This window comes from Halofilum ochraceum (assembly GCF_001614315.2).
Lineage (GTDB): Bacteria > Pseudomonadota > Gammaproteobacteria > XJ16 > Halofilaceae > Halofilum > Halofilum ochraceum.
In genome coordinates, this window is the sequence record NZ_LVEG02000003.1 from 1 (window position 1) to 50,352 (window position 50,352).

The 50,352-nt window shown below is 67.2% G+C and carries 48 protein-coding genes, 1 tRNA gene and 1 pseudogene; 29 read left to right on the forward strand and 21 right to left on the reverse strand.

The features are described 5' to 3' along the window. Positions 1-209: 209 nt before the first annotated feature. From A0W70_RS03905 to A0W70_RS03915, 3 genes are all read right to left on the reverse strand, one after another. The gene (locus tag A0W70_RS03905; protein WP_139150706.1) at positions 210-1,208 is read right to left on the reverse strand and encodes a PA2778 family cysteine peptidase; all 999 of its coding nucleotides are present in this window, start codon (positions 1,206-1,208) and stop codon (positions 210-212) included. A 19-nt stretch (positions 1,209-1,227) separates the two neighbouring features. Further along, a complete protein-coding gene (locus tag A0W70_RS03910; RefSeq protein WP_070988314.1) occupies positions 1,228-1,626 on the reverse strand; it encodes a DUF6627 family protein in 399 nt (132 codons plus the stop codon). Positions 1,627-1,779: 153 nt separating this feature from the next. Beyond that, positions 1,780-3,219 carry an OmpP1/FadL family transporter gene (locus A0W70_RS03915; protein ID WP_139150708.1) on the reverse strand — a complete coding sequence of 480 codons (1,440 nt, stop codon included), beginning with the start codon at positions 3,217-3,219 and terminating at the stop codon, positions 1,780-1,782. Here A0W70_RS03915 and A0W70_RS03920 point away from each other — a divergent pair. The 15 genes and pseudogenes from A0W70_RS03920 to A0W70_RS03990 all read left to right on the forward strand — a co-directional run bounded on the left by A0W70_RS03920 (position 3,192) and on the right by A0W70_RS03990 (position 16,184). Beyond that, positions 3,192-3,268, forward strand: a tRNA-Pro gene (locus A0W70_RS03920). The genes A0W70_RS03915 and A0W70_RS03920 overlap by 28 nt on opposite strands. A 248-nt stretch (positions 3,269-3,516) precedes the next feature. After that, complete coding sequence (gene gmk, locus A0W70_RS03925) at positions 3,517-4,149, forward strand: guanylate kinase (RefSeq protein ID WP_070988316.1); 633 nt, start codon at positions 3,517-3,519, stop codon at positions 4,147-4,149. A gap of 75 nt (positions 4,150-4,224) precedes the next feature. Further along, a pseudogene (rpoZ, locus tag A0W70_RS17305) lies at positions 4,225-4,419 on the forward strand (DNA-directed RNA polymerase subunit omega); the annotation flags it as partial. Between the two features lie 257 nt (positions 4,420-4,676). After that, positions 4,677-6,845: a RelA/SpoT family protein gene (locus tag A0W70_RS03935; protein ID WP_070988360.1), complete on the forward strand. Its 2,169-nt coding sequence runs from the start codon at positions 4,677-4,679 to the stop codon at positions 6,843-6,845. Between the two features lie 457 nt (positions 6,846-7,302). Next, positions 7,303-7,689, forward strand: a complete 387-nt coding sequence (locus A0W70_RS03940) for a Rid family detoxifying hydrolase (RefSeq protein ID WP_070988318.1) — start codon at positions 7,303-7,305, stop codon at positions 7,687-7,689. Positions 7,690-7,693: 4 nt separating this feature from the next. Beyond that, on the forward strand, positions 7,694-9,784 hold the full coding sequence (gene recG, locus A0W70_RS03945; protein WP_070988319.1) for an ATP-dependent DNA helicase RecG: 2,091 nt from the start codon (positions 7,694-7,696) through the stop codon (positions 9,782-9,784). Positions 9,785-9,808: 24 nt separating this feature from the next. Further along, positions 9,809-10,357, forward strand: a complete 549-nt coding sequence (locus tag A0W70_RS03950) for a chorismate--pyruvate lyase family protein (RefSeq protein WP_070988320.1) — start codon at positions 9,809-9,811, stop codon at positions 10,355-10,357. Between the two features lie 103 nt (positions 10,358-10,460). Then, complete coding sequence (gene gspG, locus A0W70_RS03955; protein ID WP_070988321.1) at positions 10,461-10,916, forward strand: type II secretion system major pseudopilin GspG; 456 nt, start codon at positions 10,461-10,463, stop codon at positions 10,914-10,916. Between the two features lie 45 nt (positions 10,917-10,961). Next, a complete protein-coding gene (gene gspH / locus A0W70_RS03960; RefSeq protein ID WP_281182034.1) occupies positions 10,962-11,522 on the forward strand; it encodes a type II secretion system minor pseudopilin GspH in 561 nt (186 codons plus the stop codon). Next, on the forward strand, positions 11,522-11,929 hold the full coding sequence (gene gspI / locus A0W70_RS03965; protein ID WP_070988323.1) for a type II secretion system minor pseudopilin GspI: 408 nt from the start codon (positions 11,522-11,524) through the stop codon (positions 11,927-11,929). The genes gspH and gspI overlap by 1 nt, the downstream gene beginning before the upstream one ends. After that, a complete protein-coding gene (gspJ, locus tag A0W70_RS03970) occupies positions 11,926-12,579 on the forward strand; it encodes a type II secretion system minor pseudopilin GspJ (protein ID WP_070988324.1) in 654 nt (217 codons plus the stop codon). Before gspI ends, gspJ begins: the two co-directional genes overlap by 4 nt. Then, the gene (gene gspK / locus A0W70_RS03975; protein WP_070988325.1) at positions 12,576-13,619 is read left to right on the forward strand and encodes a type II secretion system minor pseudopilin GspK; all 1,044 of its coding nucleotides are present in this window, start codon (positions 12,576-12,578) and stop codon (positions 13,617-13,619) included. Before gspJ ends, gspK begins: the two co-directional genes overlap by 4 nt. Before the next feature lie 143 nt (positions 13,620-13,762). Continuing rightward, positions 13,763-14,935, forward strand: a complete 1,173-nt coding sequence (gene gspL, locus A0W70_RS03980; protein ID WP_175443064.1) for a type II secretion system protein GspL — start codon at positions 13,763-13,765, stop codon at positions 14,933-14,935. Next, positions 14,932-15,420: a type II secretion system protein GspM gene (gene gspM / locus A0W70_RS03985; protein ID WP_070988327.1), complete on the forward strand. Its 489-nt coding sequence runs from the start codon at positions 14,932-14,934 to the stop codon at positions 15,418-15,420. The genes gspL and gspM overlap by 4 nt, the downstream gene beginning before the upstream one ends. Then, a complete protein-coding gene (locus tag A0W70_RS03990) occupies positions 15,417-16,184 on the forward strand; it encodes a type II secretion system protein N (protein ID WP_070988328.1) in 768 nt (255 codons plus the stop codon). Before gspM ends, A0W70_RS03990 begins: the two co-directional genes overlap by 4 nt. Positions 16,185-16,195: 11 nt before the next feature. On the opposite strand, the gene yrfG is transcribed toward A0W70_RS03990, so the two are convergent. Further along, entirely contained in the window at positions 16,196-16,897 is a 702-nt protein-coding gene (yrfG, locus tag A0W70_RS03995; protein WP_070988329.1) for a GMP/IMP nucleotidase, read from the reverse strand. A gap of 417 nt (positions 16,898-17,314) precedes the next feature. Between yrfG and nudE the strand changes: the two genes are divergently transcribed. The 6 genes from nudE to A0W70_RS04025 all read left to right on the forward strand — a co-directional run bounded on the left by nudE (position 17,315) and on the right by A0W70_RS04025 (position 23,818). Then, positions 17,315-17,869 carry an ADP compounds hydrolase NudE gene (gene nudE, locus A0W70_RS04000; protein WP_070988330.1) on the forward strand — a complete coding sequence of 185 codons (555 nt, stop codon included), beginning with the start codon at positions 17,315-17,317 and terminating at the stop codon, positions 17,867-17,869. After that, positions 17,866-18,672, forward strand: a complete 807-nt coding sequence (gene cysQ, locus A0W70_RS04005) for a 3'(2'),5'-bisphosphate nucleotidase CysQ (protein WP_070988331.1) — start codon at positions 17,866-17,868, stop codon at positions 18,670-18,672. The genes nudE and cysQ overlap by 4 nt, the downstream gene beginning before the upstream one ends. Positions 18,673-18,721: 49 nt before the next feature. Beyond that, positions 18,722-20,272, forward strand: coding sequence for a gamma-glutamyltransferase (locus A0W70_RS04010; protein WP_070988332.1), 1,551 nt, complete (start codon positions 18,722-18,724; stop codon positions 20,270-20,272). A 461-nt stretch (positions 20,273-20,733) separates the two neighbouring features. Beyond that, the gene (locus A0W70_RS04015) at positions 20,734-21,219 is read left to right on the forward strand and encodes an FKBP-type peptidyl-prolyl cis-trans isomerase (RefSeq protein WP_070988333.1); all 486 of its coding nucleotides are present in this window, start codon (positions 20,734-20,736) and stop codon (positions 21,217-21,219) included. Positions 21,220-21,700: 481 nt separating this feature from the next. After that, entirely contained in the window at positions 21,701-22,402 is a 702-nt protein-coding gene (locus tag A0W70_RS04020; protein WP_139150709.1) for an aspartate/glutamate racemase family protein, read from the forward strand. A 36-nt stretch (positions 22,403-22,438) separates the two neighbouring features. Next, a complete protein-coding gene (locus tag A0W70_RS04025; protein ID WP_070988335.1) occupies positions 22,439-23,818 on the forward strand; it encodes an AmpG family muropeptide MFS transporter in 1,380 nt (459 codons plus the stop codon). A gap of 558 nt (positions 23,819-24,376) precedes the next feature. Here the strand turns inward: A0W70_RS04025 and A0W70_RS04030 are convergent. Continuing rightward, on the reverse strand, positions 24,377-25,162 hold the full coding sequence (locus A0W70_RS04030; protein ID WP_070988336.1) for an exodeoxyribonuclease III: 786 nt from the start codon (positions 25,160-25,162) through the stop codon (positions 24,377-24,379). 65 nt (positions 25,163-25,227) lie between these two features. On the opposite strand from A0W70_RS04030, the gene pyrE reads away from it, so the two are divergent. After that, on the forward strand, positions 25,228-25,875 hold the full coding sequence (pyrE, locus tag A0W70_RS04035) for an orotate phosphoribosyltransferase (protein ID WP_070988337.1): 648 nt from the start codon (positions 25,228-25,230) through the stop codon (positions 25,873-25,875). A gap of 69 nt (positions 25,876-25,944) precedes the next feature. Then, complete coding sequence (locus A0W70_RS04040; protein WP_083330767.1) at positions 25,945-26,538, forward strand: DUF4124 domain-containing protein; 594 nt, start codon at positions 25,945-25,947, stop codon at positions 26,536-26,538. A 134-nt stretch (positions 26,539-26,672) separates the two neighbouring features. Here the strand turns inward: A0W70_RS04040 and argB are convergent, their stop codons facing one another. The 4 genes from argB to coaBC form a co-directional block, all read right to left on the reverse strand. Continuing rightward, positions 26,673-27,554 carry an acetylglutamate kinase gene (gene argB, locus A0W70_RS04045; protein WP_070988339.1) on the reverse strand — a complete coding sequence of 294 codons (882 nt, stop codon included), beginning with the start codon at positions 27,552-27,554 and terminating at the stop codon, positions 26,673-26,675. A gap of 506 nt (positions 27,555-28,060) precedes the next feature. Next, complete coding sequence (locus A0W70_RS04050; protein WP_070988340.1) at positions 28,061-29,458, reverse strand: phosphomannomutase/phosphoglucomutase; 1,398 nt, start codon at positions 29,456-29,458, stop codon at positions 28,061-28,063. A 4-nt stretch (positions 29,459-29,462) separates the two neighbouring features. Next, a complete protein-coding gene (gene dut, locus A0W70_RS04055; protein ID WP_070988341.1) occupies positions 29,463-29,924 on the reverse strand; it encodes a dUTP diphosphatase in 462 nt (153 codons plus the stop codon). Then, a complete protein-coding gene (coaBC, locus tag A0W70_RS04060) occupies positions 29,921-31,147 on the reverse strand; it encodes a bifunctional phosphopantothenoylcysteine decarboxylase/phosphopantothenate--cysteine ligase CoaBC (protein ID WP_070988342.1) in 1,227 nt (408 codons plus the stop codon). Before coaBC ends, dut begins: the two co-directional genes overlap by 4 nt. Before the next feature lie 408 nt (positions 31,148-31,555). Between coaBC and A0W70_RS04065 the strand changes: the two genes are divergently transcribed. From A0W70_RS04065 to A0W70_RS04075, 3 genes are all read left to right on the forward strand, one after another. Continuing rightward, positions 31,556-32,356 (forward strand): undecaprenyl-diphosphate phosphatase, encoded by an 801-nt coding sequence (locus A0W70_RS04065; protein ID WP_070988343.1) that lies wholly within the window; start codon positions 31,556-31,558, stop codon positions 32,354-32,356. A gap of 515 nt (positions 32,357-32,871) precedes the next feature. Continuing rightward, positions 32,872-34,062, forward strand: coding sequence for a pyridoxal-phosphate-dependent aminotransferase family protein (locus A0W70_RS04070; protein ID WP_070988344.1), 1,191 nt, complete (start codon positions 32,872-32,874; stop codon positions 34,060-34,062). Positions 34,063-34,081: 19 nt separating this feature from the next. Continuing rightward, entirely contained in the window at positions 34,082-34,486 is a 405-nt protein-coding gene (locus A0W70_RS04075; RefSeq protein WP_139150710.1) for a hypothetical protein, read from the forward strand. A 69-nt stretch (positions 34,487-34,555) separates the two neighbouring features. Here A0W70_RS04075 and A0W70_RS04080 read toward each other — a convergent pair whose 3' ends face one another. The 4 genes from A0W70_RS04080 to A0W70_RS04095 form a co-directional block, all read right to left on the reverse strand. Continuing rightward, positions 34,556-35,002 carry a hypothetical protein gene (locus A0W70_RS04080; RefSeq protein WP_139150711.1) on the reverse strand — a complete coding sequence of 149 codons (447 nt, stop codon included), beginning with the start codon at positions 35,000-35,002 and terminating at the stop codon, positions 34,556-34,558. Between the two features lie 28 nt (positions 35,003-35,030). Further along, positions 35,031-36,197, reverse strand: a complete 1,167-nt coding sequence (locus A0W70_RS04085; protein ID WP_070988347.1) for a tRNA nucleotidyltransferase/poly(A) polymerase-related protein — start codon at positions 36,195-36,197, stop codon at positions 35,031-35,033. Positions 36,198-36,296: 99 nt separating this feature from the next. After that, positions 36,297-37,262, reverse strand: coding sequence for a complex I NDUFA9 subunit family protein (locus A0W70_RS04090; RefSeq protein WP_070988348.1), 966 nt, complete (start codon positions 37,260-37,262; stop codon positions 36,297-36,299). A gap of 186 nt (positions 37,263-37,448) precedes the next feature. Continuing rightward, entirely contained in the window at positions 37,449-38,810 is a 1,362-nt protein-coding gene (locus A0W70_RS04095) for a DEAD/DEAH box helicase (protein WP_070988349.1), read from the reverse strand. Positions 38,811-38,999: 189 nt separating this feature from the next. Between A0W70_RS04095 and trxA the strand changes: the two genes are divergently transcribed. The 3 genes from trxA (at position 39,000) to A0W70_RS04110 (ending at position 42,298) form a co-directional block, all read left to right on the forward strand. Continuing rightward, complete coding sequence (gene trxA, locus A0W70_RS04100) at positions 39,000-39,326, forward strand: thioredoxin TrxA (RefSeq protein WP_070988350.1); 327 nt, start codon at positions 39,000-39,002, stop codon at positions 39,324-39,326. Between the two features lie 245 nt (positions 39,327-39,571). Beyond that, the gene (gene rho, locus A0W70_RS04105) at positions 39,572-40,828 is read left to right on the forward strand and encodes a transcription termination factor Rho (RefSeq protein WP_070988351.1); all 1,257 of its coding nucleotides are present in this window, start codon (positions 39,572-39,574) and stop codon (positions 40,826-40,828) included. An 87-nt stretch (positions 40,829-40,915) separates the two neighbouring features. Then, positions 40,916-42,298, forward strand: a complete 1,383-nt coding sequence (locus A0W70_RS04110; protein ID WP_070988352.1) for a YihY/virulence factor BrkB family protein — start codon at positions 40,916-40,918, stop codon at positions 42,296-42,298. A 95-nt stretch (positions 42,299-42,393) separates the two neighbouring features. Here A0W70_RS04110 and purD read toward each other — a convergent pair whose 3' ends face one another. The 8 genes from purD to accB all read right to left on the reverse strand — a co-directional run. After that, on the reverse strand, positions 42,394-43,668 hold the full coding sequence (purD, locus tag A0W70_RS04115) for a phosphoribosylamine--glycine ligase (protein WP_070988353.1): 1,275 nt from the start codon (positions 43,666-43,668) through the stop codon (positions 42,394-42,396). Beyond that, complete coding sequence (locus A0W70_RS04120) at positions 43,665-44,237, reverse strand: peptidylprolyl isomerase (RefSeq protein WP_070988361.1); 573 nt, start codon at positions 44,235-44,237, stop codon at positions 43,665-43,667. Before A0W70_RS04120 ends, purD begins: the two co-directional genes overlap by 4 nt. A gap of 247 nt (positions 44,238-44,484) precedes the next feature. Beyond that, positions 44,485-46,059: a bifunctional phosphoribosylaminoimidazolecarboxamide formyltransferase/IMP cyclohydrolase gene (purH, locus tag A0W70_RS04125; RefSeq protein ID WP_070988354.1), complete on the reverse strand. Its 1,575-nt coding sequence runs from the start codon at positions 46,057-46,059 to the stop codon at positions 44,485-44,487. Between the two features lie 75 nt (positions 46,060-46,134). Then, positions 46,135-46,539: a helix-turn-helix domain-containing protein gene (locus tag A0W70_RS04130; RefSeq protein WP_070988355.1), complete on the reverse strand. Its 405-nt coding sequence runs from the start codon at positions 46,537-46,539 to the stop codon at positions 46,135-46,137. 362 nt (positions 46,540-46,901) lie between these two features. Next, positions 46,902-47,696 carry a zinc-ribbon and DUF3426 domain-containing protein gene (locus tag A0W70_RS04135; protein ID WP_070988356.1) on the reverse strand — a complete coding sequence of 265 codons (795 nt, stop codon included), beginning with the start codon at positions 47,694-47,696 and terminating at the stop codon, positions 46,902-46,904. 46 nt (positions 47,697-47,742) lie between these two features. Continuing rightward, a complete protein-coding gene (gene prmA, locus A0W70_RS04140; protein ID WP_070988357.1) occupies positions 47,743-48,627 on the reverse strand; it encodes a 50S ribosomal protein L11 methyltransferase in 885 nt (294 codons plus the stop codon). Between the two features lie 53 nt (positions 48,628-48,680). Further along, the gene (gene accC / locus A0W70_RS04145) at positions 48,681-50,021 is read right to left on the reverse strand and encodes an acetyl-CoA carboxylase biotin carboxylase subunit (protein WP_070988358.1); all 1,341 of its coding nucleotides are present in this window, start codon (positions 50,019-50,021) and stop codon (positions 48,681-48,683) included. 9 nt (positions 50,022-50,030) lie between these two features. Further along, on the reverse strand, positions 50,031-50,352 hold a 322-nt coding region (accB, locus tag A0W70_RS04150), incomplete at its 5' end, for an acetyl-CoA carboxylase biotin carboxyl carrier protein (RefSeq protein WP_083330769.1).

Genomic DNA, 50,352 nt, shown 5'->3' on the forward strand with positions numbered 1-50,352 from the left:
AAGGGCCAAGGCGCGCTGGTTGGCTCCGGGAACGTAGGCCGGCTTTTGCCGAAGGCAACAGCCGGCATGAAGTCGATGCGCTGGTCGCGGCCTTGTTTGCCGGCTGGCTCCCTTCGGTCGCAAGCCGGCCTACGTTTAAGGGCGCGGGTGGGTTGCGGTCGTCGCGGGTTGGGTGGTCGAAGGGAACCCGGCGGTTCGCGGCCGCTGGGCTATTGCACCGGGCACTGCGGAAGGCTGGCTTCAGCGGGCGGAACGTTGCCCCCTTGCGCGCGAATTTCCCTGAGGGTATCGCGTGGACCGGGCGCGTCCGGCGCCAGGCGGGTTGCGCATTGGGCGGACTGCACGGCGGCGCCCTGGTCGCCGGTGGCCGCGAGTGCATAAGCGAGGTTGTTCCAGCCCGGGGCTTCCGATGGCGCCAGGGTGATCGCCTGCAGGAAGGCATCGCGGGCCGCCTCCGGATCGTCCGCCGCGAACGCGGCGTTGCCCCGGGCCATCCACGCGGCGGTCTGCTCCGGCCAGCGCCGGGTCGCGGCGCGGTAGCCCTTGCGGGCCGCAGCGACCTGCGCCGTGCTTTCGAGTTCGCGGACGGCCCGGAGCCATTCCAGCGCCGTCGCCGTGGCCGGCGGTTCATCCGGTGGCACGACCACCTGTGCCCATTTGTCCGCGCGCGTCCAGGTACGCTCGAAGGCGGTAAACGCCGTGACCCGCCGGCGCGTCGTCCCGGACCGAAGGATCAGTTCCTGCTCATTCAGGTCGTAACCGACCGCCACCGCGTAGTGCCAGCGCGGGAACCAGTCGAGCCCGAGGTTCTGCATCACCAGTACCGGGCGCCCGGATGCGATCTCGCGCAGCAGATCGGTCAGCTCCGGCGCCAGCGGGTAGGGCACCAGACCGCGCGCCCGGGTCGCCGCGCGCATCTCGCTGCGCAGTGTGCCCTTGCGGGCCGGGACATAGACCTCGTCGACCAGATCGGATGGTGCGCTGGCTCGTGTCGTGTGCGGGAGTACCGTCGCCAGCGCCGCCGGTCCGCACTGCCAGCGTTCCTGGGGGTGGAACGGGACCTCTTCGAGTTCGACGCGTGGCGGCAGGTCGGGGGGTGGGTCGCGGTCAAGCCGTGCCGTCTGCGGCGCGGCGCAGCCGGCCAGCAGCAGGGCCGCGCCGATCAGGGCGATCGGTGCGGCCCGCATGCGGCCGGCGCCGGTGGACATGCGCTGTCCGTCCGGTCGGTTACTTGACCGGATGGATGAACGGGAAGATGTCGGTTGCCCCGATGACGTCGGTGACGACAAACACGATGAACACGACGAGGGCAGCGCCCACGACCGAAGCGCTGCCGGCCGGGAGTTCGTCGATCCGGCCGTGCAGCTGCGCGATCTCGGCGTCGGTCATGTTCTGGATGCGCATTTCGGCATCGGCGGGATCGACGCCGTATTCGACCAGTTGCTCGCGGACATCCTCGCGCTCGACCAGTGCGACCAGCTCCGCGCGTTGATCCCTGGTCTCGACGGTGCCGAGGACTTCATCGGTGCCGACCATCGCGGCGTGGGCCGGGGCGGTCGCTACGAACAGCAGCATCAGGGCACAGCAGATGGCGCCAAAGCGCTGACGGGCAGAACGATGGGTCATGGTTGGCCTCCGTGAGATCAGAGGCCCGATTCTTGGCGGCTGGCCCGGTTCCGTCAAGCGGGGAAGTCATGACGGTGTGACGTGGGTCGCACTGCGTCCCGGAACGGTCGCTGAAACCCCCGGGGCCGAAGCACGGCCCCGGGGAGGGTTGGATCAGAAGCGCCAGTTGCCGGCCACGGAGAGGATGTCGACCGTCGGGTCGAATTCGCCGCGCAGGGTGTTGCCCTGTTCCGTGTTGTTGACCTTGACCTCGTCCACGAACAGGTGGGCGTAGCCGACGTCGATCGAGGCGGTATCGGAGAGCTCGAAGTTGGCGCCGAACGTGATCCACGTGCGGTCCCCGTCCGGAATCCGTGGGGATGTCGTCTCGGGGCTGGAGATCGGGCTCTCGTCGTAGGCGACGCCAGCCCGCAATTTGGTCGAGTCCAGCCCCGTGTACGTGCCGCCCAGCGAGTAGCGGAACGTGTTCTCGTACTCGAGGTCAAGTGTGGAAACCGGTACACCAGTAGTCCGCACGATTCGCAGTTGCTGAATCGATTCCCATTCATACCAGGCGATGTCGGCATCCACCCGCCAGTTGTCACCGATACCGTGTGTTCCGCTCAAGGTGATGATATCGGGCAGTTCGATCTCAGCTCGTACGTCACCTTCCCGGGCCATCTCAAGGGCGTCAAAGCCGGCGCTGCAAGTGGGGTCAGCGTCGCACGCCTGCGAGCGATCGAAATTGGCTTCGCCTTCCAGCGTGTAGTCGACGCCCTGCCGCCAAGAGAGGCCGACGCGGGTGTCGGAGTCGAACTCGTAGAGCATGCTGAGATCGAATCCGAAACTTCGGTCATCGCCCGTTATCCGGGAATCTCCGTCGAAGGCTTGGATTCCCTGTTGCGAGGCGTCAACTTTATTTTCGAGTGTTGCGTCGATTGATTGGTAATTGACGCCAAAGCCAAGGGAAAGCTGGTCGGTCGCCTGGAATGCAACGCTCGGGTTGATATTGACGGTTTCGAGTTCGCTGTTCGTCGCATGATAGCGCCCGACCCAGTCATCGTCGTATTCACTGGTCAGGCCGAAGGGTGCATTGATCCCGAGGCCGACGGACACGGTGTCGTTGAGGGGGGCCGAATAGTAAAAATTTGGGACGAGAGCGGAGTCGTCGGTGTTCCCATCGCTGCCTGATAGTGGCATTCCTGTGGTGTTGTTCGTTGACCCCTGATTCTCAAAATCCGCTTCGGGCTGGATAAAGTGCCCCCCCAGCTGTGCGGTAGGTCCATTCAGCCGTGTCATGCCGGCGCCGTTGAAGAAGACGGTGCTGGCGTCGTCGGCCGACGATGCTGTGCCGGCGAAGGCGTTCCCGAGGCGTGAGGCGCTCGACTCGATGATGTAGAACGACGCCGCACTGGCGGTGCCGGGGATGGCCGCCAGCAGCGCGGCGGCGAGGGCCGATCGGTGGATCAGTCTTACTGTCATTGCTCCCCTCCAGTTACCCGTCCGCGCTCCGGCGGCGGGTTTGTGACGGATTCCGCTTTGCGTTAGACTCCGCGGCTCGGCGCGGCGCCAGTCGTGTCCGGTGTCGGGGTGTAGCTCAGCTTGGTAGAGCACTGCCTTCGGGAGGCAGGGGCCGCAGGTTCAAATCCTGCCACCCCGACCATCTTTCCTTTCCCGCGCGATCGAACTCCAGCAGCTTCCTTACCCGTCCGGATTTTCGTTCGTGTGCGCTGAGCGCGGGTCGACGCTAGCACAGCGCGACCGGGGCATCCATGGCACGGTCATCGGTCCCGTCGATCCGGCCGGCTCCCGCATGGCCCATTAGCACCTCGACGGACCAGTCAGCGGGGGCGTTGGCCGCCCGCCTTTGCTATCCTGCCGTGATCCCGAACAACCGCTCATGGAGACCGCGTGACCGGCGGCTGCCTGTATACCCTTTCCGCGCCCTCCGGGGCGGGCAAAACGAGCCTTGTCCGTGCGCTGCTCGACAACGACGAGCAGCTCACGCTGTCGATCTCGCATACCACCCGCCCGCGCCGTGAAGGGGAGACCGACGGGGTGGACTATTTCTTCGTCGATGATCCGGCCTTCGACGGCATGATCGCGCAGGGCGAGTTCCTGGAACACGCCCGTGTGTTCGATAACCGCTATGGCACGTCCGCGCGGGTGGTCGAAGAGACGCTGGCGGGCGGGCGCGACGTGCTGCTCGAGATCGACTGGCAGGGTGCGCGCCAGGTGCGGGAACGGGTCGCGGGGGCGGTATCGATTTTCGTGCTGCCGCCGTCGCGCGATGCCCTGGTCGAGCGCCTGCGCGCCCGCGGCCAGGATGCGGATGAGGTGATCGAGCGCCGGATGGAGGCCGCGATCGACGAGATGGCGCACTACACGGAGGCCGATTACCTGATCGTCAACGACGATTTCGATGAGGCGCTGGCGGACCTGCGCGCGATCGTCCGTGCCGGTCGCGTGCGCCGGCCCCGCCAGGCCGCCCGCTGTGCGGATCTGATCGCCGAACTGCTGGCGCCGGCGGACGGCATCCGGTAAAATCGGAAGGTCTAGTGAGTGTTGGAAGTTCCGTGCGGTCCGCGCCGTACGGCCTGATGTGACGAGGAGGGGCGCATGGCCCGCATTACCGTTCAGGATTGTCTGGAAAACGTTGATAACCGTTTTGAGCTCGTGCTGACCGCCTCGCGGCGTGCCCGCCAGGTGTCGCTCGGCGCCGAGCCGCGTGTCCCGCGCGAGAACGACAAGCCGACGGTGATTGCCCTGCGCGAAATCGCGGAAGGCCTGGTGGGCCGTGAAGTCCTCGACGAGCCGGAAGCCGATTCCGCGCCGGAAGCGGCCATCGAGGAAGAGGCCGCCGAGGCCGCTGCGGGAGACGCCGCGAGCACGGAAGAGGCATCGGCCACCGGGACCGCATCCACCGAGGAGGCGGAGCAGCCGTCGGACGAGGCCAAGCGCCCGGACGAGGGATCCGCCGAAGAGACCTGAGCGCCGTCCCGCCTTCAGGGGCGCGCGGGTCGGAGGCCGAAGGCATGTCGCCGTCCGCCCGCCGCGTGGCCGAACAGGAAATGGCCGGCCGCCGTATGGCGCCGGTCGCCGAAGACCGCTACACGATCGACGACCTCTGCGCCGAGCTCGAACCGCGCCTCGACGCCGACTCGCTGGAACGCATCCGCCGCGCCTACGCCTTCGGTGCACGGGCCCACGAGGGCCAGCAGCGGCTGACCGGCGAGGCCTACATCACCCACCCCCTGTCGGTCGCCCGCACCGTCTCCGAACTCTCGCTCGACGCCGACAGCATCGTCGCCGCGCTGCTGCATGACGTCCTCGAGGACACGAGCGTACCGCGGGAACGGATCGAGGCGGATTTCGGCGAGACCGTCGCCCGCCTGGTCGACGGCCTGAGCAAGCTGACCCATCTCAGTTTCAATTCGCGCGCGGAGCAGCAGGCCGCGAATTTCCAGAAGATGATGCTGGCGATGGTCGACGATATCCGCGTCGTCCTCATCAAGCTCGCCGATCGCCTGCACAACATGCGCACCCTGGGCGTCATGCCGGTGCATAAACGCCATCGCATCGCCCGCGAGACGCTCGATATCTATGCGCCGATCGCCAACCGGCTCGGCATCAATACACTCAAGCACGAACTCGAGGATCTGGGCTTCGCGGCCCTGTATCCGATGCGCTACCGCATCCTGTCGGAGGCGGTCCGGCGGGCGCGCGGCAACCGCAAGGAGCTGATGCAGAAGATCGAGATCGTGATGGCCGAGCGCCTGCATCAGGAGGGGCTCGACGCGCGCGTGATCGGACGCGAGAAGCCGCTCTACAGCATGTATCGCAAGATGCGCGAGAAACACCTCTCTTTCAGTGAGGTGTTCGACAAGTTCGCGATCCGGGTAATCGTCGACAGCGTCGATACCTGCTATCGCACGCTCGGCCTGCTGCACAATCTCTACAAGCCGGTGCCCGGGCGCTTCAAGGACTACATCGCGATCCCGAAAGGCAACGGGTACCAGTCTCTGCACACGGCGCTGTTCGGCCCGCACAGTATCCCTATCGAGGTTCAGATCCGCACCGCCGACATGGACCGCTTCGCCGAATCCGGCATCGCCGCGCACTGGCTGTACAAGTCGCGCGGCGACGATTCCGAGCACCCGCTCAAGACGCACGGGCCGGCGCGCGAGTGGCTGCGCAGCCTGCTCGATATGCAGCAGTCGACCGGCAGCTCGGTCGAATTCCTGGAACACGTCAAGATGGACCTGTTCCCCGACGAGATGTACGTGTTCTCGCCGCGGGGGGACATCTACAAGCTGCCGGCCCAGGCCACGGTCATCGATTTCGCGTACGCGGTGCACTCGCAGATCGGTCACACCTGTGTCGCGGCCAAGATCGACCGGCGCCTGTCGCCGCTGTCGACGCCCCTGCATTCCGGCCAGACGGTCGAGGTCGTGACCGCCCCCGGGTCGACGCCGAGCCCGCTGTGGCTGAACTTCGTCGTCACCGCCAAGGCGCGCAGCGCGATTCGCCACTACCTCAAGTACCAGGCCACCGAAGAGGCGACCGAGTTCGGCCGCCGGCTCGTGCGGCGCCATCTGGACCGTTACGGCATGACGATCGACGACATCGAGCCCGATCGCATGCAGCGCACCCTCACCGAGTTCGGTTACCGCGATGCCGATCACCTGTGGATCGAGGTCGGGCTGGGCAACCGCCTGCCGAGTCAGGTGGTCAAGCGCCTGGTGCCGGAGGATCGTGCCGCGGCCACCCAGGAAAACCGCGACAAGCCCGGTGTCGAGCCGGTCCTGCTCGAGGGCGGCGAGAGCATGGTCGTGTCGTTCGCCCGCTGCTGTCGCCCGATCCCCGGCGATAACATCCAGGGCTTCCTGTCCGCCGGCAAGGGCGTGGTCATTCACCGCGCGTCCTGTTCCAACGTGGCCGACTACCGCCGGCGGCCGGACAAGTGGCTGCCGGTCGAATGGGCGCCGGACGTCGATGGTGAGTTCTCCGCCTGCATCACCGTCGAGGTGATGGACCGCCGCGGCGTTCTCGCGCGTGTGGCGACGCTGATCTCCGACCAGGATGCCAACATCGAGCATCTGGAGTTCGAGGACCGCGACCGCATGACCTCCGTGCTCCGCCTCGTCCTCTCTGTCCACGACCGCGTCCACCTCGCCCGAATCATCCGCACCCTCCGCCAACTCCCCGCCGTCATGCGCGTCCGCCGAGAAACCCGCTGATCGACCGAGCGCGATCGCCAGGGCAAAAAATCGAACCACGAATGAACACGAATGGACACGAATGCTGCCGCAGGGCATTTACCGCGCCCGGGAGCTTCGCTGGAGTGTCTGTGGCAATGGGGTCTCGTTCGGAACCACAGATAGACACAGATGAACACGGATAAGGTCAAAACCTGCGATGGCGTGAGATCACGCCATCGCTGTCTGCCATCGACCGCCTTTGACTTTATCTGTGTCCATCTGTGTTCATCTGTGGTTCTTAATCCCGGCGTCGGGACCACCAGCCTCTCAGCGAAGCTCCGATAATCTCACGGGGCCCTGCGGCAGCCATTCGTGTGCATTCGTGTTCATTCGTGGTTCTTAACAGCCTCCGCACGAAGCACGAGAGGCCTCGCCAGCGGGGCGTGTGCTTTGTACACTCGCGCATCCGCGCTAGCCCTTTGATCCGGAGTTCGACATGACCCGACGCGTGATTCAGACCGATGCCGCGCCCGCGGCGATCGGGGCGTATTCCCAGGCCGTGGTGACCGGCGATACCGTGTACGTATCGGGCCAGATCCCGCTGGTGCCGGAGACCATGGAAATCGATGATGGCGACATCAATGCGAAGATCCGCCGGGTTTTCGCGAACGTCCAGGCCGTCACCGAGGCCGCCGGCGCCCGGCTTGATCAGGTCATCAAGCTCAACGTCTATCTGACCGACCTCGGCAATTTCCCGATCGTGAACGAGGTCCTGGGCGAGTTCTTCGACGAGCCCTACCCGGCGCGCGCCGTCGTCGGCGTGGCGGCGTTGCCGAAGGGCGTGCCGGTCGAGGTGGACGCGATCGTCTCGCTCGCCGACTGAGTCCGTGGCCGAGGCCGCAACGAGCCCGGCCGAGACGACGCCGGTCACGGCGCTGCCCGGGGTGGGTGAGCGCCTGGCCGAGCGTCTCGCGCGGCTCGGCCTCGCGACCGTTGCGGATGTGCTGTTCCACCTGCCGCTGCGCTACCAGGACCGGACCCGCGTGCGCCGGATCGGTGAGCTGCGGCCAGGCGATGAGGCCGTGGTCGATGCAACGGTCGAGCACGCGAGTATTGTCCACGGGCGCCGGCGCGCTCTGGTCGCGCGCGTCCACGACGGGACCGGCGGCCTCACGCTGCGCTGGTTTCACTTCGCCGACCGCCAGCGCAAGCAGCTGGTCCATGGCGCGCGCATCGCACTCTATGGCGAGGTCCGGCACGGGCCGGCGGGCCTGGAGATCGCGCATCCGGAGTACCGACTGCTCGGTCCCGATGCGGCGCCCGCGGTCGAGAATGCCCTGACCCCGGTCTACCCGGCGACCGAAGGGGTCGGCCAGGCGACGCTGCGCCGCGTGACCACGGCGGCGCTGGAGCGGCTCGGCCGCGGCGTGGCACTGGCGGATCCGCTGGTCGATTTCGCCCCGGATGGTCTGCCACCGCTGCATACGGCCCTGGTGACCGTCCACCGCCCGCCACCCGATGTCGATACCGCGGCGCTGCTCGCGGGCAGTCATCCGGCCTGTCGGCGCCTCGCGTTCGAGGAACTGCTCGCACATCATCTGAGTCTGCTGCGGCTGCGCCAGCGGGCGCGGGCGCGTTCCGCACCGTCACTGGTGGGCGATGGCGAACTGTCCGGCGCCCTGCGCGGCGCGCTCCCGTTCGCGCTGACGGGGGCCCAGGAGCGCGTCGTCCGTGAAGTGGATGCCGACCTGCAACAGCCGTATCCGATGCTGCGGCTGGTCCAGGGGGATGTCGGTTCCGGCAAGACGGTGGTCGCCGCGCTGGCCGCGCTGCAGTGCATCGAGGCCGGGTACCAGGCGGCCGTGATGGCGCCCACCGAGGTGCTGGCCGAGCAGCATTACCGCAGCTTCGCGGCATGGCTGGAACCGCTCGGTATCCGGGTCGGCTGGCTGACGGGACGGCTGGCCGCCGGCGCGCGCCGACGTGAATCCGAGGCGATCGCGAGCGGTGAGACCGGTGTGGCGATCGGCACGCACGCACTGTTTCAGGAGGAGGTCGCATTCGCCCGCCTCGGGCTGGCGGTCATCGACGAACAGCACCGCTTTGGCGTGCATCAGCGCCTGGCGCTGCGCGAGAAGGGCCAGGCTGGCGGTGTGGTACCCCACCAGTTGATCATGACCGCGACGCCGATCCCGCGCACGCTGGCGATGACGGCCTACGCGGATCTCGACAGTTCCGTCATCGATGAACTGCCGCCCGGACGTCAGCCGGTGGAGACCATCGCCGTATCGTCCGCGCGCCGTGACGAGGTGGTCGCGCGCGTGGGCACCGCCTGCAGCCAGGGGCACCAGGCGTATTGGGTGTGCACGCTGATCGAGGTCTCCGAGGCCCAGGCGGGCCAGGCCGCCGCCGAGACGGAAGCCGCGTTGGCCGAGGCGTTACCTGAGCTCCGGGTAGGACTGGTCCACGGCCGGCTCAAGGCCGCCGACAAGGAAGCGGTGATGGGCGCTTTCCAGCGGGGCGAGATCGATCTGCTGGTGGCGACCACGGTGATCGAGGTCGGCGTCGACGTGCCGAACGCCAGTCTGATGGTGATCGAGAATTCCGAGCGCCTGGGCCTGTCGCAACTGCACCAGCTGCGCGGCCGGGTCGGCCGTGGGGCGGAGGCCAGTCTCTGCGTGCTGCTGTACGACGGCCCCCTGTCGGAAACGGCCCGGGCCCGCCTCGGCACGCTGCGCGAGACGAGTGACGGTTTCCGGATCGCGGAGAAGGACCTGGAACTGCGCGGGCCCGGGGAAGTCCTGGGTACGCGCCAGACCGGTGCCGTCGGCTTCCGTATCGCCGAACCGATGCGCGACGCCGGCCTGCTGCCGCGGGTGCGCGAGTGCGCCGAATCCGTGCTGGCCGCGGACACCGCGGCGGTGGATCTGCTGATCGCCCGCTGGCTGGCGGATGGTGAGCGCTATGGTGATGCCTGAGCAGCCCGGGAACGAGCGAAGCGGATGACGCCGACCCGCAATCCATTCTGGTATCGTGCCGACCGGCTGCACCGTGAACGTGTGCCGGCAGCGGTCCGCACCTGGCTCTTTGCGGGCGGGTCGCTGACCGCCCACGTCCGCGCCCGCTGTCCGGATGGCTTCCGTCTGCGCATCCTGCGCCAGCGGGTCGCGCCGCCCCGGCGTGACGAGGCCGCGCTGCTGGGGATTCCTCCCGGTGGTCGCGCGCTCGTGCGCGAAATCGCACTGTGCTGTGGTGCACGGCCGCTGGTCGTCGCGCGAACCATCATCCCCCTGGCCAGCCTGCGCGGCCGTCAGCAGCGCCTGGCGGGGCTGGGGCGGCGGCCGCTGGGCGCGCTGTTGTTCGCCGACCGCAGTGCCCGGCGCGAGCCGTACCAGATCGCCCGCTTGACGCTGCGCCAGGCGGGGATCGCGCGGCCGCCGGTCGTGGCTGCGCCGGTCTGGGGCCGGCGGGCGGTGTTCCGCCTCGGCGGGGTGCCGCTGCTGGTGAGTGAATTCTTCCTGCCGGTTCTGTACGAAAGAGACAGCGATTGATCCGGCGGACGGCGTCTACGCAACGTATTATTCTTGACTGCTCGCATATTCGATTACTGACGCCCCGGCCTGGCCGTCGGGCGCCGCAACGAGGGAACGAACCATGTTATTCAGTCGCAGTAACCGCCGCTGGAGCGGCGGTTTCACCCTGATCGAGGTCATGGTGGTGGTGGCGATCCTCGCCATTCTGGCCGCGGTCGTCGTGCCGCGCGTCATGGATGAGCCGGCCAAGGCGCGCCGGGCCAAGGCCGCCCAGGATATCCGCGCCATCGAGAGCGCGCTCGATCTCTACAAGCTCGACAATTTCCGCTACCCGTCCACGGACCAGGGCCTGGAAGCGCTGGTGGAGCGCCCGACGGGTGGTCCGGAACCGAAGAATTACAAGGAGGGCGGTTACCTGCGCCAGCTGCCACGCGACCCCTGGGGGAATCCTTATCAGTATCTCAATCCCGGCGAGCATGGTGAGATCGATGTCTATTCGTTCGGCGCCGATGGCTCACCGGGCGGGGAGGACGAGAACGCGGATATCGGCAACTGGAACACCGACGGCCGGAACTGAATGGGCCCCCACCGGTACCGCCCCGGTATCCGCGCGGCCGCAGCGATGACGTCGTCTATCCGGTGCGCCCGCGGGTTTACGATGATCGAGCTGATGGTCGTCATCCTGCTGGTCGGCCTGCTCGTGTCGTTCGCGATGCTGAGCGTGGGCGGTCCGTCGGCGCGCGATATCCAGCATGAAGAGGCCCGACGGATCCTCGCGCGCATGGATCTCGCGCGCGAGGAAGCGGTGATGCAGGCGCGCTCGCTTGGCGTGCGTTTCGAGCGCGATGGGTACCTGTTCTACGGCATCGGCGAGGGGCAATGGCGGATGCTGGAACAGGGCGGTCTGCTCGATCCGCACGAGCTGCCGGAGGCCGTCGCCATCGACGTCGAAATCGACGGTCTCGAAGTCGAGCTCTTCGGTGATGATGAAACGGCCGCGGGAGAAAACGGCGACGATGGGGACGACGAGGAGGAGGCGGTGCGCCCGCAGATCTTCTTCCTCGCCGGCGGCGAGATCGTGCCGGATTTCACCATCCGCATCCTGTCCGAAGACACCGACACCGAGTACCGCATCCAGCCCGGTGACGAGCAGTGGCTGACGCTGGCGGAAGAGCGGTTCTGATGCGCCCACGCCGCACCGCGCTGGCACGCGGTTTCACGCTGATTGAGGTGTTGGTCGCGCTGTTCGTGTTCGCGGTCGCCATGACCGTGCTGGTGCAGTCGGGCACCCATCGGGCGCAGAATCTGGACTACCTGCGCGACCGCACCCTCGCGAGCTGGATCGCGGCGGACCGGATTACCGCGATCCGCCTGGACCCGGAAGAGATCAGCACCGGCACGCGCGATGGCGAGGTCGAGATGACCCGGCGCACGTGGTTCTGGGAGGCGGAGGTGAGCGCGACGGAGGACGATACCGTGCGCCGTATCGAGGTCGCGGTGCGCCTGGACGAAGACGGCGAGCCGGTCGCGCGGATGACCGGATTCGCGCCGGTCCCCGGCGTGATCGCGGACGCGGGTGACGGCCCATGACCCCGCGCGGCTTCACCCTGCTGGAACTGCTGGTGGCGCTGGCGATCTTTACGGTGATCGGTGCGGCCGCCTACACGGGGCTGTTTTCGGTGCTGGAGGCGCGCGAGGCGACACGGGCGCAGTCGGAGCGCCTCGCCGCCGTCCAGTATGCGGTCGATACCTTCGTCGATGATCTGGCCCAGGCCACCGACCGCCCCGTACGCAACGTGCAGCCGCGGGCACGCGCGCCGCTGTATGCCCCCGGCCCCGATATCGACCCGCTGCTCGCCGTGACCCGCGGCGGCTGGCCCAATCCCGCCCGGTTGCCGCGCAGCACGCTCGCACGCGTGGAATGGTTGCTCGACGAGCGCGAACTCGTGCGCCAGACCCGCGCCCGGCCGGATGCCCCGGACCAGGTCGAACCGGTCCGGCGGCGGCTGCTCGAGCGGGTCGACGGCGTCGAGCTGCGTTTCCGGGATACCGAGGGCGAGTGGTCGCCGCGCTGGCCGCCCCTGAACGCGCCGGATGCCGCGGCGACCCTCCCGCGCGCCGTCGAGGTGACGCTGGAACTCGCGGACTGGGGCGAGGTCCGTCGTCTGGTGGCTTTGCCGCGGGGCGCTGCCTCCCGCCCGCCCGTGCCCGCCGATGCCGCTCAGGAGGGGCAGGAATGAGGCCGGGTCCATGCAACCGACCGCGGCCTGCGCTGCCCTCGCGCGAGCGCGGCGTCGCGCTCATCACCGTGCTGTTCGTGGTGGCCCTCGCCACGGCCGCGGCGGCCTCGATGACCGGCGACCACCAGTTCGATGTCCGCCGCACGGGTAACCGGATCGCCCTTACACAGGCCCATCAGATCGCCCTCGGCGGCGAGTCCTGGGCGATGGGCATCCTCGCGCGTGACCGGCGCGGCGAGACCGGGACCACCGCCGGCGACGACGCGGAGCGGGATCCGGAAATCGACAGCCGGGACGAGATCTGGGCGCAGCAACTGCCGCCGATCCCGATCGAAGGAGGTCAGGTCACCGGGCGGATTATCGATGCCCAGGGGCGCTTCAATATCAACAGCCTGATCGCGGGTGACCGGGTGGATGCGACCGCCATCGGGCGGTTCGAGCGGCTGCTGGATATCCTCGAGCTGGACCGGGAGATCGCTCAGGCCGTGATCGACTGGCTCGATGCGAACAGCGAGACCACGTATCCCGGCGGTGCGGAGGACGATTTCTACGCCACACTGGAGGATCCGTATCAGACCGCCAATCAGCCCGTTGCAGCGGCCAGTGAACTGCGGCTGATCCGTGGCATCGACGCCGCGGCGTGGCGGCGGCTGGCGCCGCACGTGACCGCGCTCCCGGAGGCCACCGCCATCAACGTCAATACGGCGACACCGGCCGTGCTGCGCATGATCGTACCGGGTCTTGGTGAGGGCGAGGCGGATCAGCTGGTCGAGCTGGCGGCGGAGGAGCCGTTCGAAAGCGTAGACGCATTCCGCGAGCACCCGCTGGTCCGACAGGCGAGCCGCCAGGGCAGCGAAGATGGAACCGATGCCGACGGGCCGCCGGGGGGCGTCGGCGGATCGCTCGCCATCGGCACGTCGTATTTCCGTGTGCAGGTCGACGTGCAGATCGGTGCGATCGAGTACAGGCTTTATAGTTGGCTCGCCCGCAACGATAATGGCGCCTCCCGCGTGCTCCGGCGGTCCCGGACACCCCACTGACTGCATGGCGACGGCAATGGCGGCGGCTTACGCGCGCATCAGGAACGATGGCATTGCCCGGTGGCGGGCAGGCGGTTGTGGCAATGCCGCGGGCGCCACGCGCGATCCGCACCGTGCGGGCTCCGCTGGACGCTGGAGGCGCCATGGCGGGTGATCTGATCGTTCGCCTGCCGGCGGCAGAAGATGGCGACTGCTTGTGGCATGACGACGACGTCACCGCGAGTGGTCACGGATCGCTGAGCGCGGCCGCGGAGGCGGCCGCTGGCCGGCGTGTGCATCTGCTGGTGCCGGGAGCGGACGTGCTCATCACGCGGGTCGCCGTCCCGGTGACACAGTCCGCCCGGGCACGCGCCGCGATCCCATGGGCCCTCGAGGACCGCCTGGTCGATGATGTCGAGTCGCTCCATTTCGCGCTGGGTAGACATCACGATACGGGCGAATGGTCCGTCGCGGTCGTTGCCCGGCGGACGCTGGATGCCTGGCTGGAGCGCTGCGCGAAAGCCGGCATCCAGCCGGTATCCGTGCGCCCCGAGCCCCTCGCATTGCCCCGCCCGGAGGCGCAGGAATGGGTCGCGCTGGAGGAGGCCGGATCCATCACCGTGCGCACCGCGGATGATGGCGGCTTCACCTGCGAGCCCGGGATGCTCGCGCTGGTCGCCGGTGCCTGCGACAAGCCTTCGAGAATCCGTCGCCTGGGCGCTGCGAACGCCGAGTGGCCGGCGGAGCTCGCGCCGGTCCTCGGTGCGCCCGAACCGATCGACGATCCGTCCGCGGCCTTTACCGGCACGGGCGGCATCGAGTTGCTGCAGGGCGCATACAGCCGGCGCGAACGGGCCGGTCGACAACTCCGTCGCTGGCGGCTCCCGGCGCTGATCGGTGCCGCGCTGCTGATGGTGGTCGGTATCGACCTCGCGCTCGAGTACGCCGCCCTCGGCACGCGTGAAACCCAACTGCGCGAGCGCATGCAGGCGACCTTCCAGCAGACCTTCCCCGATGTGCAGCAGGTGCAGGACCCGCGGGCCCAGATGGCGGCGCGCCTGCGCTCGCTGCGCGGTGATGGCGGCAGCGGGTCCGGCTTCGCGGAACTGCTCGCGCGCGCCGGGGGCGTGTTGGCCGAGGGCTCAGGTGCGCGCTTGACCGGTTTGACCTGGCGCGGCGATACGCTGGAACTCAAGGTCGCCGCGGACGATCTGCAGGTGCTGGACCGGATCCAGCGTGGCTTCACGGAGGTCGGCCTCGCTGCCGAACTGCGGGGCGCCGATCGGGGCGACGACGGCATCGATGGGCGCATTTCCGTCACGGAGGGCGGCGCATGAAGGCCTGGTTTGAGTCGCTGGCGCCGCGCGAGCGCCGGACCGTCCTCGGCGGCGGCGGCGTGCTGCTGCTGGTGCTGGCCTATCTGCTCGTGGTGGAACCGGTTATCGGGGCGTTTGCCGAACGCGAGCGCCGCGTCGAGACCCTGACGCAGCAACTGGAATGGATGCGCGATGCCGCCGCCGAGGTCGCGGAGCTGCGCGCCGGCGGCGCCGACCTGAGTGCCGACGGCGATACCCGGCCGCCGTACCTCGCGATCGATACCGCCCTGCGTGGCGCCGGTCTGCCGGAGCCCCGGCGGCTGGAACCGGTGGGCGATGGCGGTGCCCGCCTGGAGTTCGAGGCGGTACCGTTCGATCCGCTGGTGCGCATCGTCGGGCGGTTGCGCTCCGAGAGCGGGTTGTGGGTAACCCGGGCGCGGATCCGGCGCCTGGAAACCTCCGGGCAGGTGTCCGCCCAGCTCACGTTCGAGCGGCCGGGCACATGAAGAAGCGGATCGCGCTGTTCGTCGGGGTGGCGCTGCTCGCGTGGCTGTCGGGTCTTGCCGCCGGGCTTCCGGCCGCCCGTGCAATCGACTGGTTCGCACCGGAAGGCGTTACGGCGGCGGGCGTCAGTGGCACCCTCTGGCAGGGGCGCGCGGCGCGCATCGACACGGGCGGCCCGGCACCGGTCACGGGCGCGGTATGGGATCTGTCCGGATGGCAGCTCCTGCGCGGGCGGCTGGCAGCGGATACGCGTTTCCGGTTCGCGGGCCTCGAAGGCAGCGGGTATCTCGCCAGCGGCGGGGGCCGGATCGATGCGGACGGCCTCACCCTGCGCGGACCCGCCGCGGGCCTCGGTGATCTGCTGCCCCGACTGCCGGTCGAACCCGCCGGACAACTGCTGGTGCGCGTGGAAGCGGCGACGCTCGCTGACGGTCGGATCGAACGTCTCGAGGGCCGGATGCAATGGAGTGAGGCCGCGCTCAGCGCGCCGTTCGACCTCGATCTCGGGATGGTGCGCGCCAGCATCGAGCCGGCGGGGAATGGAGATGGTTACGCCATCGAACTCGATAGTGAGGGGGGCGCGCTTGATATCGGGGGCGTGGCCAATCTGCAGCCCGATGGCGAATACCGGCTCGATCTGCGGCTGACACCGACCGCGAGTGCCCCCGATGGACTGCGCGAAACACTCGGTCTGGCGGCGCAGCGCGAGGGCGACGGGTTCCGCGTGCGGCGCACTGGCCGCCTGACGCTGCCGGGGGGTGGCTGAGGGCGCCGCCGTCAGCCCGATGCCTGGCGAAGATCGGGGGCGTCGGGCAGCAGCACGTCCAGGTGATCGACGGCCGGAAAGCCCTCGAGCCGGTTCGGCGGCGCCGTGCTGTCCGGTTGGCGGATCCCGATCAGGTGACCGATGCCCCACTCGCGGGCGGCCGTGAGCACGTTCGGGTTGTCGTCGATGAACAGGGTCCGCTCGGGCTGGAATCCTTCGCGCTGGTGCAGTCGATCCCAGAACGCGGCGTCCTCCTTCGGCACCCCGAAATCGTGCGATGTGTAGCGGGCCTCGAACCGGCCCCCGAGCGGCAACCGTTCGAACTTGAATCCCATGCTGCCCGGATGCGCGTTGGTCGCCAGCACGCGGCGCTTGCCGGCTGTGCCGAGGGCGTCGAGGAACGCGGGTGCGTGCGGGCGCCAATTCACCAGGTGGCCGATCTCGCGTTTGAGCGCGACCAGATCCAGTTCGAGTTCGCGCTGCCAGTAGTCGAGGCAGTACCAGTCGAGCGTCCCGGCGACCCGCTCATAGCGGCGACGCAGCTCGGTTCGGGCCTCGTGGTCGGGCAGATCCCAGTGATCGGCCAGCCGCCGCGGGAGGTGTTCGAGGAAGAAATGATTGTCGAAGTGCAGGTCGAGCAGCGTGCCGTCGAGATCGAGCAGCACGGTGTCGATGGCGCCCCATGGCAGCGGGGTATGCGGTGTCACTTTCATTCCGGCAATGTACTGCCATTGGGCCCGGAGAGTCCACGAATATCCCGGTTGCCGCTCCCGAGCGGACCTGCCATGCTCGCGGGCTTGCCCGCCTAGTGGGCCATGCGGGCAGTTCGGTTATTCTCTGCGGCGCTGTGCGTGCCTGTCGCAAGGCGCGAGGAGCGAGTGTAGCGCGTCCTACAGGAGTGACGAGCAACACCGCGACAGGTGCGCACAGCACCGCCCTTCGGGAGCGGATATGGCGGTCCATCACGGCGTTGCGCCTCACTCACGTAAGAGGCGCTACGCTCAATCGGCGCGCCTTGTGCTGAACCGCCATGTCCGCTCAGAGAGTAACCGAACTGCCCGCATGGCCCACTAGCCCATCAGGCCCGGGTACGCGAAATCCGGGGCCGCAACACGGGTGCCACGCCGCGCATGACGAACAAGCCCGAGATCCTTGCCTCGCGTGTGGTCGCGCGCAGTCGTCTGTTCGAGATCCAGGAAGTCGATCTGCGTTTCGCCAACGGCACGGAAGTGCAGTTCGAGAAACTCACCAATCGGGGCTTCGGTGCGGTCCTGGTCGTGCCGCTGATCGGTCCGCGGGAGGTCCTGCTCGTGCGCGAATATGGTGCTGGGGTGGACCGCTACGAACTGTCACTGCCCAAGGGGCGCGTCGAGCGGGACGAGGACCCGCTCGTGGCCGCCAACCGGGAACTGCAGGAAGAGGTCGGTTACGGCGCCGGCCGCCTCGAATGCCTGACCGGGCTGACGGTGGCGCCGGGGTATCTGGGCCATGTCACGCAGATCGTGCTGGCGCGCGACCTCTATCCAGCCAGTCTGCCCGGGGATGAACCGGAACCGCCCGAGGTCGTCGAATGGTCGCTCGACGATCTGCCGGCGCTGCTGGCACGGCCGGACTGTACCGAGGCGCGTACATTCGCGGCCCTGTATATCGTGCGCGACCAACTGAATACGGAGAACGAGGAATGAGCCCGGATACCGAACTCGACGAACTCATGCCGGATGTAATCGACCTGGCGGTACGTGCCGGTCACGCGATCCTCGATATCTACAACGGCAGTGGATACGAGGTGGAGAGCAAGGACGATCGCTCTCCGCTGACCAGCGCCGATATCGCATCCCATCAGTTGATCGTCGAGGGGCTCAAGGCCTTGCGCCCGTCCCTGCCGATCCTGTCGGAGGAATCGGCCCACGTCCCCTTCGAGGAGCGCGGCAGCTGGGATCGCTACTGGCTGGTTGACCCACTCGACGGGACGCGCGAGTTCATCAAGCGCAACGGCGAGTTCACGGTCAACATCGCGCTGATCGAGGACGGTGTCCCGGTGATGGGTGTGGTCTATGCGCCGGTCATCGACGTTCGGTACGCCGGCATCCGGGGCCTCGGTGCGTGGAAATGTGTCGGCGAAAACGAGCCGGAGTCGATCTCCGTCTGCCCGCTGTCCAACGGGCCAGTGCGGGTCGCCGGTAGCCGTTCGCACTCGGACGAGCGCCTGCAGGCCTATCTCGACCGGCTCGGCGAGCACGAGCTCCGCCCGATGGGGTCCTCACTGAAGTCCTGCCTCGTCGCCGAAGGGACCGCCGATCTCTATCCGCGCCTCGGCCCCACCTCGGAGTGGGACACCGCGGCGGCGCAGGCGGTGGTCGAGGCCGCCGGCGGGTACGTCACCGATACCGACCTTAAGCCCCTGCGGTACAACCAGACCGATTCGCTGCTCAACCCGGACTTTCTGGTTTTCGGCGACGACAGCCGGGACTGGTCGCAGTACCTGTGAGCATCGGGCTCGATCGGCGCGGAGGTGCCGACGCGCGGAGGCGCGGCTGATGGCGCGCGGGCGCGGGGCCATCGCCTGCGGTCATCCCGCGACCCGGGACGCGGCTGCCGCCATGCTGGAGGCGGGGGGCAACGCCTTCGATGCCGCGGCGGCCGCGCTGTGGACCGCCTGTGTGGCCGAGCCGGTACTCGCGTCGCCGGGCGGTGGCGGTTTCCTGCTGGCGCAGCCGGCGGGTGAGCGGGCGCGGGTGTACGACTTCTTCGCCCACACCCCGGGCACTCGACTTGATCCCGGTGACGCCGATTTCCATCCCATCCATGCCGACTTCGGCACCACTCGGCAGGAGTTCCACATCGGTCTCGGGGCCGCCGCCGCGCCCGGGGTGGTTGCGGGCACCTGTGCGTTCCAGCAGGAACTGGGGCGCATGCCGCGGCGCGAGGTATTCGCACCCGCCGTCGGCTGTGCCCGCGACGGGCTGCCGATGAACGCGCTGCAGGCGTACATCGCCGAGGTGGTTCGGCCGATCCTGGAGGCGACCCCGGAGGCGCGCGCGATCTTCACGCCCGCGGGCGGGCCGCCGGTGGAGGGCGATCGCCATGCGATGCCCGAACTCGGTGAGTTCCTCGAAACGCTATCTCACGAAGGCCCCGATCTGTTCTATCGCGGCGAGGTCGCGGCCGCCGTCGACGCGGCCTGCCGGGCTGGCGGTGGCCATCTGCGCCGGAGCGATTTCGAGGACTACCGGGTCGAGCGGCGCGAGCCGCTGACGGCGGATTACCGCGGGCGGCGCGTGCTGACGAACGCGCCACCGGCTTCCGGCGGCCTGTTGATCAACTTCGGTCTGGAAATGCTCGCCGGCCTGCCGGGGGGCGCGGATGTCGACAGCCCCGAGCAGGCGCTGCGCATGGCGGCCGTGCTCGACGCGACCCGCCAGGCGCGCCTCGACGCCGGCCTCGATGCCGGCGTGACGGACCGGACCGCGCGCACGCTCCTCGATCCCGATCAGCTCGCGCGCTACCGGGCCCTGATCGCGGGCCACCCGCCGTCACACCGGGGCACCACCCATATCAGCGTGATCGATGCCCGCGGCAACGCCGCCGCCCTGACCGTCTCCAATGGCGAGGGCTGTGGCTGGATCGTGCCAGGCACCGGTTTCATGCTGAACAACATGCTGGGCGAGGCCGACCTGCAGCCGCGCGGTTTCGGTCAGTGGCCGACCGCCACACGCCTGACCTCCATGATGGCCCCGACTCTCGTTACGGATCGTTCTGGCGGCGAGCTGCTGGCGCTCGGCTCCGGTGGCTCCAACCGGATCCGCTCGGCCCTACTGCAGGTGCTGGCGGCCCACCTGGATGGCGGGTTGCCGCTGGAAGCCGCGGTCGAGCGCCCACGGCTGCACCTGGAAGGCCAGTGCCTGGAGATCGAGGGCGGTTTCACCGCCGCCACGGTCGAGGCCCTGCAGCGGCAGTGGCCCGAACACCGGGTCTGGCCCGACCGCAATCTCTTCTTCGGCGGCGCGCACGCGGTAGCCGCCGGACGCGACGGCTTCACCGGCGCCGGCGACCCGCGCCGCGGTGGCGTGGCGACGGTCGTGCCGTAACCGGGATTCCGCAGGTGCGGCGGCAGTTGCCTGCGCTGTGCAATGGGGGTTCTCGCCAAGGCGCGGAGGGCGCCAAGGGACGCAAAGGAAACCAATGAACCTGTAGGAGCGAGCTTGCTCGCGAACCGGTACAGCCGGGCCGCGTGATTCGAATTGATTCAGGCGTGCGGCAGGACTCCGAAGCGCCGTACCAACCAGACCCCGGTTCGCGGCCAAGGCCGCTCCTACGGTTCCGCAGCCCGAACCGCGGTCGCTGCCCCATCCGGGCTGGGCTCATTTTTACACGCCTTTCTTCGCGCCCCTTGGCGCACTCCGCGCCTTGGCGAGAACCCACATTGCACCGCGCCCGCGGCCACCCCAGGCCCGCGGGCCGACCATGCAGATTACGCACCTCTTCGCAAGACCCCCCTTATCGCGATACCATGGCCGGCTCACTTTACAGATGCGAGCGGAGCAGTCCGATGCAGATTACGCAGAACACCGTGGCCTCGATCGAGTACACGCTCAAGGATAACGAAGGCCAGGTACTCGACACGTCCGAGGGCCGCGAGCCCCTGACCTACCTCCACGGCAGCGGTAACCTGGTGCCGGGTCTCGAGAGCGCGCTCGAGGGCAACGGCGAGGGCGACTCCGTCTCGGTCACCGTCGAGCCGTCCGAGGGCTTCGGCGAGCGCGACGAGAACCTCATCCAGCAGGTCCCGAAGACCGCCTTCGAAGGCGTCGAGTCCATCGAGGCCGGCATGCGCTTCCAGGCCTCCGACGAGAACGGCCAGGGCCGCATCGTTACCGTCACCGAAGTCGCCGACGATCAGGTGACGGTCGACGCGAACCATCCCCTCGCCGGTGTGCCGCTGAACTTCGACGTCAACGTCGTCGAGGTACGCGCCGCCTCCGATGAAGAGATCGAGCACGGCCACGCCCACACGGGTGACGAAGAGGACCACTGAGGTCCCGCCCTCGCGGCGGCGCCGCTGTGGCGGCGCCGCCCGCTGCGGTAGCGCGCTTTCTCTGGTCCTCGCAGGCCTCCGCGCGAGCCGTTTGAGGAACGCGCGTGTAGGAGCGAGCTTGCTCGCGATGGTTCTCGCACGGCGGGCGAATGCCCGCCGACTCGAACGTGCGTGAGGCCGAATTTCTCCGGAACGGGAGGGGACTGGGCCGGCAGCCGCTGGCGCTTCGGCTTGTCGTGTGCCGTGCTGGCACGATCGCGAGCAAGCTCGCTCCTACAGGCACAGGCCGTTTCGACGGCACCGCGATATCGGTCTTTCCGTCTTTGTCTCCTTCGCGCCCCCTGGCGCTCTTTGCGTCTTGACGAGAATCCATAGCCCGATTCCCGCCACGCCGGCAGCGCGCCTCTGCCCCTGAGCCCACCGCTTGGTTTATCCTGCGCCCGCGTCCGATGTCCGAATGGGCGGAACCGGGAGGCAGCGCGTGAAGACGATCGGCATCCTCGGTGGCATGAGCCACGAGAGCACGGGGCATTACTACCGCCTGATCAACCAGGGCGTGCGCACGCGCCTGGGCGGGCTCCATTCCGCCCGGATCGTGCTGCTGAGTGTCGACTTCGCCACGATCGAACCCCTCCAGGCGGCGGATGAATGGGATGCCGCCGGCGCCCTGCTGGCGGCGGACGCGCGTCGGATCGAGCGGGCGGGTGCCGACTTCCTGCTGCTGGCCACGAATACGATGCACCGCTGCGCCGATGCCATCGCAGAGGCGATCGATATCCCGCTGCTGCACCTGGCGGATGCGACGGCCGGCGCCATCGAAGACGGCGGTGTCGAGCGTGTGGCCCTGCTCGGGACGCGCTACACCATGGAACAACCCTTCTACCGGGAGCGCCTCGAACGGCGCGGGCTGCGGGTCGATGTGCCGCCCGCGGCGGACCGCACGGAGCTCAATCGGATCATCTTCGAGGAACTCTGCCAGGGCGTCATTCGCCCGGATTCACGGGTGACGCTGCAGCGCATGATCCGCGACCTGGGTTCGGTCGGCGCGACCGCGGTCATCGCCGGCTGTACCGAGATCACCATGCTGATCGACGCCGCGGACAGCCCGTTGCCTCTGTTCGATACGACCGCGATCCACGCGGAGGCGGCGGTCACCCGGGCGCTGGACACCACGACTGCATGAGTACTCGTCACCCACCGCCGCTGGCGGAGTGCCCGCATGCCGGCTGAGCCCCGTCGCGACTGGCGAGAGACGTTCGCGGTCTATCGCCAGCCGCCCGTCATCACGATGCTGTTCCTCGGCTTCTCCGCGGGATTGCCGTTCCTGCTCGTGTTCTCGACGCTGACCGCATGGCTGCGTTCCGAGGGCGTGGAGGTCGCGGCCATCGGTTTCTTCTCGTGGATCGGCATCCTCTACTCGATCAAGTTCTTCTGGGCCCCGGTGGTGGATCGGCTGCCGCTGCCCCTGTTGACCCGTGGACTGGGCCAGCGCCGCGGCTGGATACTGTTCGGCCAGCTGTTGATCATCACCGGACTCGCCGGCCTTGCCTTCAGCGATCCCCTGACGGCACTCACCCCGGTCGTGGTGCTGGCGCTGCTGGTCGCGTTCGGTTCGGCGACCCAGGATATCGCCATCGACGCCTTTCGGATCGAATCGGCGCCCGACGAGGTGCAGGCGGCGAATGCCGCCACCTACATGATCGGTTATCGCATCGGCCTGGTGATGGCCGGTGCCGTGGCCCTGTACATCGCGGATTTCGTGTCCTGGACGGCTGCCTATCTGGCGATGGCGGGGCTGGTCTCGGTTGGCGTCATTACCGTGTTGCTGCGTCCGGAGCCGGAGAAACGCATCGCGCGCCATACGCATGAACGCGAACAGCGGGTCCAGGACTATCTGCTGGCCAACGAGCATCACTCGGATCTGCGGCGCCGCATCATGGCCTGGCTTATCGGCGCCGTGGTCTGCCCGTTCGTCGACTTCTTCAGTCGTTACGGGCGCGTCGCGCTGGCACTGCTGGTACTGATCGGCATCTACCGCATCTCCGACATTTCGATGGCGGCGATGGCCAACCCGCTGTATCTCGATCTCGGATTCTCGCTGAGCCAGATCGGCACGATCACGAATGTCTACGGCGTGGTGATGACCATCACCGGCGGGCTGGTGGGCGGACTGATGGTGACGCGCTACGGCATCCCCCGGATGCTGGTCGTCGGGGCCGCCCTGACGGCGGTCACGAACCTGTTGTTCGCGGTGCTGGCGACGATCGGCGCGGAGGTCGCGATGCTGGTCGTCACGATCAGCGCCGACAACCTCTCCAACGGATTCGCCAGCACGATCCTCATCGCCTTCATGTCGAGCCTGACCAGCCGCGCCTATACCGCGACCCAGTACGCCCTGTTCTCCTCGCTGATGACCTTGCCGGGCAAGTTCGTCAGCGGCTTCTCCGGCGTCGCGGTCGAGGCCTGGGGCTATCCCTGGTTCTTCATCGCCATCGGCATCGCCGGCGTCCCGGCCGTCCTCCTCGCCGCCTGGTATGCCTGGGGCCGTACTCGCGACAACACCGAACCGCCTCACGCGGTGCCTCGGGAGACCGGATAGAGGTCAACGGCGGGAACCACAGATAGACACAGATGAATACGGATGGCGTCTGTGGTACCCGTCAGGTTTGGGGCGCTGCGCGGAAAGCGCGCGAGGACCATGAGCTCTGAATAAGAACCACGAATGAACACGAATGGACACGAATAGGGCTTGGGGCTACCACGGGCCTCTGGAGCTTCGCTGCCGTTACGTGCAGGGATCAGAGGCGAATTCATAACCAAAAAATGGACTAAAAATGAACGAAAAATGGCTCGGTCCCTGTTTCGGTGCCTTTGACAGCGCCTGAACCAAAGCGGCACGCGCAGATGCTTGTCCTTATCCTGAGGCGCCCTTTAAGACCTATTTTTAGTCCATTTTTTGGTTATGCATTTCGAGCCCGAACGGCGAAGCCCCAGAAGGCTCCGGTAGCCCCAAGCCCTATTCGTTTCCATTCGTGTTCATTCGTGGTTCAAAAAACGCCTCCCCAAGCACCCCATCCCAGCGAAGCTCCAGAAGACCCAGAGTGCCCCGGCGGCACTCTGTGTGCATCTGTGTCCATCTGTGGTTCCGAGAAAAAGCCTACGCGGACATCAGATCGAAGTCGTAGTCCATGACCAGCGGTGCGTGGTCGGAGTAGCGTTCGTCGGTGTATACCCAGGCGTCGCGGATGGTGTCTTTCAGGCTCGGGGTGACGATCTGGTAGTCGATGCGCCAGCCTACGTTCTTCGCCCAGGCCTGGCCGCGGTTGGACCACCAGGTGTAGAGGTGGGGCGTCTCGGGGTGGACGACGCGGAAGGCGTCGACCATGCCGATCTCGTCGAAGACCCGGTCCAGCCAGGCGCGTTCCTCCGGCAGAAAGCCCGAATTCTTCTTGTTGTTCTTCGGATTGGCGAGGTCGATTTCCGTGTGCGCGGTGTTCCAGTCGCCGCAGATGATCACGTCGCGGCCGCTGTCCTTGAGGCTCTGAAGATGGGGCAGGAAGCGGTCATGGAAGCGCATCTTCGCGGCCAGGCGTTCCTCGCTCGAGGTGCCGGACGGCAGGTACAGCGAGGCCACGACCAGATTGCCGAAGCGCATCTCGCACCAGCGGCCCTCGCGGTCGAACTCGTCCAGACCCAGCCTGTCGGTGACCTCGTCGGGTTCGCGCCGCGCGTACACGGCCGTGCCGCTGTAGCCCTTTTTCTCGGCGTCGCAGTAGTGGCACCAGTAGCCGTCGGGGTGGAACTGCGGGTCGCTCAGCTGGTCGACCTGCGCCTTGGTCTCCTGGATGCAGACCAGATCGGCGTCCTGGTGCGCCAGCCAGTCGAAAAATCCCTTCCGCGCGGCCGCGCGGATACCGTTGGCATTGAGGCTGATGACGCGCATGGTTCCTCCACTCGGAAAAGGCCCGGTATGATACGCGACCCTCAATCTCAGAGGCAGGGCACACCATGCGCGACTATCAGCGCCAGTTTCTCGAACTCGCCGTAGAGCGCGGCGCGCTGCGCTTCGGTCGGTTCGAGCTCAAATCGGGCCGCGTCAGCCCGTATTTCTTCAATATCGGGGCGCTGGATTCCGGTGCCGCGCTGGCCGGGCTCGGGCGGGCCTATGCGAACGCCATCGTCGATGCGGCCATCGACTTCGATATGCTGTTCGGGCCCGCCTACAAGGGGATTCCGCTGGTCTCGGCGACGGCAATCGCCCTGGCCGACGGCCACGACCTCGATCGGCCGTGGTGTTTCGACCGCAAGGAGGCGAAGGACCACGGCGAGGGGGGCAATGTCGTCGGTGCCCCGCTGGCCGGACGCGTGGTCATCGTCGATGATGTCCTGACCGCCGGCACGGCCGTGCGCCAGGCGGCCGACCTGATCCGTACGGCGGGCGCCGAGGTCGCGGCGGTCGTGACCGCGCTCGACCGTCAGGAGCGCGGCCTGGGCGAGCGCTCGGCGGCGAGCGAGGCGGCGGCGGCCCTGGAGGCCCCGGTCGTCAGCATCGTCACGCTGGGCGATGTCCTCGATTATCTCGATGAATGCGGTGATCGCCCTGGGGACCGGGCCCAGGTCGCCGCATACCGCGAGCAGTATCGCGGGTTATATTGAGCAAAGCGGCACGCGTTTTGCTTCGCATGCCGACGGGTGACCGGTGTACGGCGGCACCAGGGAGTCGGTATGGCAGTGGGAGAGACATCGGCAGCGCGCATCGCTACCTGCGCCCTTGTGGCGTCCGCGCTGCTGTGGGCGCCGGTCGTCGTGGCGGACGAATTCCATCGCTGGGTGGATGAGAGCGGCGAGGTGCACTACACCGACGCGCCGCCGCCCGAGTCCGCCCGAAGCGCGGACCCCAAAGGCGAGGAGGAAAGCGAAGACGCGACCGCTCGGGCCCGTGAGGAGGCGGCCGCCGCCGAACGCGAGGCGCAGTCGCGGCAGGATCGTGTGCTCTGGGAATCCTATTCCAGTGTGACCGACATCGAGCGCACGCGGGACCGACGGCTCGAAGCCGTCGACGGCGAGATCGGCCTGGCGAAGCATCGCGTCGAGCGGGTGCGCGACCGGATCGAGCGTTATGACCGACTGCTCGCCGACCTGCCCGAGGACAACGAGCATCGGGAGGAGATGAAACGCCAGCGCGCGGACGCGCGTGAGCGGCTGGTGCGGCGACTCGATGAACTCGAGCAGGTCCAGGCCAGACGTATGCGGATGGAAGCACGCTTCGCCCGGGAGATCGAGCGCTTCCGCGAACTGATGGCGGATCGCGACCAGTAGGCTCAGCGGTTCTCGGAAAGCCTCTCAGGGAAGCTCTGATCAGAACCTCCCTGTGCCACTTCCACGCTACGGCATGGGGTTCTTACACAGGCTCTGTAAGCCCGACCTGCAGGATTCCGAGGATCGGAGGTTCCTTAGAGGTGAACCAGGGTGCCGACGCCGGAATCGGTGAACAGTTCCAGCAGTACCGCATTCTCCACGCGCCCGTCGATGATCTGCACGGCGCCGACGCCCGCCTCCAGCGCTTCCCGCGCGCACTGCACCTTGGGCAGCATGCCGCCGAAGATGCGACCGCTGGCGATCATGTCGTCGACGGTTTTCAGGCTGGTGTGCGTGATCAGTTCGCCCGCGTCGTCGAGAATGCCGGATGTATTGGTCAACAGCAGGAGTTTCTCCGCTTCGAGCGTGATCGCGATGCGGCTGGCCACCAGGTCGGCGTTGATGTTGTAGGAGCGGCCATGGGCATCCACGCCGATCGGCGCGATCACCGGTATGAAGTGACCGTGTCCGAGGGTGTGCAGGATCGACGGATCGATCGATTCGACCGCCCCGACGTGCCCGAGGTCGATGATCTCGTCGGGCTGTTTCTCATCGGCGACCGGTTCCAGCGGCGCCGCCCGGATCAGGCCGCCGTCCTTGCCGGTCAGGCCCACGGCCCGACCGCCATGCTGGCTGATCAGGCTGACGATGCTTTTGTTCACCTGCCCGCCAAGGACCATCTCGACCGTGTCCATGGTCTCGCTGTCGGTGACGCGCATGCCGGCGACGAAACGCGTCTCCTTGCCGATCGCCTCGAGCATCCGCCCGATTTGCGGCCCGCCACCGTGCACGACCACGGGGTTCAGCCCGACCTGCTTCATCAGCACGACGTTCCGCGCGAACGAGGTCTTCAGCGCCTCGTCGACCATGGCGTTGCCGCCATACTTGATCACCACCGTCCGCCCGGCGAGGCGCTGGATATACGGCAGCGCCTCGTTCAGGACGCGCGCGGTTTCGTGGCCACTTTGATCGATCATGAGTACTTATCCGGGAAGTTGGAGACCACGGGTCGGGAACCACAGATGGACACAGATGAACACAGATGGGCGTTTGTGGTCATCCTGTTCTTATGGAGCTTCGCTGTTCGGGATTGAAAGGCATAACCAAAAAATGGACTAAAAATGAACAAAAAATAGATCTTATGGTTAACAGTGAATGAAGGACAAGCATCTGCGGGTGCGACTTCGATTCAGGCGCTGTCAGAAACACCGAATCACGAACGGCGCCATTTTTCGTTCATTTTTAGTCCATTTTATGGTTATGAATTCGTTTTTGATTCCTGCACGTAACGGCAGCGAAGCTCCAGAAGCCCACGCGCTCCCGAGACCCATTCGTGTCCATTCGTGTTCATTCGTGTTCATTCGTGGTTTTTCATTAAAGCCATCCTCACCCGAGGCATTTCCGCGACGCGCCTCAAGCGCAACGGTAACCACAAACGCCATCCGTGTTCATCTGTGTCCATCTGTGGTTCTGAAACCCACGCTCAGAACGGCAACTCCAGATCGGGCTGCACCGCTAGGATCTGTTCGCGGAAGGCGTTCTGGATGCGTTCCAGCGCCTCCTGCGTGTCGGCCTCGAAGCGGGTGACGATGACCGGGGTGGTGTTCGAAGGGCGGGCGAGGCCCCAGCCGTCGGCGTAGTCGACGCGCAGGCCGTCGATCCGCAGGATCGAGCGGGCGTCGTCGAAGCGCGCCTGTTCCGCGAATTTTTCCATGAACGCGAAGTGCGCGCCTTCCTCGGCGAAGGGGATTGTGATCTCCGGCGTATTGATGCTGTCGGGCAGCTCGGCGAAGACTTCCTGCGGGGCGCGTGCGTCGGCCGCGAGCAGTTCCAGCAGCCGGGCACCGGCATAGAGACCGTCGTCGAAACCGGGCCAGCGGTCGCGGAAGAAGATATGGCCGCTCATCTCGCCGCCCAGTGCCGCATCGCGTTCGCGCATCCGGCCCTTGATGAATGAATGCCCCGTTTTGTACATCTCGCCGTCACCGCCGGCGTCGGCGATCGCCCGGGTCAGGTGGCTGCTGCATTTCACGTCGTAGACGATGCGCGCGCCGGGACGCTCGGCGAGTACGGCGCGGGTGTAGAGGATCATCTGGCGGTCGGGCCAGATCACGTTGCCGTGCCCGTCAACGACGCCGAGCCGGTCACCGTCGCCGTCGAAGGCGAGACCGAGGTCGAGGCCATTCTCGCGCACGCACGCGATGAGATCGCTCAGATTCTCCGGCTTGCTGGGGTCCGGGTGGTGATTCGGGAAGGTGCCGTCGACCTCGGCATAGAGCGCGTGAACCTCGCAGCCAAGCCCCTCGTACAGCTGCGGCGCCACCGCACCGGTGATGCCGTTGCCGCAGTCGATGGCGATCCGCAGCGGCCGTTTCAGGTGAATATCGCCGAATACCTGCGCGAGATAGGTATCCGTGAAGTCGTCGATCTCTTCGGCCGAGCCGTTGCCGCTGGCGACGTCACCCGACTCGATCCGCTGCCGCAGTGCCTGGATCGCGTCGCCGGACAGCGTGTCGCCGCCGATCATCATCTTCAGGCCGTTGTAGTCCGGCGGATTGTGACTGCCGGTCAGGACGATGCCGGTCCCGGTCTCGAGAGCGACGGTCGCGTAGTACAGCACCGGCGTCGGCACCGGCCCGATATCGATGACATGCATGCCGCCCGCGATCAGACCCTCGCGTAGCGCCGACAGCAGGTCGGGCCCGGAAAGGCGCCCGTCGCGGCCGATCACCACGCGGTACTGGTCGCGCGCGGCCGCTTCCGCCGCGAAGGCGCGGGCGATCGCGTGCACGCTCGCGCGGGTCAGGGTATCCCCGACCACCCCGCGGATGTCATAGGCACGGAACAGGCTCGGGGCCACGGCGGGCAATGCATCGGTCATGGGTTCAGTTCCTTCCGGACGAGCCGAAACCGCCCGCGCCGCGGGCGGTCTGCTCGAAATCGTCGACGATTTCGAATTCGGCCTGGATGACGGGGACGATCACGAGCTGGGCGATACGTTCGCCCACCTCGATCGTGAAGGGCGTGTCGCCCCGGTTCCAGCACGAGACCATCAGCGGGCCCTGGTAGTCGCTGTCGATCAGGCCGACGCCGTTACCGAGGACGATGCCGTGTTTGTGCCCGAGTCCGGAGCGCGGGAGTATCGTCGCAGCCCGGTCGCGGCGTGCGATGTGCAGTGCGATGCCGGTGGGGATCAGCACGGTCGCGCCCGGTTCCAGCGTCAGTGGCGCGTCGAGGCACGCGCGCAGATCGACGCCGGCGGCGCCGTCGGTTGCGTAGCCGGGCAGCGGGATCGAGTCGCCGACGCGTTCGTCGAGGATGCGGATACGATAGGTCTCTTCGCTCACGGCGTTTCGTTCCGTTGTTCCCGCGAGGGCGCCGACAGGCGCTCGGCGATCGCCCCGATCAGTTCGCGGGCCAGCGTTTCCTTGTCGGCGGGACCGAGTCGCACGGAGCCGTGGTCGTCGAACAGCTCCAGCGTACTCTCGACGTCGCCGAAGCCGATGCCGGCGCCGACGGTGTTCGCGCAGATCAGGTCCGCGCCCTTGCTCCGTCGTTTGGCCTGGGCGTTCTCGGCGACCGCATCGGTCTCCGCCGCGAAGCCCACGCAATACGGTCGCGGCGAACGCGCGCAGACCGCCGCCAGGATGTCCGGGTTGCGTGCCAGCGCCAGCGTGCGGCCGTCTTCGTCACCCTTCTTGATCTTCCGCTCGGCGACCTCCGAGGGACGGTAATCGGCGACGGCGGCCGTGGCGATGAAGATATCGGCCGCGTCGATATGCGTCTCGACGGCGGTCTGCATCGCGCGTGCGCTGTCGACATCGATGCGCTCGACGCCGGCGGGCGTCGAGCGCTCGACTGGCCCGCTCACCAGCGTCACGCGCGCGCCGGCCCGGGCGGCGGAGGCGGCGATCGCGAAGCCCATGCGCCCGCTGCTGTGGTTGCTCAGATACCGCACCGGGTCCAGCGCCTCGCGCGTGGGGCCGGCGGTGATCAGGACGTGTTGGCCGGCCAGCAGGCGCGGCCCGAGCAGTTCGGTGCAGTCACCGAGCAGTTCCGCCGGCTCGCGCATACGGCCGCTGCCGGTCTCCCCGCATGCCTGGTCGCCGCTCGCCGGACCGAGGATCGTCACCCCGCGCGTGCGCAGGCGCTCGACATTCTCGGCGGTGGCGGGGTGCGCCCACATCACCTGGTTCATCGCCGGCGCGACCGCGAGCGGCGATTCGGTGGCGAGGCAGATGGTGGTCAGCAGGTCATCGGCATGGCCGTGCGCGAGGCGCGCGATGCAGTCGGCGCTCGCCGGCGCGACGATGACGAGATCGGCCCAGCGGGCCAGCTCGATGTGCCCCATCGCGGCTTCGGCGTCCGGATCGAGCAGGTCGGTATGGACCTTTTCGCCCGACAGGGCCTGGAAGGTGAGCGGCCCGACAAAATCCTGCGCGGCCCGCGTCATGACCACGCGCACCTGCGCGCCCGCCTTCGTCAAAAGGCGCGTGAACTCGGCGGCCTTATAGGCGGCGATCCCGCCCGTGACCCCCAGCAGAATGCGGCGTTCAGCCAGTCCCGACATGGCGCGAAGTGTAGCAGACGGTTGCCCGGGTTCGCCGGTTCGGTCGATCCCTTGAAGGCGTTTTCTCGCCAAGACGCCAAGCGCTCCAAGAAAAAAACGACAAGGTAACGAAAAGATGCCGTTGGTGGATAAGCCTGCTTCCGGGGGGCTCCCCGGCTTACGGCTATCCCGCAGGAGCCCGACTTTCAATGCGGGTCGCACGTCAGCCATGCCCTTGTGCAGCATTGCGCCCGCAACGGTTCCGGCGATTACTTTTTTTTGCTCTTACTTGGCGCGCTTGACGTCTTGGCGAGAAAACGCCTTTTATACGCGTAACCTATGGATCGCATATCACGCAGTCCGACTCGTCAGCCCATGCCACCGCCGGTACACTCGCCGCGGCCGTGATGGCGCGCCCAGGAGAGGTTATTGGATCCCGTTCAGCTGCTTGTGCTTGCCCTGGTGCAGGGCATCACGGAGTTTCTGCCGATTTCGAGTTCGGCGCATCTGATCCTCGTGCCGGTGATCACCGGCTGGGAAGATCAGGGCCTCGCCTTCGATATCGCCGTGCATCTCGGCACCCTGCTGGCGGTGGTCGGGTATTTCCGCGCGCGGGTCGCGCGTCTGATCGTGGCCGGGATCCGGGCACCATTCACACGGGAGCGCGATGTCGACGGCCGGCTGGCTTGGCTGCTGGTGCTTGGCACGATCCCCGTGGGCCTCGCCGGACTGCTGTTCAAGGACGTCGTGGAAACGACGCTGCGCGGACCGCTGGTGATCGCCGCCGCCAGTATCGGCTTCGGCCTGCTGCTGTGGTGGTCGGACCGCGGCGGTGGCGGCACCCGCGACGAGGACAGCCTGAACTGGCGCGATGCGCTGTTCATCGGCGTGTTCCAGGCGATCGCCCTGATCCCGGGTACCTCACGCTCGGGGATCACGATGACGGCCGCGCTGTTACTGCGCCTGGATCGCGTCGCCGCTGCCCGTTTCTCGTTCCTGCTCTCGATCCCGGTCATCGTGTTGTCCGGCCTCCTGCAGGTGTACGAACTGGTCGTCGCCGGCGATCCCGTGGCCTGGGGCGTGCTGGTGACCGGCACGCTGTGCGCCGCGCTCGCCGCCTGGGCGTGCATCCATCTGTTCCTGCGTTTCATCGAACGCCTGGGGATGGCGCCGTTCGTCATGTACCGGATTGCGCTCGGGCTGGTGTTGATCCTCGTTTTCGCCTTCTGAGTCGGCGCCTTCCGGGGCGATCCTGCCGTGGGTTGGTTCTCGCCAAGGCGCGAAGAGCGCCAAGGGACGCGAAGAAGGCAAAAGCGTTCTCACGCAGAGCCGCTGAGGCCGCTGAGGAAGGCGTAGATCGGTCTGGCGGGGTCCGCGGCGGATATCGAACCGCGGCATTTCACCGCGCAATGCCGGCATTCCCCGGCGGCGAATGACAGTGCATGTCACGAATGCCAGAGGCGCCGGGAAAAGCCGACCTACACAACTAACCGCGGCACAACCCTGGCCGTTTCGCCGATTCCGGCTCCGTGCCCGGGATGCGCGCGTTCGCCTCCGGCGAAAACGCGCCTACGAACCTCTCGCCCTCAGCCCTCAGCCCTCCACCCTTGGCCCTTCGCCCTTCGCCCTGCCTCTGCGGTCTCGGTGAGATCGCAGTCGCACAGGGACAAGTTGCGCTTGGACGCGGTGAGGACCGGTCTCTATACTCCTTCGGTTTGTCCGCCGAACCGCAGGGAAGGCTTGCCATGACTGCACGATCGTTCCGTCCACCCGTCCGTACCCTGATGGGGCCCGGGCCGTCCGATGTCCATCCGCGCCAGCTCGAGGCACTGGGCCGGCCGACCGTTGGCCACCTCGATCCGACGTTCATCGAATTGATGGACGAGATCAAGGGGATGCTGCAGTACGCGTTCCGGACGGAGAATCGGCTGACGATGCCGATCTCGGCGCCGGGTTCCGCCGGCATGGAGGCCGCGTTCGTGAACCTCGTCGAACCGGGCGATACGGTCATCGTCTGCCGCAATGGCGTGTTCGGTGCCCGCATGAAGGAGAACGTCGAGCGCTGTGGTGCGACCGCCGTGATGGTCGAGGACGACTGGGGCAGTCCGGTCGATCCGGAGAAAGTCGAGGATGCGCTGAAGCGCCATCCCGAGGCGAAGATCGTCGCCTTCGTGCACGCCGAGACCTCGACCGGTGCCCGTTCCGATGCCGAGACGCTCTGTCGCCTCGCCCGCGATCACGATTGCCTGACCATCGTCGATGCGGTCACGTCCCTCGGTGGCATCCCGCTGGAAGTGGACCGCTGGGGCATCGATGCGATCTATTCCGGCACGCAGAAGTGCCTGTCCTGCACCCCCGGCCTGTCGCCCGTGAGCTACTCCGAGCGCGCGATCGAGGCGATCCAGAATCGCTCGACGAAGGTGCAGAGCTGGTTCCTCGATCTCAATCTGATCATGGGATACTGGGGCGACGGTGGCGGCTCTTCCAAGCGCGCGTATCATCACACGGCGCCGGTCAACTCACTCTATGGGTTGCACGAAGCGCTGGTGATGCTGACCGAGGAAGGTCTCGAGAATGCCTGGGCCCGACATCGGCACATGCACGAGGCGCTCAAGGCCGGGCTGGAGGCGATGGGTCTGTCATTCGTGGTCGACGAGGCGTACCGGCTGCCGGAACTCAACTCCGTGTGGACCCCCGCGGGTATCGACGAGGCCGCCGTGCGCGCCCGTCTGCTGCAGGAGTTCAACCTCGAAATCGGTGCCGGCCTGGGCGCGTTCGCCGGCAAGGTGTGGCGCATCGGCTTGATGGGACACAGTGCCCGCGCGGAGAACGTGATGCTCTGCCTGAGCGCCCTCGAGGCGATCCTCGGCGAAATGGAGGCACCGATCGAGCGCGGTGCCGCGACCAGCGCCGCGCAGCGCGTGCTTTCCGCATGAAGTGGTCCGCGAGCGGGCCATGATGGTCGGCCTGCACTACCGCCCGCTCTGGCTGGCGATCGGGTATGCGCTGGTCGCCGCCACGGCCTGGGGGTCCTTGACCCCCGTGCCGCCCGAGTGGGCGTTCGCGCTTGGAGACAAGGTGCTCCATGGCGCGACCTACGCCCTGCTGACCTTCTGGTTCGGTCAGATTTACCGGGGCGCGGTTGCACAACTGCTGCTGGTTGTCGCGTTCAGCGTGTTCGGTGTATTGCTCGAGGTGGGCCAGGCGTACAGCAGTGCGTACCGCCACTTCGATCTGGCCGACGCGGGCGCGAGTGCAGCGGGGGCGATTCTCGCATGGGGTTTGCTGAGGACGGCGATCGGCTCTGCCCTCACGCGGCTCGATGGCTGGCTGGCGGAGCGCGCCAACGGTCGTGTCTGATCCCCGCCGGGCGATCCTTGGCCGCGCGGCTGTCGGAATGGGGCGTGAGCGGTGTCTTCGCTCGGGCGGTTACTGCTGCCTGTCCGCGATCGACACTAGGCGTTCGCGTGACATCACGCTGCCGCTTCTCGAGAGGACCGTCCCGTTCGCCCCGAGTACCAGGACCCGAAAGCTTTCGGGATCGGGCATCAGGCTGGCGGCGGTGTTCGGGGCGAGACTGAAGCCACGGCTATAGGTCTCGGAGGGAGTCCCGATCGCGAAAAGAATCCCGTGTTCCTCGGGGTCGATACCGGCGGCGATCTTCTCCTGCTGCTGGACACGCTCGTCGGCGAGCGTCGGTCCGAGGATGATGACCATGGTGGGGTCGAAAGAAATATTGTAGATCGAGGCCAGGCGGGCACCGATATTCACGCTCTGATAGGACTGGCCGAACGCATCGTAGATCTTGATGTCCACCACTTCGGCGCTCGCTGTAGTCGCCCAGAGCGCCATCAGCACAACCCAGAGTCGTTTCATGGTTTTCCCCCGCCGGATAACGGCAAATTCATTCTGAACGACCGGCATGCGGCCGGCTACCCCCGTCAGCGCCGACCAGTCGTTCTATAGCGGCCCTGCGGCGCCGTTCAAGCTCCCTCCCGAGCGCTTCTCCGCGCCAGCCTTCGGCCGCCAGCGTCGAACCGTTCAGCGCCTGGATCGCGGCCAGCGCACCTTCAAGGAGTTCGCGCCGCTGGCGCCACGCATCATGGTCGTCACGCGCGGCGGCGATCGCGTCGCACGCGGTCAACACGGCCTCGAAGCGGTCCGGGCGCCGAAGCGCGTCGAGGCCGGAGAGTGCCGCGTGAATGGCGGCCGGATCCGGCGATAATTCGAGGCAATTCATGTGCCACTCGCTGGTCGCGCGCACCAGTTCCAGCCAGCGTCGGGGGATCGGGAGGCGCTCACCCAGGTCCGCGAGCGGGCCGTCCGCCCGAAGCGGAAAGCACAGGCTGGCGAGCCGGATCGATGCGTCGGTGGTCGCTTCCGTCGCGCGATCGAGCGCCGTTGCCGGCGTCGGGTCCGCGTCGACCGCGAACAGCGGCGCGAGTTCCGGCAGGACGCGCACGAGTGCCCCGCAGTCCATCAGGACTTCGAAGTAGCGCCTTGGCGCTGGATCCGCCAGTGCCCGGGCGGTCTCCTGCCAGGCCCGCTCGGGCACCAGCCAGTCGAGTTCCCCGCTCACGCTCATCGAGCGCATCAGTTCGCGGGTCTCATCCGCGACCCGGAAGCCGAGTGGTGCGAAGCGGGCGGCGAAACGGGCCACACGCAGCACGCGCAGCGGATCTTCCGTGAAGGCGGGAGAGACGTGACGCAGCAGTCGCGCCTCGAGATCGGCACGCCCGCCCCATGGATCGATGATCTGGCCGTCGGGGGCACGGGCCATCGCGTTGATCGTCAGATCGCGGCGGCCGAGGTCCTCTTCGAGCGTGACCTCGGGGCCGGCATGGACGGTGAATCCGTGGTAGCCGTGTCCCGACTTGCGTTCCGTGCGGGCTAGGGCGTATTCCTCGCCGGTCTCCGGATGCAGGAATACCGGGAAGTCGCGGCCGACCCGTCGGTACCCGGTGGTCTCGAGCGCCTCCGGTGTGGCGCCCACCACCACCCAGTCACGTTCCGCCGGTTCGAGTCCGAGCAGTTCGTCGCGGACCGCACCGCCCACCAGCCAGGTTTGCATCGTCCGCAGGTCTCCCCGTTTCAACGCGAGCCGGAACGGCCGCCTGGCGGCGCCGCTCCGTGGCGCATCATCCGGGTGAAGCCGGCGGCCCGCGGGTCGTCAGTGGGCGCTGTCCCGATGGCTGCGGCGGGCCGCGCGCCGCAGCGTCTGGTAGCGTGTCTGTCGGTTTTCGTCGCCGATGTAGTGTGGCACCACCGCCTCGATCGGTGTCGGGCAGGTTGCGCCCTCCGGGCATACGCTGTCGATCCGGAGCGAGGCGTAGTTGTCGCGCGAGAACGGCTTGCCCGGGACGAACTCCAGCACGTTGGCCTGCCAGCGTGCGAGGCGATCGGGCAGCGGCACGACCAGCCGGTGCCAGCCCTTGAGGCGCTGGATATAGGCGACGATCTCCCGCAGCGCCCAGACCTCCGGTCCACACAGGTTGTAGCGCTGGCCGAAGGTCTTGCGGTCCTCCAGGGCGTCCCCCATCCGTTCGGCGACGTCGCCGACATAGACCGGTGCGAAGCGGGCGTTCGGGCAGGCGAGCGGCAGTACCGGCGAGATCTTGAGCAGCGCCGCGAAGCGATTGAACAGGCCATCGTCGCGGCCGAAGATCACCGAGGGCCGGAAGCTGGTCACCGCGATGTCCGGTTGACCGAAGGTGTGCACGTGATTCTCGGCCTCGCCCTTCGTGCGCAGGTAATGACTCGGCGCATTGCCCTGGTCGGCCCCGAGCGCGCTCATGTGCAGCAGGCGTTTGACACCGGTCTTTTTGCAGGCGTCGAGGACCTTTTTCGAGAGGTCGACATGGACGTGGCGGAAGCCTTCGCCCCGGTGCCCCTTCTCATTGAGGATGCCGACGAGATTGACCACGGCGTCGCGGTCCGCGAACAGGCGCTCGAGCGTGGCCGGGTCGTGCACGTCGCCCTCCACGACCTCGACGAAGGGCAGGACCAGCAGTTGCTTGTGCCGCTCACGCCGACGCGTGATGACGCGGACGTGTTTGCCCATATTGTTCAGGCGGGTAACGAGGTGCCAGCCGACGAAGCCACCACCGCCGAGTACGCAGACGGAATCGATTCGCATGATTGTTGTTCCCGGTGGCGGGGCGCCGCGCATCGACGCCCTGTCCGTCTCAGGGGGCCGCGGGGGCGCGGCCGTTCATGCGACCCGCGGCGGACGTTCCTTGTGGGACGTGACCGCCGCTCCGGGTCGCTCCATTGTCATGATACGCATGCGCTCGATGCGCGCGAAGGCGAAACTGCCGACGCCTCAGGAAGAGGTTTCCGTGGTGCCGCTCGGTTTACGCCGGGGGCGGCGTTTGCGGTCGCCCCCGCCATCGCGCTGGCCGCCGCCACGGGAACCGCCTTTGCCACGATCACCGCCCTTGCGGTCGCCGCCCTTGCGGCCGGGACCGTCCTGGCCGCGGCGCTGCGGCGGTGCCGGTCGAGCCGTTTCGGGCAGCAGGTCGCTCGTGACCGCCGCGGTCGGCAGCTTGGCCTCGATGTATTCCTCGATCTCCGGGACGTAGAACGCGGTGTCCTCGCAGGCGAAGCTGACGGCGTGGCCGCTCTCGCCGGCGCGGGCCGTGCGCCCGATGCGATGGACGTAGTCCTCGCCGCTCTGCGGCAGATCGAAGTTGAATACGTGGCTGACTTCGGGGATGTGCAGTCCGCGTGCCGCGACGTCGGTCGCGATCAGTACCGGCAGGCGCCCCTCCTGGAAATCGGTCAGCAGCCGCTGGCGTTTCTTCTGCGGGACTTCGCCGGAGAGGACCGCGGCCTGGATGCCGTTGCCTTCGAGGTTGCGGGCGACCCAATCGGTGCCACGGCGGGTGTTGACGAATACCAGCGCCCGGGAGGGCTGGAGCTTCTGCATCAGCCCGATCAGCAGCGGGATCTTTTCGTCGTTGGCCGGGTGATACAGCACCTGCTCGACGCGGTCGGCGGTGACCTGTTCGGCCTGCGACTGGACGTGTTCCGGGTGGTTCATGTGCTCGAACGCGAGTTCGGTCACGCGCAGCGAGAGCGTGGCCGAGAACAGCATCGACAGGCGCTCGGCGGGCTCCGGCATACGGCGGAAGAGGTAGCGGATATCGCTGATGAAGCCGAGGTCGAACATGCGGTCGGCTTCGTCGAGCACGGCCACCTGCAGCCGGCGGAGGTCGTACACGCCCTGCTTGAGATAATCGATCAGGCGGCCGGGGGTGCCGATCAGCAGGTCGCAGCCGGCCGCGATCGCGTTGCGCTGTTTCTCGTAGTCCGTGCCGCCATAGGCCAGCGCGATCCGCTGGCCGGTGTGCGCGCCCAGCGCCTCGGCATCGCGATGGATCTGGATCGCCAGTTCGCGCGTCGGTGCGACGACCAGTGCACGCGGCTGGGTCGCCTTGCGGTCATCGGCGGCCGGGTGGCGCGCGAGATGCGTGAACAGGGCGACCAGGAAGGCGGCGGTCTTGCCGGTGCCGGTCTGCGCCTGGCCGGCGACATCGCGCCCGGTCAAAGCGATCGGCAGCGTCTGGGCCTGGATCGGCGTGCAGCGCGTGAAACCGGCGTCGGCCAGGCCACGCGCGACCTCCTCGGGGAGGTCGAATTGGTCGAAGGTTATGTCGGAGAGGTGACTGTCGGTTGCCGTCATATGCGCTCGTCGGCCCCGGAATCATGGCACGGGTGTGTCTGGACGCACGGGGCATGGTGGACCGTGATCCCGACTCGTTGGAGCGTGCCCCACCGGGGCGTACACTGAAGGTCGGTTTTGTCAGGATCGCGGGCAGTAGGGCACAATCGTGTCATACTTCCGTTCCCGCGACAATTTGGAGGCCCATAAGTGAGCGAGAACATTCAGCAAGTCACCGACCAGAGCTTCGATCAGGATGTCCTGCAGTCGGATAAGCCGGTTCTCGTCGATTACTGGGCGGAGTGGTGTGGACCCTGCAAGGCGATCGCGCCCGTGCTCGAGGAGATCGCGCGCGACTATTCCGACCGGCTCCAGGTGGCTCAGCTGAACATCGACGAGAACCCGGATACACCGCCGCGCTACGGCATCCGCGGGATCCCGACGCTGATGCTGTTCAAGAACGGCAACGTCGAGGCGACCAAGGTCGGCGCGGTGTCGAAGTCCCAGTTGACGGCGTTCATCGACAGCAACGTATGATCGCCCGGTGATCCGTCGACGCGCCTGGTGGCCCGAGCGATGGACCGCTCCGGGCGCGTCCGGCCGGCGGGTAGACGACCCGTAAAAACCGTGCTAACGTCAAATCAATAAGACTTCGGTTTTCGTTTTCCCCGTAGCGAAGTCTCCCCGAAATCCTTTCTGCCAGAGAACGTGCGTCCACAGCCACATCCGTGGCGTGCGTACATGCGGTGCGTATCCCCACAACCCCGGGTAACCCCTGACCGATGAACCTGACCGAACTCAAGTCGAAACCCGCGACGGAGCTGATTGAGCTCGCCCAAGAAATGGGCATTGAGAACGTCGCTCGCTCCCGCAAACAGGACGTTATCTTCGCGATACTCAAGGCACGTGCGAAGAAGAACGAGCACATTTACGGTGGCGGGGTCCTCGAGATCCTGCAGGACGGTTTCGGCTTTCTCCGCTCGGCCGACAGTTCCTATCTCGCCGGCCCGGACGATATCTACGTCTCCCCCAGTCAGATTCGGCGCTTCAACCTGCGCACCGGCGATACTATTGCCGGCAAGATCCGGCCCCCGAAGGAAGGCGAACGCTACTTCGCCATGCTCAAGGTGGACGAGATCAACTTCGGTTCGCCGGAGGCCGCGAAGAACAAGGTCCTGTTCGAGAACCTGACCCCGTTGCACGCGACCTCGCGCTTCATCATGGAGCGCGGCAATGGTTCGACCGAGGACATCACCGCGCGCGTCATCGATATCGTCTCGCCGATCGGCAAGGGCCAGCGCGGGCTGATCGTCTCGCCGCCCAAGGCCGGCAAGACGATGATGCTGCAGAACATCGCCCAGAGCATCGCCGCCAACAATCCCGAGTGTTACCTCATCGTGCTGCTGATCGATGAGCGCCCGGAAGAGGTCACGGAGATGGACCGCATGGTCCAGGGCGAAGTGGTTTCGTCGACGTTCGACGAACCCGCAAGCCGGCACGTGCAGGTGGCCGAGATGGTCATCGAGAAGGCCAAGCGCCTGGTCGAACACAAGAACGACGTCGTCATCCTGCTCGACTCCATCACGCGTCTGGCCCGTGCGTATAACACCGTCGTGCCATCCTCCGGCAAGGTGTTGACCGGTGGCGTCGACGCCAACGCGCTCCACCGTCCGAAGCGCTTCTTCGGTGCCGCGCGCAATGTCGAGGAAGGCGGCAGTCTCACGATCCTGGCGACGGCGCTGATCGACACCGGTTCGAAGATGGACGAGGTGATCTACGAGGAGTTCAAGGGCACCGGCAACATGGAGCTCCACCTCGACCGCAAGATCGCGGACAAGCGGATCTACCCGGCCATCAACATCAATCGGTCGGGTACCCGGCGCGAGGAGCTGTTGATGTCGCAGGAGGAACTGCAGAAGACCTGGATCCTGCACAAATTCCTGCACTCGATGGACGACATGGAAGCGATCGAATTCCTGATCGGGCGCATGCAGCAGACGAAGACGAACGAGGAATTCTTCGAACTGATGAAACGCTGAGCAGGAGCGGCCCCACGGGCTACACTGGGTTCAACATGGCGGCCCTGTCCCGCCTGGCCCGGACCGCGGAACCCTGAGGGAGGCGCCATGCACGACGCGCTGGACCGGCTCCGATCCCGTATCGATCAGTTCATCTGGCAGACCTCCCTCGCGGACCAGCCGTACTGGCGCCGCGAGTGTGTGTATATCCTACGGCTTGCCCATGTAATCATCCGTGAACTCGCCGCGGGCGCGCTTACGTTGCGCGCCATGAGCCTGGTGTTCACCACGCTGCTGGCCATGGTGCCGCTGATCGCGGTGAGCTTCTCCGTGCTCAAGGGCTTCGGTGTACACAATCGGATCGAGCCGGCACTGCAGGGATTCCTCGCCGCACTCGGGCCACGCGCCGATGAGATCACGGAGCGGATCGTCGGCTTCGTGGACAACATCGAGGTGGGTGTCCTCGGGGCGGTCGGTATCGGCCTGCTGCTGTACACGGCCGTGTCGCTGGTGCAGAAAGTCGAAGAGGCGTTCAACTACACCTGGAACGTCAGTCGCCGCCGCACGCTCGTACGCCGTTTCTCCGATTATTTCAGCGTGATCGTCATCGGCCCGGTGCTGGTCTTTACGGCGCTCGGTATCACCGCGACGCTGACCAGCAATTCCGTAGTCCAGGCGCTGGTGGCGATCGAGCCATTCGGGGCCATTCTTCAGCTGGCCGGACGGCTGGTGCCCTACCTGCTGGTCGTCGCAGCGTTCACGTTCCTCTATATGCTGATCCCGAATACGCGCGTGCGACTGGCGCCGGCGCTGTTCGGCGGTGTGGTCGCCGGCGTAGCGTGGGAGAGTATCGGACGATTGTTCGCCGCATTCGTCGCGACTTCGACCAATTACACGGCGATCTATTCCGGCTTCGCTATCCTCCTGCTGTTCATGATCTGGCTGCAGCTGTCCTGGCTGATCCTGCTGACGGGATCCTCGATCGCGTTCTATCGCCAGCATCCCGAACAGTTGCTGGCCGGCGGCCGGGGCGGGGCCCGCCTGTCGGGCGCCCAGACGGAACGCCTCGCGCTGGCCGTGATGCGCTGCGTCGTTACAGCCTGGTATGCCGGCGATACGCCGCCGACCCGGGACGTCATGGCGCGGCGTCTTGCCGTTCCCGGCGACGCGGTCGATGCCGTGCTGGAGGCACTGATCGATGGGGGACTGGTCGCGCCCAACGGCGACGAAGCGGAAGGCTGGCTACCTGCCATCCCGCCCGAGCGGACCTCGGTCCGGCGCATCGTCGAAGCCGCGCGCAAATACGGGACGCTGGATCATGTCCTGGCGGGCGATGGCGTGCCAGAGGCGGGCGCGATGGCGGCCGTTGACACAGCCCTGGAACAGGCACTGGGCTCCATGACCGTCGCCGATCTTGCCCGTACCGAGGTGGAGGCCGATCCGGTGCAGGAGAGCGTGGTCGAGCGCGCGACCTCCGGCGGCAAGCAGTAGGCGGGCTTGATGCCCCGGGTAACGACAGCGAGTCCCGTCGCGCCGATCGCGAATCTTCCTGTAGGAGCGAGCCTGCTCGCGATCGACTGACCGACTCAGCGGTCGATCGCGCGATGGCCGATGTCCCGCCGGTAATGGACGTCGGGCCAGTCGATCCCGGCCATGGCCGCATAGGCGCGCTCCCTTGCCGCCGCTACATCCCGCCCCAGGGCCGTGACGCAGAGCACGCGGCCACCCGCCGTGCGGATTTCATCGCCCTCGCGGCTCGTGCCCGCGTGGAAGACCTTCACGTCATCGGCGTCGATGCCATCGATGCCCCTGATGACGTCACCCTTGCGATATTGTTCGGGATAGCCGCCGGCCGCCATGACCACGCCCAGGGCCGCGCGCTTGTCCCAGCGCGGTTCGACGGAACCCAGTCGACCGTTCGCCGCGGCCGCGAACAGGTCGACCGCGTCGCTGGTGAGACGCATCAGGATCGGCTGGGTCTCGGGATCGCCGCCGCGGACGTTGAACTCGAGCACCCGCGGCGCACCGTCCGCACCGATCATCAGCCCGGCGTAGAGAAAACCGTTGATCGGCCGGCCTTCCGCCGCCATGCCCGCGACCGTGGGCTCGACGACCTCGCGCATGATCCGCTCGTGGACGGCGTCGGTCACTACCGGGGCCGGTGAGTAGGCGCCCATGCCGCCCGTGTTCGGGCCGGTATCGCCGTCGTCACGGGTCTTGTGGTCCTGTGACGAAGGCAGCGGGACGGCCGTGCGGCCATCGACCAGGCAGATGAAACTCGCCTCTTCGCCGTCGAGGAAATCCTCGACCACCACGCGTGCGCCGGCGCCCCCGAACGCGCCTCCGAGGATGTCGCGGACGGCCCGCTCGGCGGTGTCCGTGTCGCGGGCGATGATCACGCCCTTGCCGGCGGCGAGGCCGTCCGCCTTGATGACCAGCGGTGCGCCGCGCTCGTGTACCCAGGCGAGCGCCGGGTCGATCGACTCGAAGGTCCGGTACTCGGCCGTCGGGATCTTATGGCGCGCGAGGAAATCCTTGGCGAAGGCCTTGGAGCCCTCGAGTTCGGCCGCCGCCCCGGTCGGCCCGACGATCGGCAGGTCCAGCGCGTGGAATCGATCGGCGATGCCGGCGACGAGCGGGGCCTCGGGGCCGACAACCGTCAGGCCGATGGCCTGATCGCGGGCGAAATCTACCAGTGCGTCGAGGTCGTCGGCGGCGATCGGTACGTTCTCGACGCCGCTCTCCGCCGAGGTGCCCGCGTTGCCGGGGGCGACGAACACGCGTTCGCTTCTCTTCGACAGGGAAAGCTTCCATGCCAGCGCATGTTCGCGGCCACCGCCACCGATCACGAGCACCTTCATGTATTGCCTCCGTCGTTCGTCCCCTCCCCGCAGTCATCGATCGTCACGGCTTCGATCCGGATCGTGTCGCGCGGAACGTTCTGATGGCCGCCACGGCGGGTCGTTTCCACTGCGGCAATGGCGTCGACCACATCCATGCCATCGGTGACCCGGCCGAAGACGGTGTAGCCGGCTTGGTCTTTCTGGCCATCGAGCCGTGCGTTGTCGGTCAGGTTGATGAAAAACTGGGAGGTCGCGCTGTCCGGATCGCTGGTCCGGGCCATCGCGAGCGTGCCGCGGGCGTTGGAGAGCCCGTTGTCGGATTCGTTGGTGATCGGGGCGCGCGTCGGTTTGCGCTCCATGCCCTCGGTCATGCCGCCGCCCTGGATCATGAAACCCGGGATCACGCGATGGAAGATCGTGCCGGCAAAGAACCCGTCACGCGCATAGGTCAGGAAGTTGGCCACCGTCGCCGGCGCCTCCTCGCGATCGAGCGCTATGCGGATGCTGCCGCGATCGGTCTCGATCGTGGCGGGTACGCTACCTTCGGTGCAGGCGTTATCACCGGCTGCGTGGGTTGGGCTGGTCATGATGATGAGTGCTCCGATCGCGGGCAGGATACATCGCAGGGACATGGGGTGTTTGGCTCCGGTTGCGGTTACTAAGCTTCCATGAAGTATTGTCAGGTCTCAGGGCCATTGCGCTGTTGGCTGGCAAGGCGCGGGAGCGAAGGCGTGCTGTCGGCACGTCGAGCGAGCGCAACGCCGCCAGCCGGCAGCGCAATGGCTCCCTGCGGGCGCGCGCTGAGACCTGACAATACTTCATGGAAGCTTAGTATCAATGGCGGAAGTGCCGCATGCCGGTGAAGACCATGATGATGCCGAGTTCCTCGGCCGCGGCGATCACCTCGTCGTCGCGCACAGAGCCCCCTGGCTGGATGACGGCCTTCACGCCCGCGCCGGCAGCGACATCGAGTACGTCGCGAAACGGGATGAACGCATCCGAGGCGATCACCGAACCGGGCGTGGGGATGCCGGCATCGGCGGCCTTGTGGATGGCGATGCGGGCGGAATTGACCCGACTCATCTGGCCGGCTCCGACGCCGACGGTGGCGCCATCACGGGCATACACGATCGCGTTCGACTTCACGGACTTGCAGACCCGCCATGCGAAGAGGAGATCGCGTTCGGTGGCGGCGTCGGGTCCGGTGCGGGTGGCAGTGCGGAGGCCGTCGTCGGCTATCAGCAGGGTGTCCCGGTCCTGCACCAGCAGGCCGCCGGCGACCCCGCGGTAGTCCAGACCACCGGTCATGCCACCGAGGGAGCCGGTCTCCAGTACGCGTACGTTCGGTTTCGCGGAAAGCACCCGGAGCGCGTCCTCGTCCACGGACGGGGCCAGCAGGACCTCGATGAACTGCCGCTCGATCAGGGTCTTCGCCAGCGCCGCATCCAGCGGCTGGTTGAAGGCGATGATGCCGCCGAACGCGGAGACCGGATCGGTGGCGTAGGCACCCTCGTAGGCGGACGCGGCGTCGGCGCCGATCGCGACGCCACAGGGATTCGCGTGCTTGACGATCACGCAGGCGGGCTCGTCGAACTGCTTTACGCACTCGAGCGCGGTGTCGGCGTCGGCAATGTTGTTGAACGACAGGGCCTTGCCCTGGCGCACGCGGGCGCGGGTAACCGTGTTTGCCGGCGCATTCGGGGCGGCGTAGAACGCGGCGCGCTGGTGCGGGTTCTCGCCGTAGCGCAGCGCGAGGACCCGTTCGAAACCGGTTTCGAGCTGCTCCGGCAGGGCGTCGTCGTTCCCGGAATCTTCTTCCTGCTCCGTCAGCCAGGCCGCGATCGCACCGTCGTAGGCCGCCGTGTGGCGGAAGGCCTTCGTGGCCAGTCGCCGCCGGGTGGTTGCGTCGAGCCCGCCGGCGGCGACCGCAGCCGCGACCGTTGCGTAATCTTCGGGATCGGTCACCACGCCGACATCGGCCTGGTTCTTAGCCGCGGCGCGCACCATGGCCGGGCCGCCGATATCGATATTCTCGATCGCGTCCGCGCGGGTGACGTCCGGGCGCGCAACGGTCTCGCGAAACGGGTACAGATTGACCACGACCAGATCGATCGGATCGATGCCGTGCTCCGCCATCGCCTCCGCGTCTTCGCCGCGGCGGCCGAGGATGCCGCCGTGGATGCGCGGGTGCAGCGTCTTTACGCGTCCACCCATGATCTCGGGGAAGCCGGTGTGGTCGGCCACTTCCGTCACGGCGAGCCCCGCCGCGCTCAGCGCACGGGCGGTTCCGCCGGTCGACAGCAGCTCGACGCCGGCGTCGGCGAGTGAGCGCGCGAAGTCTTCGAGACCGGTCTTATCGGAAACACTGAGGAGTGCGCGCCGCACCGGCGTCACGTGGCTATCGTTCATTTTGAGGTGGTCCGGATCGGGTGGAGGCGCCGCGGGCCCGGGTACGCCGGTACCGTCGGCACCGGGGAATCCATCTCAGCGGTCGATCCCGTAGTAATTCAGTTTCTTGCGCAGGGTGCCGCGGTTGAGTCCCAGCAACTGGGCGGCGCGGCTCTGGTTGCCGCCGGTATGTTCGAGCACGAACTGCAGGAGCGCCTGCTCGGTCTCGCCGATCACCATTTTATGGAGATCGCAGGGCTGTTCACCCTCGAGTGCGTCGAAGTAGCGGGCGAGCTCCTCGGACACGCAGCGCTTGAGTGGCGTTGCGGCCGGGCCGCCGCAGCCGTTCGGGCGGTTGCGGTTCATGCGGCAAGCCTTCCTGGTGCTCGGGTCCCCGGCCTGTACGGGGAACGGTGTCAGCGTCGGCATCGGCACGTCATCGGTCCGGTGCGGCTCCGCCGCGCCCGTACCGGGATTCACGTGATCGCCTTCTTGTGCCACGTCCCGCTCCGCCCTCACGCCGATCCAAAGGGACCCGTTCGCTGTCGAACGTACGCGATCGACTTGTACGAATTGTTCTTGGTTGCCGACCCTGTTCTTCGTGCCCGGCTGTTCTGTCAATCGTTCTACCGGGCGCACGGCCGACCCGCTATACGGTATGCGGGAAGCCGGGCCGCTGCAACGATTACGGGGCGGCGCGATCGTACGGCCCCCGCGCGCCGGGAATCCGCACATGGCTCACCGGCAGGCGCCGGAGTATAGCATGGGGATCGGCCCCTTGCCGGTCGCCCGCGCCGGGCGGCGCATCATACGCGGCCGGTCGGCAATCTAAAAGCATCGGTCCGGGATTGCCGTGATCGGGGTCACGAAAAGTCCAGTTCGAACGTCCGCGCCTTGCGCCCCGGGTCGCGGACCTCGAGCGTGATGCGCACGGGGGATCCCGGCGCCATGCGGGCGTTCGGATCGAGTTCAGGGCGGTATTCGCGCGGCTCGAAATTGCGGCGGATCATGGGCTCGCCCCGCAGATCGCCGAGACTGACGGTCAGCGTGGGGTATGGCTGTGAAAACGGGGCGTTGTTCACGAAGCGCGCATCGATGATGAGCGCTTCGTCGACATTCGGATGCGCATATACATTGCGGCGTACGAGTTCGATCTGCTCGACCGCCCGGCGCGGAGCTACGCTGCAGCCGACATACGCGCACATGTCCATGATCAGCGGTCGCATCGAGGGGTTCTGCGCGAAGGCCTCGCGCTGGACGAACAGCAGTTGCCCGCAGAGCGCGAGCAGCAGCAGCGTGTTGACCGCGGACCAGCCCGCCAGTGACCAGCGCGTCGGCCGCCCGCGCGTATGCTGCTCCGGCTCGCCCTCCAGATCCGACATCAGGATGCCGGAAACGGACCCGTGTCGCGGCCGCTCCAGTTGCAGCCGCGGTTGGTGCGGGGGCTTCGGGGCCCCATCCGGCGCGCCCGCTCCGCTGCGATCCCCGCCGGCCTGATCCGCCGCCGCGGAGACGTCGAACGGCAGCTCTTTCTGCAGGCGGCTGCGCGCGTCGAACGCGCGGCCGCACTGCCCACAGCGGACGCGTCCGTTCGCCTCGTCGAGGACCTGCGTGGCGATCCGGAACACGGTCCGGCAGTGGGGGCACTGGGTGTTCATGGGATTGCTGGTTGTTCCGGTGACAGCGTTGATCCAGCGGCTTCCGTCAGCGACCGCTGCGGCGCCTGCCCTCGAGGCGGACCCATTCGTCGCGTTCGCCGCCGACTTCGAGATGGTACCAGGGCTCGTAGGCCGCGATGACGTCCTCGGCCTGTTCAGCGAGCACGCCTGCCAGTGCGATCCGGCCGCCGGCCTCCTGCGCGCGGGCGATGGTGTCCGCCGACTGCATCAACGGCCCGGCCAGGATATTGGCGACCACGATGTCATACGGGCCGCCCAGGGGATCGTCCGGCTGGGCGGTCGTGATCCGCTCGGCGACCCCGTTCGTGTCGGCGTTGGATGCCGTCGCTTCCAGCGCCTGCGGGTCGATATCGATCCCGTGTGCGCGCGCCGCGCCAAGTTTCAGGGCGCCGATCGCGAGGATCCCGGACCCGCAGCCGTAATCCAGTACGCGCGTGCCCGCAAGCGCCAGGCCATCGAGCCATTCGAGACAGAGGGCGGTCGTGGCGTGCGTCCCGGTGCCGAACGCGAGCCCCGGATCGAGTCGCAGGACGACGGCCCCGGGTTCGTCCAGTTCGGCCTCCAGCGGCGCGACCCAGAGCCGACGGCCGAATTGCAGCGGCTGCCAGTCGTCCATCCAGACCCGGCTCCACTCCCGGTCGGGCAGCGTCTCGAACACGGGCGTGAGTTCCCCGCCGTCGGCGGTGAGCGCGAGGCTGTCCGCCACGCTTTCGCGGTCGACCGTATCGCCAAACAGGGCGATGACCCGGGTCGCCTGCCAAAGGGGCATCGCACCGGGGGCCGGTTCCAGCAGCGGCATATCGCCCGCGTCCTCGAGCGTCACCGACAGGGCGCCCGCTTCAGTCAGCGCCTCCTCGACGGCATCGGCCCGGTCCGGGGCGGTGTCGACCTTCACCTGGAGCCATGTCATCGCGTTACCGCCCGTCCGCGTTACGGGGCAAGGGGGCGGGGCGCCCCGCCGGGTCAGAGGCCAAGCTTCTTCTCGAGATAGTGGATATCCGTTCCGCCCTGGCGGAATGCGGCATCGGCCATGATATCGCGGTGCAGCGGGACGTTCGTCTTGATCCCCTCGACGACGATCTCGGACAGGGCGCCCGCCATGCGGGCGATCGCCGCGTCGCGGTCATCGCTGTGACAGATCAGCTTGCCGATCATCGAGTCGTAATACGGCGGGACCTTATAACCGTTGTAGACGTGCGAATCGACCCGCACGCCGGGACCGCCCGGTGCGTGGTAGAGCGAGATCGTGCCCGGCGATGGCATGAACGTCGACGGGTCTTCCGCGTTGATGCGGCATTCGATCGCGTGGCCCTGGACCTGGACCTGTTTCTGGCTGACGGACAGGCGCTCGCCGGCAGCGATCCGCAGTTGCTCCTTGACGATGTCGATACCGGTGATCATCTCCGTTACCGGATGCTCGACCTGGACGCGCGTATTCATCTCGATGAAAAAGAATTCGCCGTTCTCGTACAGGAACTCGAACGTGCCCGCACCCTGGTAGCCGATCTTCTGACAGGCCTCGGCGCAGCGCTTGCCGATCTTCTGGCGCTGTTTCTCGGTGATCCCGGGCGCCGGCGCTTCCTCGACCACCTTCTGATGTCGGCGCTGCATCGAGCAGTCGCGCTCGCCGAGGTGGATCGCGTTGCCGTGGCTGTCGGCCAGTACCTGGAACTCGACGTGCCGCGGGTTGGACAGATACTTCTCCATGTACACCGCGGGGTTGCCGAAGGCGTTACCGGCCTCGGTGCGCGTCATCGAGATCGCGTTGTGCAGTGCCGCTTCGCTGTGGACCACGCGCATGCCGCGGCCGCCGCCGCCGCCCGAGGCCTTGATCATGATCGGATAGCCGATCTCGCGGGCAATCCGCGTGCACTCGTCCGGGTCCTCGGGCAGCGGGCCGTCCGATCCCGGGACGCAGGGCACCCCGGCGGCCTTCATCTCGCGGATGGCACTCACCTTGTCGCCCATCAGCCGGATCACGCCGGCATTCGGGCCGATGAAGATGAACCCGCTCGATTCCACCCGCTCGGCGAAATCGGCGTTCTCCGACAGGAAGCCGTAACCGGGATGGATCGCCACGGCGTCGGTGACCTCGGCGGCCGCGATGATCGCCGGCACGTTGAGGTAACTCTCGCTCGAACTGGGCGGGCCGATACAGACCGTTTCGTCGGCCAGGCGCACGTGTTTGAGATCACGGTCGGCGCTGGAATGCACGGCGACCGTGCGGATATCGAGTTCGCGACAGGCGCGGAGGATGCGCAGCGCGATCTCGCCGCGGTTGGCGATAACGACCTTGTCGATCATGGCTTTGGTCTACTCGATGATCATCAGGGGTTCGCCGAACTCGACCGGCGAACCGTTTTCGACGAGGACGGCCTTGACCGTGCCGCTCACGTCGGCCTCGATCTGGTTGAGGATCTTCATCGCCTCGATGATGCAGACGGTTTCGCCGGCCTTGACGCTCTGGCCGACTTCGACGAAAGGCGGCGATGAGGGTGAGGAGGCGCTGTAGAAGGTCCCCACCATCGGTGATTCCACCACATGGCCCGAGGGCAGTCCGCCGCCGCTGTCGTCGCCGCCGCCGGCGGGCTCGGCCGGGGCGGGCGCCGGGGCCGGCTGGGCCGCTGGCGCCTGC

Excerpts from the sequence above, each read along its gene's own strand:
- A0W70_RS03940 (WP_070988318.1), top strand. The coding sequence starts at position 7,303 with ATGACCCGACGCGTGATTCAGACCGATGCCGCGCCCGCGGCGATCGGG.
- gspJ (WP_070988324.1), top strand. The coding sequence starts at position 11,926 with ATGACCCCGCGCGGCTTCACCCTGCTGGAACTGCTGGTGGCGCTGGCG.
- A0W70_RS04050 (WP_070988340.1), bottom strand. The coding sequence starts at position 29,458 with ATGACCGATGCATTGCCCGCCGTGGCCCCGAGCCTGTTCCGTGCCTAT.
- A0W70_RS04075 (WP_139150710.1), top strand. The coding sequence starts at position 34,082 with ATGATGGTCGGCCTGCACTACCGCCCGCTCTGGCTGGCGATCGGGTAT.
- rho (WP_070988351.1), top strand. The coding sequence starts at position 39,572 with ATGAACCTGACCGAACTCAAGTCGAAACCCGCGACGGAGCTGATTGAG.
- gspG (WP_070988321.1), top strand. The coding sequence starts at position 10,461 with ATGTTATTCAGTCGCAGTAACCGCCGCTGGAGCGGCGGTTTCACCCTG.
- gspH (WP_281182034.1), top strand. The coding sequence starts at position 10,962 with ATGACGTCGTCTATCCGGTGCGCCCGCGGGTTTACGATGATCGAGCTG.
- pyrE (WP_070988337.1), top strand. The coding sequence starts at position 25,228 with ATGCGCGACTATCAGCGCCAGTTTCTCGAACTCGCCGTAGAGCGCGGC.
- A0W70_RS03950 (WP_070988320.1), top strand. The coding sequence starts at position 9,809 with ATGACGCCGACCCGCAATCCATTCTGGTATCGTGCCGACCGGCTGCAC.
- A0W70_RS03905 (WP_139150706.1), bottom strand. The coding sequence starts at position 1,208 with ATGTCCACCGGCGCCGGCCGCATGCGGGCCGCACCGATCGCCCTGATC.
- nudE (WP_070988330.1), top strand. The coding sequence starts at position 17,315 with ATGACGAACAAGCCCGAGATCCTTGCCTCGCGTGTGGTCGCGCGCAGT.
- cysQ (WP_070988331.1), top strand. The coding sequence starts at position 17,866 with ATGAGCCCGGATACCGAACTCGACGAACTCATGCCGGATGTAATCGAC.
- prmA (WP_070988357.1), bottom strand. The coding sequence starts at position 48,627 with ATGACATGGCTCCAGGTGAAGGTCGACACCGCCCCGGACCGGGCCGAT.
- purD (WP_070988353.1), bottom strand. The coding sequence starts at position 43,668 with ATGAAGGTGCTCGTGATCGGTGGCGGTGGCCGCGAACATGCGCTGGCA.
- A0W70_RS03910 (WP_070988314.1), bottom strand. The coding sequence starts at position 1,626 with ATGACCCATCGTTCTGCCCGTCAGCGCTTTGGCGCCATCTGCTGTGCC.
- A0W70_RS03935 (WP_070988360.1), top strand. The coding sequence starts at position 4,677 with ATGGCCGGCCGCCGTATGGCGCCGGTCGCCGAAGACCGCTACACGATC.
- gspI (WP_070988323.1), top strand. The coding sequence starts at position 11,522 with ATGCGCCCACGCCGCACCGCGCTGGCACGCGGTTTCACGCTGATTGAG.
- A0W70_RS04070 (WP_070988344.1), top strand. The coding sequence starts at position 32,872 with ATGACTGCACGATCGTTCCGTCCACCCGTCCGTACCCTGATGGGGCCC.
- A0W70_RS04025 (WP_070988335.1), top strand. The coding sequence starts at position 22,439 with ATGCCGGCTGAGCCCCGTCGCGACTGGCGAGAGACGTTCGCGGTCTAT.
- A0W70_RS04040 (WP_083330767.1), top strand. The coding sequence starts at position 25,945 with ATGGCAGTGGGAGAGACATCGGCAGCGCGCATCGCTACCTGCGCCCTT.
- coaBC (WP_070988342.1), bottom strand. The coding sequence starts at position 31,147 with ATGTCGGGACTGGCTGAACGCCGCATTCTGCTGGGGGTCACGGGCGGG.
- A0W70_RS04030 (WP_070988336.1), bottom strand. The coding sequence starts at position 25,162 with ATGCGCGTCATCAGCCTCAATGCCAACGGTATCCGCGCGGCCGCGCGG.
- yrfG (WP_070988329.1), bottom strand. The coding sequence starts at position 16,897 with ATGAAAGTGACACCGCATACCCCGCTGCCATGGGGCGCCATCGACACC.
- gspL (WP_175443064.1), top strand. The coding sequence starts at position 13,763 with ATGGCGGGTGATCTGATCGTTCGCCTGCCGGCGGCAGAAGATGGCGAC.
- A0W70_RS04110 (WP_070988352.1), top strand. The coding sequence starts at position 40,916 with ATGCACGACGCGCTGGACCGGCTCCGATCCCGTATCGATCAGTTCATC.
- gspM (WP_070988327.1), top strand. The coding sequence starts at position 14,932 with ATGAAGGCCTGGTTTGAGTCGCTGGCGCCGCGCGAGCGCCGGACCGTC.
- A0W70_RS04080 (WP_139150711.1), bottom strand. The coding sequence starts at position 35,002 with ATGAAACGACTCTGGGTTGTGCTGATGGCGCTCTGGGCGACTACAGCG.
- A0W70_RS04095 (WP_070988349.1), bottom strand. The coding sequence starts at position 38,810 with ATGACGGCAACCGACAGTCACCTCTCCGACATAACCTTCGACCAATTC.
- A0W70_RS04085 (WP_070988347.1), bottom strand. The coding sequence starts at position 36,197 with ATGCAAACCTGGCTGGTGGGCGGTGCGGTCCGCGACGAACTGCTCGGA.
- A0W70_RS03990 (WP_070988328.1), top strand. The coding sequence starts at position 15,417 with ATGAAGAAGCGGATCGCGCTGTTCGTCGGGGTGGCGCTGCTCGCGTGG.
- A0W70_RS04090 (WP_070988348.1), bottom strand. The coding sequence starts at position 37,262 with ATGCGAATCGATTCCGTCTGCGTACTCGGCGGTGGTGGCTTCGTCGGC.
- A0W70_RS04135 (WP_070988356.1), bottom strand. The coding sequence starts at position 47,696 with ATGAACACCCAGTGCCCCCACTGCCGGACCGTGTTCCGGATCGCCACG.
- A0W70_RS04015 (WP_070988333.1), top strand. The coding sequence starts at position 20,734 with ATGCAGATTACGCAGAACACCGTGGCCTCGATCGAGTACACGCTCAAG.
- A0W70_RS04010 (WP_070988332.1), top strand. The coding sequence starts at position 18,722 with ATGGCGCGCGGGCGCGGGGCCATCGCCTGCGGTCATCCCGCGACCCGG.
- accC (WP_070988358.1), bottom strand. The coding sequence starts at position 50,021 with ATGATCGACAAGGTCGTTATCGCCAACCGCGGCGAGATCGCGCTGCGC.
- A0W70_RS04120 (WP_070988361.1), bottom strand. The coding sequence starts at position 44,237 with ATGACCAGCCCAACCCACGCAGCCGGTGATAACGCCTGCACCGAAGGT.
- argB (WP_070988339.1), bottom strand. The coding sequence starts at position 27,554 with ATGATCGATCAAAGTGGCCACGAAACCGCGCGCGTCCTGAACGAGGCG.
- gspK (WP_070988325.1), top strand. The coding sequence starts at position 12,576 with ATGAGGCCGGGTCCATGCAACCGACCGCGGCCTGCGCTGCCCTCGCGC.
- purH (WP_070988354.1), bottom strand. The coding sequence starts at position 46,059 with ATGAACGATAGCCACGTGACGCCGGTGCGGCGCGCACTCCTCAGTGTT.